The organism is Dissulfuribacter thermophilus (genome assembly GCF_001687335.1).
GTDB classification, from domain to species: domain Bacteria; phylum Desulfobacterota; class Dissulfuribacteria; order Dissulfuribacterales; family Dissulfuribacteraceae; genus Dissulfuribacter; species Dissulfuribacter thermophilus.
Window position 1 is genome coordinate 115343 of record NZ_MAGO01000006.1, and the last position, 57671, is coordinate 173013.

50 protein-coding genes and 3 tRNA genes (1 of these 53 cut by a window edge) are annotated in these 57671 nt (G+C 42.7%); 25 read left to right on the forward strand and 28 right to left on the reverse strand.

The window, feature by feature from the left end:
- The 5 genes from DBT_RS06520 to flgM form a co-directional block, all read left to right on the forward strand.
- Positions 1-1052: the 3' portion of a homocysteine biosynthesis protein gene (locus DBT_RS06520; protein ID WP_067618059.1), read on the forward strand. It extends 124 nt beyond the left edge of the window; only the last 1052 of its 1176 coding nucleotides appear in the window; its start codon lies beyond the left edge, outside the window; its stop codon occupies positions 1050-1052.
- On the forward strand, positions 1045-1644 hold the full coding sequence (gene larE, locus DBT_RS06525) for an ATP-dependent sacrificial sulfur transferase LarE (protein ID WP_067618061.1): 600 nt from the start codon (positions 1045-1047) through the stop codon (positions 1642-1644). Before DBT_RS06520 ends, larE begins: the two co-directional genes overlap by 8 nt.
- A 96-nt stretch (positions 1645-1740) precedes the next feature.
- Complete coding sequence (locus DBT_RS06530; RefSeq protein ID WP_067618063.1) at positions 1741-2013, forward strand: HU family DNA-binding protein; 273 nt, start codon at positions 1741-1743, stop codon at positions 2011-2013.
- 223 nt (positions 2014-2236) lie between these two features.
- Positions 2237-2653 (forward strand): DVU0524 family FlgM-associated protein, encoded by a 417-nt coding sequence (locus tag DBT_RS06535; protein WP_067618065.1) that lies wholly within the window; start codon positions 2237-2239, stop codon positions 2651-2653.
- Between the two features lie 12 nt (positions 2654-2665).
- Positions 2666-2986: a flagellar biosynthesis anti-sigma factor FlgM gene (gene flgM / locus DBT_RS06540; protein WP_067618070.1), complete on the forward strand. Its 321-nt coding sequence runs from the start codon at positions 2666-2668 to the stop codon at positions 2984-2986.
- A gap of 238 nt (positions 2987-3224) precedes the next feature.
- Here flgM and DBT_RS06545 read toward each other — a convergent pair whose 3' ends face one another.
- Genes DBT_RS06545 through DBT_RS06555 form a run of 3 tightly spaced genes read right to left on the reverse strand, consistent with a single transcriptional unit; the run spans position 3225 to position 6511 of the window.
- Positions 3225-4346 (reverse strand): hypothetical protein, encoded by a 1122-nt coding sequence (locus DBT_RS06545; RefSeq protein ID WP_067618072.1) that lies wholly within the window; start codon positions 4344-4346, stop codon positions 3225-3227.
- A complete protein-coding gene (locus DBT_RS06550; RefSeq protein ID WP_141674234.1) occupies positions 4347-5432 on the reverse strand; it encodes a PAS domain-containing sensor histidine kinase in 1086 nt (361 codons plus the stop codon).
- A 14-nt stretch (positions 5433-5446) separates the two neighbouring features.
- A complete protein-coding gene (locus DBT_RS06555; RefSeq protein ID WP_067618077.1) occupies positions 5447-6511 on the reverse strand; it encodes an Mrp/NBP35 family ATP-binding protein in 1065 nt (354 codons plus the stop codon).
- 114 nt (positions 6512-6625) lie between these two features.
- Here DBT_RS06555 and DBT_RS06560 point away from each other — a divergent pair, with 114 nt between their 5' ends.
- From DBT_RS06560 to glgP, 4 genes are all read left to right on the forward strand, one after another.
- A complete protein-coding gene (locus tag DBT_RS06560) occupies positions 6626-7393 on the forward strand; it encodes a TlyA family RNA methyltransferase (RefSeq protein WP_067618231.1) in 768 nt (255 codons plus the stop codon).
- 69 nt (positions 7394-7462) lie between these two features.
- Positions 7463-7777 carry an ATP-dependent Clp protease adapter ClpS gene (clpS, locus tag DBT_RS06565; protein WP_067618079.1) on the forward strand — a complete coding sequence of 105 codons (315 nt, stop codon included), beginning with the start codon at positions 7463-7465 and terminating at the stop codon, positions 7775-7777.
- Between the two features lie 6 nt (positions 7778-7783).
- Positions 7784-10078: an ATP-dependent Clp protease ATP-binding subunit ClpA gene (clpA, locus tag DBT_RS06570; protein WP_067618081.1), complete on the forward strand. Its 2295-nt coding sequence runs from the start codon at positions 7784-7786 to the stop codon at positions 10076-10078.
- A 100-nt stretch (positions 10079-10178) separates the two neighbouring features.
- Positions 10179-12731, forward strand: a complete 2553-nt coding sequence (gene glgP, locus DBT_RS06575; protein ID WP_067618082.1) for an alpha-glucan family phosphorylase — start codon at positions 10179-10181, stop codon at positions 12729-12731.
- Between the two features lie 72 nt (positions 12732-12803).
- Here glgP and adk read toward each other — a convergent pair whose 3' ends face one another.
- The gene (adk, locus tag DBT_RS06580) at positions 12804-13460 is read right to left on the reverse strand and encodes an adenylate kinase (RefSeq protein ID WP_067618083.1); all 657 of its coding nucleotides are present in this window, start codon (positions 13458-13460) and stop codon (positions 12804-12806) included.
- A 477-nt stretch (positions 13461-13937) separates the two neighbouring features.
- Here adk and DBT_RS06585 point away from each other — a divergent pair, with 477 nt between their 5' ends.
- On the forward strand, positions 13938-14357 hold the full coding sequence (locus DBT_RS06585; RefSeq protein WP_244155327.1) for a TRAP transporter small permease subunit: 420 nt from the start codon (positions 13938-13940) through the stop codon (positions 14355-14357).
- Between the two features lie 20 nt (positions 14358-14377).
- The gene (locus tag DBT_RS06590; RefSeq protein WP_067618085.1) at positions 14378-15667 is read left to right on the forward strand and encodes a TRAP transporter large permease; all 1290 of its coding nucleotides are present in this window, start codon (positions 14378-14380) and stop codon (positions 15665-15667) included.
- Here DBT_RS06590 and DBT_RS06595 read toward each other — a convergent pair.
- Positions 15664-16743: a TRAP transporter substrate-binding protein gene (locus DBT_RS06595; RefSeq protein ID WP_067618087.1), complete on the reverse strand. Its 1080-nt coding sequence runs from the start codon at positions 16741-16743 to the stop codon at positions 15664-15666. The two genes, DBT_RS06590 and DBT_RS06595, sit on opposite strands and share 4 nt — an antisense overlap.
- Before the next feature lie 397 nt (positions 16744-17140).
- On the opposite strand from DBT_RS06595, the gene DBT_RS06600 reads away from it, so the two are divergent.
- Both DBT_RS06600 and DBT_RS06605 read left to right on the forward strand, forming a co-directional pair.
- Complete coding sequence (locus DBT_RS06600) at positions 17141-17806, forward strand: TIGR04211 family SH3 domain-containing protein (protein WP_161939928.1); 666 nt, start codon at positions 17141-17143, stop codon at positions 17804-17806.
- A gap of 92 nt (positions 17807-17898) precedes the next feature.
- Positions 17899-19563: an HIT family protein gene (locus DBT_RS06605; RefSeq protein ID WP_083186681.1), complete on the forward strand. Its 1665-nt coding sequence runs from the start codon at positions 17899-17901 to the stop codon at positions 19561-19563.
- 134 nt (positions 19564-19697) lie between these two features.
- On the opposite strand, the gene DBT_RS06610 is transcribed toward DBT_RS06605, so the two are convergent.
- The 3 genes from DBT_RS06610 to DBT_RS06620 are packed head-to-tail and all read right to left on the reverse strand — an operon-like array spanning position 19698 to position 22838.
- A complete protein-coding gene (locus DBT_RS06610; protein WP_161939929.1) occupies positions 19698-21299 on the reverse strand; it encodes a tetratricopeptide repeat protein in 1602 nt (533 codons plus the stop codon).
- Positions 21300-21316: 17 nt separating this feature from the next.
- A complete protein-coding gene (locus DBT_RS06615; protein WP_067618094.1) occupies positions 21317-22282 on the reverse strand; it encodes a sigma-70 family RNA polymerase sigma factor in 966 nt (321 codons plus the stop codon).
- A 7-nt stretch (positions 22283-22289) separates the two neighbouring features.
- A complete protein-coding gene (locus DBT_RS06620) occupies positions 22290-22838 on the reverse strand; it encodes a DJ-1 family glyoxalase III (protein ID WP_067618097.1) in 549 nt (182 codons plus the stop codon).
- A 120-nt stretch (positions 22839-22958) separates the two neighbouring features.
- On the opposite strand from DBT_RS06620, the gene der reads away from it, so the two are divergent.
- The 5 genes from der to DBT_RS06645 all read left to right on the forward strand — a co-directional run bounded on the left by der (position 22959) and on the right by DBT_RS06645 (position 26835).
- Entirely contained in the window at positions 22959-24371 is a 1413-nt protein-coding gene (gene der, locus DBT_RS06625; protein WP_083186682.1) for a ribosome biogenesis GTPase Der, read from the forward strand.
- Positions 24368-24859, forward strand: a complete 492-nt coding sequence (locus DBT_RS12485; protein ID WP_083186683.1) for a thioredoxin family protein — start codon at positions 24368-24370, stop codon at positions 24857-24859. The genes der and DBT_RS12485 overlap by 4 nt, the downstream gene beginning before the upstream one ends.
- 55 nt (positions 24860-24914) lie before the next feature.
- Positions 24915-24991, forward strand: a tRNA-His gene (locus tag DBT_RS06635).
- A gap of 82 nt (positions 24992-25073) precedes the next feature.
- The gene (locus DBT_RS06640; protein WP_067618099.1) at positions 25074-26057 is read left to right on the forward strand and encodes a carbohydrate kinase family protein; all 984 of its coding nucleotides are present in this window, start codon (positions 25074-25076) and stop codon (positions 26055-26057) included.
- Positions 26050-26835, forward strand: coding sequence for a formyltransferase family protein (locus tag DBT_RS06645; protein WP_067618101.1), 786 nt, complete (start codon positions 26050-26052; stop codon positions 26833-26835). The genes DBT_RS06640 and DBT_RS06645 overlap by 8 nt, the downstream gene beginning before the upstream one ends.
- Positions 26836-26974: 139 nt before the next feature.
- Here DBT_RS06645 and ispF read toward each other — a convergent pair whose 3' ends face one another.
- The 7 genes from ispF to DBT_RS06680 form a co-directional block, all read right to left on the reverse strand.
- On the reverse strand, positions 26975-27463 hold the full coding sequence (gene ispF / locus DBT_RS06650) for a 2-C-methyl-D-erythritol 2,4-cyclodiphosphate synthase (RefSeq protein ID WP_067618103.1): 489 nt from the start codon (positions 27461-27463) through the stop codon (positions 26975-26977).
- Entirely contained in the window at positions 27460-28131 is a 672-nt protein-coding gene (gene ispD, locus DBT_RS06655; protein ID WP_067618105.1) for a 2-C-methyl-D-erythritol 4-phosphate cytidylyltransferase, read from the reverse strand. Before ispD ends, ispF begins: the two co-directional genes overlap by 4 nt.
- Positions 28128-29507: an FAD-binding oxidoreductase gene (locus DBT_RS06660; RefSeq protein WP_067618114.1), complete on the reverse strand. Its 1380-nt coding sequence runs from the start codon at positions 29505-29507 to the stop codon at positions 28128-28130. The genes ispD and DBT_RS06660 overlap by 4 nt, the downstream gene beginning before the upstream one ends.
- A gap of 198 nt (positions 29508-29705) precedes the next feature.
- Positions 29706-31046 (reverse strand): chromosomal replication initiator protein DnaA, encoded by a 1341-nt coding sequence (gene dnaA, locus DBT_RS06665; RefSeq protein WP_067618116.1) that lies wholly within the window; start codon positions 31044-31046, stop codon positions 29706-29708.
- 716 nt (positions 31047-31762) lie between these two features.
- Positions 31763-32239 (reverse strand): transcription elongation factor GreA, encoded by a 477-nt coding sequence (gene greA, locus DBT_RS06670; protein WP_067618118.1) that lies wholly within the window; start codon positions 32237-32239, stop codon positions 31763-31765.
- Positions 32240-32241: 2 nt separating this feature from the next.
- On the reverse strand, positions 32242-33138 hold the full coding sequence (locus tag DBT_RS06675; protein ID WP_067618120.1) for a DnaJ C-terminal domain-containing protein: 897 nt from the start codon (positions 33136-33138) through the stop codon (positions 32242-32244).
- A gap of 11 nt (positions 33139-33149) precedes the next feature.
- Positions 33150-34115, reverse strand: coding sequence for a tRNA-dihydrouridine synthase family protein (locus DBT_RS06680; protein WP_083186684.1), 966 nt, complete (start codon positions 34113-34115; stop codon positions 33150-33152).
- A gap of 134 nt (positions 34116-34249) precedes the next feature.
- Between DBT_RS06680 and DBT_RS06685 the strand changes: the two genes are divergently transcribed.
- Positions 34250-35650 carry a sigma-70 family RNA polymerase sigma factor gene (locus tag DBT_RS06685; RefSeq protein ID WP_067618123.1) on the forward strand — a complete coding sequence of 467 codons (1401 nt, stop codon included), beginning with the start codon at positions 34250-34252 and terminating at the stop codon, positions 35648-35650.
- Between the two features lie 169 nt (positions 35651-35819).
- Here the strand turns inward: DBT_RS06685 and DBT_RS06690 are convergent, their stop codons facing one another.
- The 6 genes from DBT_RS06690 to DBT_RS06715 form a co-directional block, all read right to left on the reverse strand.
- Positions 35820-37106 (reverse strand): DUF1015 family protein, encoded by a 1287-nt coding sequence (locus DBT_RS06690; RefSeq protein ID WP_161939930.1) that lies wholly within the window; start codon positions 37104-37106, stop codon positions 35820-35822.
- A 203-nt stretch (positions 37107-37309) separates the two neighbouring features.
- A complete protein-coding gene (locus tag DBT_RS06695) occupies positions 37310-38281 on the reverse strand; it encodes a GGDEF domain-containing protein (RefSeq protein ID WP_161939931.1) in 972 nt (323 codons plus the stop codon).
- A 5-nt stretch (positions 38282-38286) separates the two neighbouring features.
- Entirely contained in the window at positions 38287-39798 is a 1512-nt protein-coding gene (locus tag DBT_RS06700; protein ID WP_067618131.1) for a response regulator, read from the reverse strand.
- Between the two features lie 111 nt (positions 39799-39909).
- Positions 39910-40212, reverse strand: a complete 303-nt coding sequence (locus DBT_RS06705; protein WP_067618133.1) for a hypothetical protein — start codon at positions 40210-40212, stop codon at positions 39910-39912.
- A gap of 9 nt (positions 40213-40221) precedes the next feature.
- Positions 40222-41403 carry a hypothetical protein gene (locus tag DBT_RS06710; RefSeq protein ID WP_141674235.1) on the reverse strand — a complete coding sequence of 394 codons (1182 nt, stop codon included), beginning with the start codon at positions 41401-41403 and terminating at the stop codon, positions 40222-40224.
- 171 nt (positions 41404-41574) lie between these two features.
- Positions 41575-41649 (reverse strand) — tRNA-Gly (locus tag DBT_RS06715).
- Positions 41650-41849: 200 nt separating this feature from the next.
- Here DBT_RS06715 and DBT_RS06720 point away from each other — a divergent pair.
- Entirely contained in the window at positions 41850-44750 is a 2901-nt protein-coding gene (locus DBT_RS06720) for a DEAD/DEAH box helicase (RefSeq protein ID WP_141674236.1), read from the forward strand.
- Between the two features lie 54 nt (positions 44751-44804).
- On the opposite strand, the gene xerD is transcribed toward DBT_RS06720, so the two are convergent.
- The 7 genes from xerD to DBT_RS06755 all read right to left on the reverse strand — a co-directional run bounded on the left by xerD (position 44805) and on the right by DBT_RS06755 (position 52578).
- On the reverse strand, positions 44805-45719 hold the full coding sequence (gene xerD / locus DBT_RS06725) for a site-specific tyrosine recombinase XerD (protein ID WP_067618137.1): 915 nt from the start codon (positions 45717-45719) through the stop codon (positions 44805-44807).
- Positions 45703-46185 (reverse strand): hypothetical protein, encoded by a 483-nt coding sequence (locus tag DBT_RS06730; RefSeq protein WP_067618139.1) that lies wholly within the window; start codon positions 46183-46185, stop codon positions 45703-45705. Before DBT_RS06730 ends, xerD begins: the two co-directional genes overlap by 17 nt.
- A 23-nt stretch (positions 46186-46208) precedes the next feature.
- The gene (locus tag DBT_RS06735) at positions 46209-46886 is read right to left on the reverse strand and encodes a metallophosphoesterase family protein (RefSeq protein ID WP_067618141.1); all 678 of its coding nucleotides are present in this window, start codon (positions 46884-46886) and stop codon (positions 46209-46211) included.
- A 3-nt stretch (positions 46887-46889) separates the two neighbouring features.
- The gene (locus tag DBT_RS06740; RefSeq protein WP_067618144.1) at positions 46890-47786 is read right to left on the reverse strand and encodes a radical SAM protein; all 897 of its coding nucleotides are present in this window, start codon (positions 47784-47786) and stop codon (positions 46890-46892) included.
- Positions 47783-48886: an AI-2E family transporter gene (locus DBT_RS06745; protein ID WP_067618146.1), complete on the reverse strand. Its 1104-nt coding sequence runs from the start codon at positions 48884-48886 to the stop codon at positions 47783-47785. Before DBT_RS06745 ends, DBT_RS06740 begins: the two co-directional genes overlap by 4 nt.
- Positions 48887-48907: 21 nt before the next feature.
- Complete coding sequence (locus DBT_RS06750) at positions 48908-49459, reverse strand: hypothetical protein (RefSeq protein WP_067618149.1); 552 nt, start codon at positions 49457-49459, stop codon at positions 48908-48910.
- Positions 49460-49569: 110 nt separating this feature from the next.
- The gene (locus DBT_RS06755) at positions 49570-52578 is read right to left on the reverse strand and encodes an AIR synthase-related protein (RefSeq protein ID WP_067618151.1); all 3009 of its coding nucleotides are present in this window, start codon (positions 52576-52578) and stop codon (positions 49570-49572) included.
- A 91-nt stretch (positions 52579-52669) separates the two neighbouring features.
- Here DBT_RS06755 and DBT_RS06760 point away from each other — a divergent pair, with 91 nt between their 5' ends.
- From DBT_RS06760 to DBT_RS06780, 5 genes are all read left to right on the forward strand, one after another.
- A complete protein-coding gene (locus DBT_RS06760) occupies positions 52670-53770 on the forward strand; it encodes an LptF/LptG family permease (protein ID WP_067618153.1) in 1101 nt (366 codons plus the stop codon).
- Positions 53767-54876 (forward strand): LptF/LptG family permease, encoded by a 1110-nt coding sequence (locus DBT_RS06765; protein WP_067618155.1) that lies wholly within the window; start codon positions 53767-53769, stop codon positions 54874-54876. The genes DBT_RS06760 and DBT_RS06765 overlap by 4 nt, the downstream gene beginning before the upstream one ends.
- Positions 54877-54922: 46 nt before the next feature.
- On the forward strand, positions 54923-55570 hold the full coding sequence (gene nth / locus DBT_RS06770) for an endonuclease III (protein ID WP_067618158.1): 648 nt from the start codon (positions 54923-54925) through the stop codon (positions 55568-55570).
- A gap of 58 nt (positions 55571-55628) precedes the next feature.
- Positions 55629-55705 (forward strand) — tRNA-Arg (locus DBT_RS06775).
- Positions 55706-55914: 209 nt separating this feature from the next.
- A complete protein-coding gene (locus DBT_RS06780; RefSeq protein ID WP_161939932.1) occupies positions 55915-56967 on the forward strand; it encodes a tyrosine-type recombinase/integrase in 1053 nt (350 codons plus the stop codon).
- The last annotated feature ends 704 nt before the right edge of the window (positions 56968-57671 follow it).

Sequence of the window (57671 nt, forward strand, 5' to 3'; positions counted from 1 at the left end):
CAGCCAAACAGGTAGATGTGGTAACTACTGGCACATTTTCTCCAATGTGTTCCTCTGGGGCTTTCATAAATTTTGGGCACAGCGTTCCAGGGATCAAGGCTGCAAAGGTATGGTTAAACGGAGTGCCTGCATATGCAGGGCTTGCAGCAGTGGATATTTACATTGGCTGTACTGAACCTAGGGAAGGGGATCCTCTGAACAAAGTATATCCAGGGGAATTCCTCTACGGTGGTGGTCATGTTATTCAAGATCTCGTCAGCGGAAAACAGGTACTTTTAGAAGCAGAGGCCTATGGCACCCACTGTTATCCTAGAAAACGCCTAGAAAAAAAGATTACATTAAAGGACCTCCCATTTGCCCAACTTTGTAATCCACGAAATGCCTATCAAAATTACAACTGTGCTGTAAACGTAACGACAAAAACAATTTATACCTATATGGGCACTCTAAAACCAAGGCTAGGCAATGCCAATTACTGTACTTCAGGTCAATTGAGTCCTCTCTTTAATGACCCCTATTATAAGACTATTGGAATCGGGACTAGGATCTTTCTAGGCGGGGGCATTGGATATGTAGTTTCTCCAGGTACCCAGCACAACCCAGATGTTCCAAGGACTGAGAAGGGGCTACCAAAGCGTCCTGCAGGTACACTCATGGTACTAGGAGACCTTAAGGGAATGCATCCAAGGTATCTCACTGGAGTAAGTATCCTCGGTTATGGTTGTTCGCTTGCTGTCGGTATAGGGGTACCGATTCCTATATTAAATGAAGAGATAGCCATGTATACAGGGGTATCTGACGAAGACATAGTGACCCAGGTAGTGGATTACGGCCTCGATTACCCAATGGGTAAGGGACGCCCCCTTGCAGAAGTGACTTATAAAGAACTTCGAAGTGGTTCCATAAGGATAAACGGCAAAGAAGTTCCCACAGCGCCACTTTCAAGTTATGCAAGGGCAAGGGAAATAGCTCAAAAGCTGAAAAAGTGGATAGAAGAGGGCAATTTCCTCCTTTCAGAACCCCAAGAACTTTTGCCATCATCACGTGACTAAGATAGATAGGCTGAGAGAATACCTGAGCACATTAAGGCCGCCCATTGCAGTCGCGTGTTCCGGTGGGGTGGATAGTACTTTTTTGGTGAAAATTGCCCTTGATGTCCATGGGAAACAATGGGTCTATCCTGTTTTTATGGACTCTGTGTTTGTAACAGAAGCGGATCGGTCCTGGATAGAGGCAGTTTCACGCAATTTAGGGGTTCAGGTGCTCAGGTATAAATGGAATCCCTTGTCCTATTTGGAGATTAGATCCAATACAAGGCGACGCTGTTATTGGTGTAAACTACATATGTATTCGATTATTAAAGAAAAAGTAAAAACATTTGGGGTATCACAAATCCTTGATGGGACCCAAGGAGATGATTTGAATCGCGACAGACCTGGTATTTTTGCCATAAAAAAACTAAACATATTGACTCCAATGGCCGATTTATTCTTGACAAAAGATGAAATTCGGTTTGAGTCTAATAAATACAGTTTGGCACCAGCAAACAGGCCCAGTGAATCGTGTCTTGCAACTAAAATTGATTTTGGAATCGTAATAACTAAAAATCAATTAAAACAAATTGAAAATGGCTTAATAAACTGAGAGGCCGTAATCAAGGCTTTTGAGCCAGCACTACATCATTTTTATTTATATACCGGCAAGTTATGCTGGCAAAATATCAGATAAATGGAGGGCAAGATGAATAAGGGACAACTGATTGACCGCATTGCTGAGAATGCAAATTTGCCAAAGAGTGTGGCTGAAAAGGCCTTGAACGGCTTCATTCAGGCTATTACAGAGGCGTTAGAGTCTGGTGAAAAAGTCACTCTCGTAGGCTTTGGGACCTTTTATGTGACTGAAAGGAAGGCAAGGACAGGCATAAATCCAAGTACTGGAAAAACAATCAACATTCCTGCGAAAAAGGTTCCAAAATTTAAAGCTGGTTCCAAGCTTCAAGAGGCTGTTTTGTAGTAAAAAACTATTTTTGGGGAATAAGAGGCAAAGGGCAACTAATAAAAGGCCCTTTAGTCTTGGGTCTTCTTTTATCTTAGAAAAGCCCCAAAGCCACGAGAATGGAGTGGTCAGAGGGGCTTTTTTTATGATTAATATTGTGGGAGAAAAAATTAAAGTCGACCACATCCGTTGCCGATAAATATTACAGCTAACATAGGCCTAAGGAAACGGGTTGGTTACCATGAATGTTTCACCATATCAGATACAAAATGTAATAAGGGCCTACGGTCAGAGGATCGGGAAAAAGGGCCTGATAAGACTTGAATCCGACAATTCTAGATATTCTCCGGATGTGGTTAACATATCTTCTGAGGCAAAACAAAAGCTTATAACCCAAAAGGTGGCCACTGATATTATAGCAAAGGTTAAGGGAAAAGAGGTAACTGATTCGAGGCTAGGGGCATATCTTGCAGAGAAGGTGAGCGAAGAATTGGGAGGAAATTTGGAAATTGCTGGCTCACTTGAAGGAAAAAAGGGGTTAAGATTTCGGGTTATTGACCCTCAAAAAGGAGAGATTCTAAAGGAACTCTCTTCAAAAGATGCAGAAGACCTCATAATGAGGATTTACTCAAAAATAGAAAAAATAGGTAGCGAATAGGGGTTTAACAAAATGAAGATCAACGATACTCACCAGAAATTGCTAGAAGCATACTTAAACCAAGTGCATGCAGTACAAGGACAGCAGGCACAACAGGTGCAAAATGAAAAAAATGCTTCTCAGCAACAAGCAACTCAATCTACTGATAAGGTTGACTTGTCCTCTGGTTCGAGATTGATGCAACAGGTTAATAAGGCTATGTACGTTAAAGAGCCAGAAAGGACAGCCTATGTCAACGCCTTAAGAGATCAGATCCAACAAGGTACTTACCAAGTGAATGCTGATAAGGTTGCAGACAAAATGATGACTGATCTCATCAAGGACTTAGGATAGTTCCTCCTCCTTATTAATCCCCCGCCTGAGGCCCCTTGTTCAAGCTTGGGGCCTTTTAGGGTAAAAACAGAGGCCAAAGGCCTCTTTTTATTTTTTCTCATAAAGATAAATTCCAGCGCCAATACCTTCTAAGAGCTTGATTTATAAAGATTTTCTAATTTTAGAGGTTTATATAATGTCGCATAATATATATTATGTAAAATTAAAACAAACTTTTTTTATTGGGCCTTCTTTTTTATTAGGCCTTCCCTGATGCTATTCGGGCAATTTTTGAATTAATATCCGACAATAAAAGGACGCTTTTCTTTATGTCCTCAAAGATTGAAGGATATTGATCTTGGCCAACCACTCCTAACTCCACAAGGTCAGCCTTTCCCAAAATTACTTGAAGTGGCTGATTGAGTTTATGTGAAGCAGCCCTAATAGACTCAAGGATCGAGTCATGAGTGGCCTGTAATTTAGAATAGGCCCTAAGAACAGAAATTTGGTATCCCTTCATTATATGCTTTGTTAATGTAGAGGCGTTCAGCCCTGAAGACAAAACCAAATCTACACCCAAGACTTCTAATGCCTCTGCGCTATTGAGATCAGAATTTATAACTATAATAAAAATGCAATCTAATCTCCTATTTTGTCGTATGTTTTTTATTTTAGATTTGATTTCATCTTTTTTAGTTAAATCATCCCCGATCAACAGTACGCAAAATTTGTCCTCTAAGGCCAACAATCTCTGTTCCAGAATTTGTTCAGTACCATCTTCAATGGCATCTAGATTTTCAATCCTGTAACCAAATGGGACCAGTTCATCCCCGAGCCCCTTAATGATTTCCTGGTTCACTCCATAAAGAAGGACTGGACCTATTGTGGCCTTACACGAAACCTGATGATTTTTAAACAATAGAGGCTGGCAGTTTTTTTCTACTTCAAGGCCTGTTAAGAGGATCTTTAAGATGTCATCAACTCCTCGAATGTCCACTATGGACTTGCTACAGGTCCCTATCATGAAACACAAATCAAGACCTATGGCCTCTTTTGCCGCTGATGATAGAGCCTTTTTAATCCTACTTGCCACAAAATCTGCCCCTGCTTCATGGGTCTCTTTCAAATGGATGAGAAACGATGAATCACTTAAGAAATAAATTTCATCATAGTTTCTAATTAACGATTTAATCGTATGAATTCCTCTTTCATGCAGGAACCTTGCGGCTATTTCTTTTTCTTCATCTTCATGAAGGCACTGGGGGTCCAATGCAACCAAGATTACCGTTAGATCATAGTCCTGGACCCCTCTTCCCTTTTGAATCAAGGAGCCAAGGATCTTTTTTAAATTCTCTAAAGACGTATTATCGATTTCTATCATCTATTCTTGTCCTCCATGTTTTGGGACCTTAAACCAAAATTTCATTCCGCCTTCAGGTCTATTCTGCGCCCAAACCTCCCCTCCATGGGCCTCGATAATGCTTTTTACAACTGCAAGTCCGAGGCCAGAACCAGGCTCCTCGCCCTCTTCCACTTTTGTCTTTCCTTTGAAGAATGGATCAAACACGTGGGGCAAATCTTTTTCGTCAATACCAGGACCCCGATCTTCGACTTCCAGGATTACTGAATCATCAACTGGTTTCACCTTAACGTAGACCTCAGAACTTTTTGGAGAAAACTTTATTGCGTTGTCCAAAAGGTTTGTGATAGCACGCTGAAGTTGTTTGGAGTCAGCCTTAATTATGGTCAATTCATCGGGGACTTGCATCATTATCTTTATTTTCTTTTCACCTGCCTTTACCTTTATGCCATCAATTATCTCTTCTATTATTTCTTCCAGACTGCACTCCTCCAACGAAAGCGGAACCTTCCCTGCCTCCAATCTCAAAATTTCCAAGATAACATGAATGTAGTTTTCAAGACGCTGGATCTCCCTATAGACGGTCTCTAAGTAGGTCTTTTGTTTGGCATTTAACTCACCTGCCTTCCCATTAAGTAGCCTCAAAATAAAGCCCCCGGCAATTGCAACGGGGGCCTTTAGGTCGTGAGCAAACATAGATATCAAAATATCTCTGTGTTGTTCCAGTTTTTCCTGCTCTCTCCTGTCTCTCAAGAGCTCAATTATTCCATATTGTTTACCCGTAGGATCCGTTATGGATGTCACTGTGATAGAAACCGGTATACGGGTACCTGATTTGTTTATCAAAAAGGTGTCTTCTTTTATTATCTTGGTTTGTTCAAATTCTTCTGAGATTGGACACTTTGCATCACAAAGGCTACTTTTTAGTACCTCATTACACCTTTTGCCTACAGCCTCATTTCGGGTATATCCTGTGAGTTTTTCTGCTTCTCTATTAAATTCAAGGATAGTACCACTGGTATCTATGGCAACAAATCCTATAGGCAAACTAGGAATAATGAGGTTGCATAGTTCCTCATGACCAATACCGTCTTTTAAAATTTTCATTTGCTCACCTGAGGTCAATTATTTGGTTGAGTTTCACACTCCTCTATTACTTTTTGGGCAAGCGTGAAAAAGACCTCTGATGTCTCGTCTCTTTTTGCAGAGATCGGCTCACCAGAATCCCCTCCTATACGTATCTGTGGATCGATGGGGATTTTCGCAAGGAGTGGAATTTGAAAGGCCTTTGCAAGTTTTTCACCACCACCGCTTCCGAATATATCCAGAATATCATCTTCGCTTCCACCTGGCATCTTTAAATATGACATATTTTCAACTATTCCCAAAATTGGTATTTCCTCGGTTTTAAAAAGGCCAATTGCCCTTCTCACATCTGATACAGCCACCTTTTGTGGGGTTGTAACAACTATGACGCCATCCAAGGGGATTGATTTGGTTACAGTGATAGTGGCATCTCCAGTTCCAGGTGGCAAATCCACTATCAAGAAGTCAAGATCGTCCCATTTCACCTTTCCCAAAAATTCTTTTATTGCCTTGTTTACCAGAGGGCCTCTCCATACAATTGGAACCCCCTCCCCTGCCAAAGTGGCTGTAGACATAACTTTCACCCCATATTTTTCCAAGGGAAGAAGCATCCCCTTTGATCCAAGGGGACGATCCTTTATACCCATCATAATGGGGATATCTGGACCATGAAAATCGGCATCGAGGATACCTGTGTTTTTCCCTAATCCCTTAAGTGCAACTGCCAGGTTCACAGATACCGTAGATTTTCCTACCCCACCCTTTCCGCTGGCAACAGCGATTACCCTCTTTACTTTCTTAATTCCTTCCATTTCAGATGGGGCCTGACCAAAGAGTTTTGCGCGTTCCTCGCTGGTCATGGCAGTCATCACAACTTCCACGTAGTTCACACCTGGGACAGCCTTTACAGCCTCTTCAACATCCTGTTTTATTTTTGTCTTTAGAGGACATCCTGCAAAGGTAAGTGAAATGGTAACTCGTACTGCATCGCCACTTATTTCAACATCTTTTACCATACCGAGATCTACTAGGCTTCTATTGAGCTCCGGATCATTAACCCCTTTCAGGGCATCCATAATAGTTTCCTTGGTCACTGCCATTTTTTTTTTATTCCTCCAGACACAAAAGCTTTTATTCACCTCTTTAGGATATTACAATAAAACTCAAAAATGGAAAAACAAAATCCGAATCAATTCTCAATTCAAAATTTGAAAATGAACAAAAGCGATCAAAAAAAACGTCTTGATTCTCTTTTGGTAGATCGTGGCCTATGCCCTTCCCGCTCAAAGGCCCAGGCACTTATATTATCTGGCAAGGTCTTGGTGGACGGGAAGGTCAGAGATAAGCCTGGAATCAGATTTAAACAAGATTGTAACATCACTATTGAGGAGCCTCTAAATCCTTTTGTTAGCAGAGGTGGCCTAAAATTGGAAAAGGCCCTAGATCACTTTTCCATTGATGTCCGAGAAAAAGTCTGTATAGACGTAGGTGCATCCACAGGTGGGTTCACCCACTGTTTATTGATGAGAGGGGCACGGCGCGTTATAGCAATCGATGTAGGCTATGGGCAACTTGACTGGTCATTGAGGAATGATCCCAGGGTCGTTGTCATGGAAAGGACGAATTTTAGGCACATCAATCCAGACTCCTTTCCTTATAAAGATAATGATCTTATAGTGATTGATGTGTCCTTTATATCTCTTAAACTTATTTTACCAGTAGCAAAAGAACTGCTTAGGGCAGATGGCCTTATTGTAGCACTTGTAAAACCCCAGTTTGAAGTCGGTCCCCAACATGTTGGCAAAGGCGGCATAGTAAAAGATCCAAATCTTCACAAAATGGTGGTAGATGAGATTACCCGTTTTTCCCAAGAGCAACTGGCTCTTTTGCCTTTGGGAGTAGTAGAATCCCCTATTCTAGGGGCAAAAGGGAATAAAGAGTTTTTACTGACCTTGAAAGCAAAAACTTCATGTTGTACATGAGAGATTTATTAGATTTGATAATAAAAAAATCAGACAATAATAAAATGGGGCTCACCCGGAGGTAAAAAAGTGGACGAAACTCGATTTTCAGAATTTGCAGACATTGAGGAAGAAGCAGATGAAGTAGTAGAAGAACCCCCCTTATATAAGGTTATACTTTTAAATGATGATTACACTACTATGGATTTTGTTGTGGGAATTTTGGAAGAAATCTTCCATAAAACACCTTCAGAAGCGACTCAGATTATGTTACTCATACACAATACAGGGTCTGGAGTCTGTGGGATTTATCCTAAAGAGATTGCAGAAACTAAAATAGAACAGGTCCACTCTAAGGCGAAAAATGCCGGTTTTCCCCTTAGAGCCGTTATGGAAAAGGAGTAATTTTTCATGATTAATAAAGATCTTGAATTGATGCTTGGTGCAGCTGCAAGAGAGGCCCAGGCAAGACATCATGAATATCTATCTGTGGAACACTTGCTTTACGCCCTACTCCATCACAATGAGGCTTTGACAATTATCACAGCATGTGGTGGGAATCCAGAAAGACTGAAGCAGAGACTAGAACACTTTTTTAATACACATATGGAGACCTTGGAGGAACAACCTACAGAGGCTCCTCAACCTACCCTTGCGCTCCAGCGTGTCCTTCAAAGAACAATAATGCATGTTCAATCAGCAGGGAAAGACGAAGCTGGAATCGGAGATCTCCTTGCTGCCATCATGACAGAAGAAGATTCTTACGCAGTATTCTTTCTAAAACAAGAAGGGATTTCGAGGATTGACATACTAGAATTCATTTCCCACGGCGTATCCAAGGTGCCCTATATTCAGAGAGAAACAGACGATAATCCAACAAAGAAACAGGCACAAGAAGAATCGCAAAAGGCAGCAAAACAGGGCGAGGCCACAGCCCTAGAACATTTCACCATCAACCTCACTCAGCGAGCAAGGGATGGAAAAATTGACCCTTTAGTAGGCCGTAGCCGGGAACTTGAACGCGTCATGCAGGTATTGGTTCGCCGGAGGAAAAACAATCCCATATTTGTCGGAGAACCTGGTGTTGGCAAGACTGCCCTGTGTGAGGGACTAGCAAGGCTTATTGAATCAGGGAACGTACCTGATGAACTCAAAGGTTTTGAAATGTATTCCCTGGACATGGGTTCACTTATTGCCGGAACTAAGTATAGAGGTGAATTCGAGGCGAGGTTAAAAGAGGTATTAAAAGAGCTCAAACAGAGGGAAAAGGTCATTCTGGTAATAGATGAAATCCATACCATCGTAGGAGCTGGTGCCACAAGCGGCGGCTCCCTGGATGCATCAAACATACTTAAGCCAGTCTTACAAGAAGGTGAGATTCGATTTATTGGCTCAACTACTTATGAAGAGTACAGGAATTTCTTTGAAAAAGACCGGGCGCTAACAAGACGTTTTCAAAAGATAGAGATTGGGGAACCAACTGTCGAGGAAACTATTGAGATACTTAAAGGCCTAAAATCCCGTTACGAAGACTACCATGGATGCAAATTTACAGAAGGAGCCTTAAAGGCCGCTGCTAGACTGTCCCAACGCTACATCACTGATAGGTTTCTCCCAGATAAGGCAATAGATGTAATCGATGAGGCAGCAGCAATAGTAAAACTAAAAAAGAGTGGTTCCAAGGCAAAGAGACTTGTCACCCAACGGCACATCGAACAGGTGGTTGCCAAAATCGCAAGGATACCTGCAAGGAGCCTAAGCCGTACAGATCTATCGAGGCTTGAAGACCTAGAACCACGGCTAAAGACGAGGGTATTCGGACAGGACAGAGGAGTGGAACTACTAGTTAGGGCCATTAAAAGGTCCAAGGCAGGATTAGGGCATCCTGACCATCCCATTGGTTCCTTTTTGTTTATTGGTCCTACAGGGGTTGGAAAGACTGAACTTGCCCGTGAGACTGCACGAATACTTGGAATCAACTTCATTCGTTTTGATATGAGTGAATACATGGAAAAGCATTCTGTATCCAGACTAATCGGAGCACCTCCAGGGTATGTTGGCTTTGAACAGGGGGGACTCCTTACGGAAGCTGTTAGAAAGAGCCCCCACTGTGTTTTGTTACTCGACGAAATTGAAAAGGCACATCCAGATGTCTTCAATGTGCTCCTTCAGGTCATGGACTACGCCACCCTCACTGACAATACAGGGAGGAAGACAGACTTTAGGCACACTATTTTGATCATGACATCAAATGTGGGTGCAAGGGAATTGGAACGCCGAACAATTGGCTTTTCTCCTGATAACATTAAAGAAAACGTAGAGAAGGCCGACGCTGCCGTCAAGGAATGCTTTAGTCCTGAATTCAGAAACAGACTGGATGCCGTGATTCCATTCAATCCTTTAACCCCCAAAATTATGGAATCCATTGTTGACAAATTTATAGAGGAGTTGAACACCCAGCTAAAATCCAAAAAAATTGTGGTCAAACTCTCAGCCAAGGCAAGACAGTGGTTTGCCAAACACGGCTATGATGAAAGACGTGGGGCACGTCCTTTATCAAGACTCATACAGGAAAAGATAAAGGATCCATTGGCCGATGTGCTTTTGTTTAGAAAAGAAATGAAGAAGGATAAGGCTACCAAGAGGTTCAATGAAATTGTGGTTGATATTGATCCACAAAAGGAAGTGGTTTTGAAAAGCGAATAATCCCAGATTATACACCTAAAATGGAGCTTTTTAAGCATCTTAGGCAAACTCGCTGCATGATCTGGGATGAACTCTTGACCATTCAGAAAGGATTTTATTCATGCCCATAATAAAAGAGATTACTATAGAGCCAAACTTGCCTTCAAAACTCCTTCCGCTCTTGGACATAGCATATAATCTCTGGTGGACTTGGACTCCAGACGCCATCTACCTCTTTGAAGATATGGACAGGGAGTGCTGGGAAAGAGTAAACCACAATCCAGTGGCACTTCTTGGCACAATAGAACAGCCAAGACTTGAGGAACTTTCCAGTGACGAAGTCTTTTTGGCCCGGATGGAGGCTGTAAAATCTGAACTCGATAGATACCTCGCCTCCAAGACCTGGTACCATAAGGTCAAACAAAATGAGGGACTCATCGCCTACTTTTCTGCAGAGTTCGGGCTGCATGAATCCCTGCCTCTTTATTCAGGTGGCCTCGGTATACTTGCAGGAGATCACATGAAATCAGCAAGTGATTTGGGTTTGCCATTGGTAGGTGTAGGGCTCCTCTATAAACACGGATATCTCACCCAATACCTAAACCCAGATGGTTGGCAGCTTGAAAAATATCCTGCAAACGACTTTTATAAAATGCCCCTTAGACCTGTTATGCAGGATGATGGCACACCGCTGTTAGTGGACATACCTATAGGGGAAAGGACTGTTTGGGCACGGGTATGGGACCTCACAGTGGGGAGAGTCCACATCTATTTGCTCGATACCGACGTTTCGGAAAATTCCAGTGATGACCGCCAGATCACCTCATTTCTATATGGAGGTGATCTCGAGACCAGGCTCAAACAAGAGATCGTCTTAGGCATGGGGGGCATAAGAGCCCTAAACGCCATGGGCAATTGTCCGACAGTGTGCCACATGAATGAAGGACATTCGGCTTTCATGGCAATCGAGAGACTTCTTCAAGTCCGTTTGTCTGAAAATTTTGATTTTGACCAGGCCCTGGAAGTTGTAAAATCCACGAATATTTTCACAACTCATACTCCTGTTCCTGCTGGAATTGACCGTTTCCCCCCAGATCTCATTCAAAGATATTTTAAGGGAATCGTTCAACACCTTGGGATATCAATGGAAAAGTTTCTTGGCCTTGGACGGATTAATCCAAAGGACCATGGTGAACTCTTTTGTATGGCAGTACTTGCCATAAAGATGGCATCTCAGACAAACGGGGTAAGTAAGTTACATGGAGAGGTCTCGAGGAGAATGTGGAGCGCCATTTGGCCCAATATCCCAACCCATGAAGTCCCAATAACCCACATAACAAATGGCATCCACACCCTTGGATGGCTCTCCAGTGAGATGGCCAGACTGTATCAGCGTTACCTTGGATCCCGATGGATAGATGAGCCCACAAATCACTCTATCTGGAAGCGGGTAGCAGGCATACCGAACTTTGAACTCTGGAGGTCCAAGGAGCGTCTGAGGGACCGCTTGATATCCTTTGCCAGATACAGACTTAAAAAGCAGTTGGAAGAAAAGGGCGCCCCCAGATACAAACTCAAGGAAGCAGACGAGGTCCTCGATCCCGAGGCCCTTACCATTGGTTTTGCAAGGCGTTTTGCCACTTACAAGAGGGCTACACTACTATTCAAAGATGTCGAAAGACTAAAAAGAATTCTCACCAATGAGGAACGACCTGTCCAGATCATATTTGCTGGAAAGGCCCATCCTAAGGACAAGGATGGAAAAGAGCTCATTCACAAGATCGTTCAGATGGCCAATCTACCCGAGTTTAGAAAGCACATAGTCTTTATAGAAAATTACGATATCGAAGTAGCCAGATTTCTGGTCCAGGGGGTTGACGTATGGCTAAACACCCCCAGAAGGCCCCTCGAGGCCAGTGGAACCAGTGGAATGAAGGTTACGGCCAACGGCGGAATCAATTTGAGTATCTTAGATGGTTGGTGGGTTGAGGCCTATAATGGTACAAACGGCTGGGCCATTGGGGCCGGTGAAGAATATGATGACCCTGTTTATCAAGATGAAGTAGAAAGTAGGCTCCTATATGAACTCCTTGAAAATACTGTAGTTCCCCTCTTTTATCAGAGAAACAGTCAGAACGTACCTGATGAATGGGTGGAGATGATGAAAAACTCCATCCAGACCATATGTCCCTTTTTCAATACCAACAGGATGGTGGAAGAATATTCCAACCAGTTTTATCTTCCAGGTCTATATCGATGGGAGCTACTCACCAAAGACGGATGGAAGGAGACCAAAGAAATATGCAATTGGAAGCGTAAGATTTATGAGGTTTGGCCCCGTGTAAAGATATTGAAAGTAGAACTTCCAACTGACGACAAACCCAAGGTTGGCGACAGAATTCCTATAAAGGTGATCGTCGACCTTGCTGGTCTCGGGCCAGATGAAGTAAGGGTCGAGGCCTATATCGGCCGTTTCGACGAATTCGGAAATCTCACCGGCGGAAGCCCCCTACCCCTCTTGCCCTCAGGCGAACTGGATGGTAGTGCCCATGTCTTTACAGGGAAAATACTGTGTCTTTCAAGTGGGCGTATTGGCTTTACCGTTAGGTGCTATCCTTATCGTATTGAACTCGGCCACCAATTTGAACTAGGTCAGCTCACTTGGTGGGAGTGAGAATAAAAAATTTAAATAGGAAGAAGGACGGGGCATGGCGAAAAGGGAAAAGCCCCGTCCAATCAAATTGAATTATGCACCGAGTGCCTTGAAAATCCTCTCTTTGATCTCGTCAACTGTACCTACGCCATCAATCCTGATATATTTTGGAGCATTTGGGTCTCCTGATTCTTCCCATTTTTTGTAGAACTCTACCAGAGGTTCTGTCTGAGCGTGATATACCTCAAGGCGCTTTCTTACTGTCTCTTCCTTGTCATCCTCTCTTTGAACTAGGGGTTCACCAGTAACGTCGTCTTTTCCTTCGACCTTTGGTGGGTTGTAGATAATGTGGTAGGTACGGCCAGATGGAAGGTGTACTCTTCTTCCACTCATTCTCTTTATGATCTCTTCATCAGGAACTGCAATCTCAACTACGTAATCAATCTTTACGCCAGCCTCTTTCATGGCCTCTGCCTGGGGGATTGTGCGTGGAAAGCCATCAAATAGAAAGCCCTTTTCACAGTCTGGCTCCTTGATCCTTTCTTTAACAAGGCCTATGATGACATCATCAGGTACAAGCTGACCTGAATCCATGTACTTTTTGGCCTCTTTTCCGAGCTCTGTACCATCCTTAACTGCCTGCCTGAGCATGTCTCCTGTGGAAATCTGGGGAATTCCAAATTTTTCCTTTATGAAATTAGCTTGAGTACCTTTTCCTGCACCTGGTCCTCCCAAAAGAATTAGACGCATAATATGTATCCTCCCTTCTTTTAAAATTTAACTCAAATTTTGCACTTTAAATGCCAAAAGTTTAATCTTATATTGTTAAAGTTGGCACTTAAAGCCTAAAGGAGGCTCGCAATTTTAGGAGACAACTTAAATAGTTATTCATTGTTAATGTCCCCCTTTTCACATCTAATGCACACTTGCGAGCTGCAAAATTTGAGTTAAAAGCCACTATAGGACAAAACTTGAAAAAAGCAATGATGGGTTTTAATTAGATTAATATGATTATCGAAATACGAAATTCAAAACAATATATTATAAATTGATTAATAAATGGTAAATTTATATCGAATCACAATATTCGAATTTCGAATTTTATTTACAGCACTATGAAAGTTTTTGAATATATAAAAAATTATATAGATATACTCAATAACTTGGTAGGACAGTTAATATCGTGGGGATCTGTGGTGCCTTGTATTACTGGTCACTTTTGATGTTGTGTTGCGTTATTGTTTTAATAAGAGTTTCATAGCCACTCAGGAACTGGAATTGACCATCTTTTCAGCTATGTTTTTACTTGGAGCAGGATACACATTGAAAAAAGACTCTCATGTAAGAGTTGATGTGATATATCACCGAGTTAGAAAACGTAAAAAGGCCTTTATAAATTGTATTGGCACAATTATCTTTTTGATCCCAGGATGTTTTTTAGCCATAAAAACAGCGATTCCCTTTGTAGAGGCATCCTGGCGCATTGGAGAGGGTTCGCCTGACCCTGGTGGCCTACCAGCCTATTACCTGATTAAGGGCCTAATCCCATTGGGTTTTTTTCTTTTGGCACTTCAGGCAATTAGCTTTTTTATTGATAATCTCAGGCTGCTTCTAGGCAAGCAGGCCAGAAAGGATGTGAAACATTGAACCCCGAAGCCGCTGGTTGGATGTTTTTGGTCCTCACAGTCCTTTTACTCGTAGGATTCCCCGTGGCCTTTACCCTCCTTGGAACGGCCCTCTTTTTCGGGGTCTATTACATAGGATGGAACTTTTTAAATCTGCTTCCCATTAGAATCTGGGGGATTATGACCAATTTTACCCTCGTTGCCGTTCCTCTATTTATATTTATGGGGGTAATGCTTGAACGGTCTGGTATTGCCAAGGACCTCATTGAGTCCATGGGGAGGATCTTTTCACGATTAAGAGGAGGACTTGCGATATCAGTTGTGGTGGTCGGGGCATTACTCGGAGCCTCTACTGGCATTGTAGGGGCAACAGTTGTCACCATGGGGCTTTTGGCCCTTCCCACAATGCTAGAACATGGTTACAAAAACGAGCTATCCACTGGGACCATTGCTGCATCAGGTACCCTTGGGCAGATCATTCCTCCAAGTATTGTACTTGTTCTACTAGGAGATATCATTGGAGTTTCGGTGGGAGACCTCTTTATGGGAGCACTGATCCCAGGGTTATTGCTGGTGGCCCTCTACTGCCTTTATATCTTTATACGCTCATCAATCTATCCCCATGAGGCCCCGCCCATAACTAATAATATAGAAAATGGAGTGGATGATTCCTCTCCCTCAATCTTAAAATCTCTTATTCCACCCTTAATACTCATGATTATGGTACTTGGTTCTATATTTGCCGGTATAGCATCCCCAACCGAAGCAGCAGGAGTCGGGGCATTTGGTGCTACACTTCTATGCATATTCAAGGGGAGATTCTCATTAAAGATATTAAAAGAGGTCTCTGAATCGACCTGCCGTTTAACTTCAATGGTGTTTATCATACTCGTAGGAGCTGCTGCTTTTGGTTTAGTCTTTAGGGGACTTGGAGGTGACTTCTTTATAAGAGACCTCGTTACCCACATTCCATTTGGAAAATGGGGAGTGCTTGCCATTGTAATGGGGATCGTATTCATTGCTGGATTCTTTCTGGATTTTATCGAGATCACCTTTATTCACATACCAGTACTCGCTCCAATAATGAAAAGCCTTGGTTTTGATCCGGTATGGTTTGCAATACTGTTTGCTATCAATCTCCAGACCTCATTTCTCACACCACCATTTGGATTTGCCCTATTTTACTTAAAAGGGGTTGCTCCACCTCAGGTGACAACCCCTCAAATCTACCGTGGGATAATACCCTTTGTATTTCTACAACTCCTTGCCCTTTTACTCGTTGTCTTGTTTCCAGGCCTTGCTACCTGGTTACCCACTGTTTTAGGAGACTAGATGATATTCGTATAGTATTCTTGCTCTGAAATATTGGCCCATGGTGCCATTAGGGCTTGAAACGCCTTGAAATCTTCATGTACTTTTTTGGCCATCTTGTCTTTTTGGGCCTCTTGTTCAATGGTCTCTTTGGCAACTTTCCTAAGTTTTTTGAGTACCTGTGGAGGAAAGTGCCTCAAATTCACCTTGTGATCATTCATCAATTTCTTGAGAGCCTTTGCATTTTCATACTCGAATTCTGTAAGCATCTGTATATTTAATTCTGCACACGCAACATCAAGGACCTGTTTTAGATCCTCTGGAAGTGCATCGTGGGCCTTCTTGTTAACAATGAATTCTAAGGCACTGCCTGGTTCATGCCATCCTGGGCCGTAATAATATTTTGCCACCTTGTGAAAGCCCATCCGTATGTCATGGGCAGGCCCCACCCATTCAGTAGCATCTATTACTCCTCGTTCTAGAGAAGTGTATATCTCACCACCAGGTAAAAGTACCACTGTAGCCCCTACTTTCTTTATCACTTTTCCTCCGAGGCCTGGGATGCGCATCTTGAGGCCTTTGAAGTCATCGATGGTGTTGATCTCTTTATTGAACCATCCCCCCATTTGCACCCCGGTATTTCCTGCAGGGCGCGGAACTATATTAAAGTTTGAGTATAGTTCCCTCCAAAGTTTAAGACCATTTCCCTGATAGAACCAGGTATTCATGCCCTGTGCATTTAGACCAAACGGAATTGAAGTAAACCATTGAAATGCCGGATTTTTCCCTGCCCAATAGTATGAGGCACTATGACCACATTCAACGGTACCTTGGCTAACGGCGTCAAATACACCTAAAGGAGGGACAAGTTCCCCACCTGCATATACCTGTATCATCAGTCTACCACCACTTAGCTCCCCTACTCTTTTGGCAAGGCGTTCAGCACCGGTCTGAAGTATGGGAAAGTTGGGCGGCCATGAGGTTACCATACGCCACAAGAATCTTTTTTCAGCACTATAGGCCTTGCGTGAATGAGACAGAGCTGTAGCTCCAAGGGCAGCTGCTCCCACCTTTTTCAAGAAACTGCGTCTTTCCATTTTTTCCCTCCTTTTTATCCTGATCCTTGAGCTGGCAAGCTTGCCATCAAGATTTGAATTTCATAACTCTGCAAGTGGTCGAAGCCAATCAAGCATTTGGATTCAAAAAAATCAAATCATTCAAATAGTGACTAAGTGTAAAAATAGGTTACCACCTATTTAATCATGCATCAATAACTGCCAATTTTGTGCTCAAACTGCCAAATAAAACAATATGGAATCATCACCTCAAGAGAGCATATCCAAGGATCGAATCAGGTAGACGCAGGAAAGTTTAAGGTGTAACCTTTAAAATAGACACAATTAAGTCAATATGTAATAATTGCGGTTTATAGTATAGCTTGGAATTAAGTACTGGGAGGTGCTATACGTGGGATTTGTTATGAGAAATTTTAATATGTTTAAGGCTGTATGGTTAATAGTCACTTGTTGCTTTTTGTTCCCATCAACCTTATTGGCCCTTGAGGGCAAATATTATGTGGTTCCCAAGGCAGAATTACCTATTAGAAGCGGAAAAGGCACCAATTATAAGATACTAGCCATAGTGAAAGAAGGCACATCAGTTGAAGTCTTACGAGAAGACGGACCTTGGGCCAATGTCAGGCTGGCAGATGGAAAAGAAGGTTGGATCCTCTCTAGATATTTAAGTTCAGAAGAACCCCCTAGAAAACAAGTTAAAATGTTGAGGGACCAGCTCTCCCTATTGAAGAACGAACTATCCTCAACACAAACAAGGCTAGCAAAGTTAAGAGAACAACTCAAGGCCTGTGAAGCAGAAAAAGAAGGCTGTCTGGCCAAACAAAGCGATATAACAAATAAATACAACTTATTACTTACAGATTCAAAAAACGTTACGACCCTAAAGGCCAAATATGAAAAGCAGCTTTTAGAAATAGACAGGCTTAAAAATGAATTGACGATATTAAGGCGCGAAAATTCCCAACTAAAAAATGATCAGAATGTGAAGTGGTTCTTAGCCGGAAGTGGAGTACTCATATTGGGTTGGATTGTAGGTTATCTTCTGGGAAGACGGAGAAAAAGGAGATTTTCCACCCTATTGTAAAGGGCATACTGTAGTGCTCTTGCATCTATCCCTCACCTTATGGTATTGGAATGAGGTATAAAAAAGCCAATTAGCACAAGGAGCCAGTAGCCATGGGGGGAAGGGAGCCAAGACAAATGGAAGACATCGGTCTAATTCATCCTGAAGGGAGATTTCTAGAACCCAAAGGGCCTATCCTTATTGGTCTTCACAGACCAAATTACTTCGTGAAAAATCTTAGGAAAAATTCTCACTATATAAAATTGGGGGTAACGCTTGATGGTCAAGATGTCACAAATGAATGCAACTTCCCCAATGATGACGTCAAGGTAGAGTGTGGAGAGCCTGTCTTCGAGATAAAAAATCCGTTTCCATTCTATGGGACCACCTATATCCTTAAGTATGCTGCAGATAGGTTTAAAAACGACCCGCTTTCCTTCAGGTTTAAAAGGTCTTTTGATATAACGAACGACGAAGATTCTATTTTTGAGGAGATACTTGAAGGCAGGGTACTTGCAGGTGGCAATAAGACAGTAGCTCTTCATCACTTTCCAAGGCATGTTCTTCTTTCCCTTGCGGTAAATTCTAAGAGTCCAAAGGTGTTACAGGCACTGTCGGAAATCGCCTGTGACCTCGTCCAAGATCATCATGGAAATCCAATTGGCCTCAAGTTTGTAAAGGGAGATGATGAAAGGCCACACCCATTAATCCACGACAAGGCCCTATTTGAGGCAGTGGCAAACAATCCAAATCTCCCAGATAGTTACAAAAGGGTAATGGTTTTGAATCCAGGTGTTCAGGGCCAAAATCCAATAGTTGGTGAGTACATAAACGATAAAACCCATGTTTGGGAATATCTTAGGAAAAATAGCTACATACCCTGGGGGCACTTTGCCTCAAATATGGCACAAGACGCCATACGCTATAGTGTTAACGACTTGACATTAGAAGATATAAAAGGATTACGTTTTTTATATTATCAAAGAATATATTGTCAGCTTGCGACGTCCCTTGGAATTACTATTAGTGAAGAGGGCTTTTCTTCAGACAAAGAACTCGAAGAGTTTCGTATAACATTGCTAGGAAACGTAAAAAAAACCATAGATAGTGGCAAAGACATCCCATTTAATGCAAACCTTTGGGGCTGGAATTATGGCTTTGGATATGCATCCAGCGGCTATAGGCTTCACGCCTCACATCAACAAATTCACAATCAATATGCACTCGTACCCAAAAGATGTGCCAAAGAGGTCTCAGCATATGTGGTAGGAGACCTAGTTAGGGATTTTATATGGCGATATGAGGCAAAATTTAAAACTTCCTTTTTTGATGCCTATATAGAGGCAATAAGATCGAATAGTAGAACTGATGGAAGCGGTGAAGGACCAAAAGAACTCATAATCTTTGAGGATGAAAACGTCATGGCCTTTTGCCCAAAGGCACAGCGTTCTCAGGGTGAAGTTCAGCTTATGGCCAAAAGACCAGTTGGTAACATCCTTGAAGCTGATAGCTCTATGCGTAACTCCATTGACAAAGGAATCCTCCTTGTCATGAAGGCATTATCACGCCTGGGCGCTGAGATGATTACTGTTTATGAAGTGTCAAAGAGATACGATGATCTCAATAGTTGTCAGCGTCTCTTTTATTGCTTTTTGCCAAGGCATGAAAATTCACCAGGTTCGATGAGTGAAGCCCAGGGAAGATGGATTACAGGGCACTATCCAGAAGACTTTGCATGGGCGCTGAGGAACCATATTGAGAATAGGTTGATCCAGTAGTTCATCTCAGATTATGCACTTCAAATGCCTGAAAAAATAATTTTCAAAGTTTTCGCAATTTCATCGAATGGGCTTGCGTTGTCGGGCATTTGAAGTACCAAAAACTGGCGAACTGCATAATCTGAGTCCATGCATTAAAACAACATGAAGTCTTCCTGGCCCTCCTGTGCCTTTTCCATCTTTTCTTTAATGCGTTTTTTGTCTTTTTTCTGCTTAAATAGACGCAGGCTCTTTTCATACTGGTACCAGGCCTCGTCATAATCGCCATTTTTATAGTAGGCATCGCCCAGATGCTCATTAATAATAGGATCATCTGGTACCCGGCTTACGGCCTTCTTTAGTACCTCGATTGCCTGGCCAATTCTACCTTTTTTATAATAAACCCATCCGAGACTATCCAAGATGTAGCCATCGTCCGGTCTCTTTTTTAAGGCCTTTTTTATGAGGTCCTCGGCCTCACCAAGCTTAATACCCATTTCAGCATAGGTATAACCTATAAAATTCAAAGCAGATGGATTCTCAGGATCAGTCTCTAGGATCTTCTTTGCGGTCTCTATGGCCTGGTCTCGTCTACCTATTTCATCTAATAAAAGGGCCATCTCTAAAAGCACCTCATTAATCTGAGACCTGTGGGCAATGTTTTTATTCGATTCGACTTCCTCTAAAACATGGAGCGCACCTTTGTAATCACCCTCTTCTTTTAGAATTTTTGCTATCCTAATCCTCGCAAGGATATAAATAGGCTCTTCTTCTCTTATCTTTTCATACGAATGCTTAGCCTTATCCTTCTGCCCCAATCCTTCCAGGGCTAAACCTCTATAAAAATGGAGTTGAGGGCTGTCTGGAAACAGTATTTGGAGCCTGTCTAAGACTTCAAGGGCCTTTTGATACTGTCCAAGATCGAGATAATATCCTATTGTCCGAAATCCGACTCGAGGGTCACTAGAATCTTGATTATAGAATTCGTCTATTTCTTTTAAGGCCTTTTCGTTTCTGCCAGCATCTATCAAAAATCTTATATAATCATCCCGTGCCTTGAGGTCTTGTGGGCGTCTATGTAAATAGGTATCAAATGCGCCTATGGCATCTTCCACATCCCCTCTTTTCTTATAAATTAATGCCAAACCATAATATGCATCGACCATGTTGGGATTCAATTGGACTGCCTTTTTAAAATGCCTTTCCGCATCCACTAATTTATTTGAATCAAAATATAGTCTTCCGAGATAGTAATGAATCATAAAGGAATTTTGGGTTTCCTCTTTAAGGGAACGCTCCAGTACATCTATTGCCTTGTCATATTGCTTTATTTCCATATAGATATTCCCCAGGAAAAACAGGGCCTGTGTGTTTCCTGGGGCTTTATCAAGGGCCTTTTCAAGGACTTCTATGGCATCTTTGATGCGATTGGAGTGGACATAGATCCTAGCCAGTAAGATCATGGTGTCAACATCGTTTGGAGACTGTTTAAGCACAGCCTCTGCCCAATACCTTGCCTCATTGAAGTTTTTTTTATGTATTGCTATTTCAGCTAATTCTTTGAGTATGTTGACTTCATTAGGATCCTTTTTGAGGGCGGTCTTAAAGGACCGCTCAGCCTCATCAAATTTCCCGTTGGCCTTTTCTATAAGGCCCTTCATAAAATAGGCATAAGACGCGGAATGATCTAAATCAGAGTTTGCAAGGGCTTTGGGCGGATACAAAAAAAAGACAGAAAAAATATATATAAAAAACAACTTAAATAAAAGTTTTCTCATTCTTGTTCAAAAACCTCTGTATAATTTTCTATATCAGGGATACGCTTTTTTAAGAACTTCTTTAACTTCTGTTTAATCCTCGATTCAATCTGCCTTATTCTTTCCCTTGAAACCCCAAATTCTTCGCCAATTTCTTGCAGGGTCTTGGGTTCATCAGTCAACATCCTCTGATCGAATATGACACGCTCCTTGTCATTCAGGGTCTCTCTAAAGGCCATCATGTGCTCAGCAAGTTGCTCCTGGATCTCTTCACGTGCAATCTCAGTTTCGAGTGATGGACCAGAGGTCTTAAGAAAATCTATGTGCTTTTCATCAGCATCTTCCTTGATAGGAGAATCAAGGCTAACCTCCCAAGACCCCATGCGCTGTTCCATATCGATTACATCTTGCTCAGAGACATTTAGTCTCTGAGATATAAGTTTAGGGACTGGGTCAAAGCCAAGGGCAAAAAGACGCTCTTTCTCTTTGTTCAGATTGTAAAAGAGCTTTCTTTGAGCTTGAGTAGTCCCAATCTTTACCAGCCTCCAATTGTCCATAATAAACTTTAAGATATAGGCCTTTATCCAAAACGAGGCATAATAAGAAAATTTGACCCCTTTATAGGGATTAAATTTCTTCACTGCCTGCATGAGGCCGATATTCCCTTCTTGAATGAGATCCAAAAAGTTCTGCATCCAAAATTTTTGGAAATCAAGGGCTATCTTTACAACAAGCCTCAGGTTTGCCGTAACAATTTTCGAGGCAATGGCCGGATCCTTTGTTTCATAGTATTCCTTTGTAAGCCTCTCTTCTTCCTCCTTGCTCAAAAGGGGATATCTATTGATCTCTGCCAGATATTGAGAAAGGGGATCCTGTGCCTTTGCCGGAAGTTGTGTAACATCACTGGCATTTTGTTCAGCAGGCAGGTTTAGGACAACATCCTGTTTTTTTTCAAGGGTATCAACTTTTCTCTTTTTGCCCATTTTACCCCTACACCAAAAGTCCCTTCTTTAATTCTTCGACCTTTTGGGGACCAACAAGGTCTTCAACGAGTTTTAAAGCAAAATCCATGGCAGTCCCTGGTCCTTGACTCGTTATTACTAGGCCGTCCACCACTACTCTATCATCTGAGATATTCGCCTTCTTTATGGCATCTCTCGTTATAGGATGGCATGTAATGGTCTTTCCTGTTACTAAATTGTGTCGCTCAAGCACTGTTGGAGCTGCACAAATTGCTCCAACTTTTTTACCCATCTCCAATTGCCTTGTAAGTAAGGCAACAACTCTGTCGTCCTTTGCTAGATTTTCAGTTCCGTCAATCCCACCTGGGAGGACTATCAGATCGTATGCCTGATCTAGGGCTTCATCTATGTACACGTCAGGAATAATCTTTACATCCCTTGCTGACGGTATTGGCCCCTTCTCCAATCCCACTATATCACATTCTATGCCTGCTCGTCTAAAGATATCTACTACGGTTACGGCCTCAAGTTCTTCATAACCCGGAGCAAGTAATACAGCTACCCTCTTACTTGTCATTGCAAAATGCCCTCCATTGTCCTATTATTATTTTTTACCAATCACTGAAATTACAGAGTAAGTGCAAGTACTTCATCCCTTTTACCTTGCATTTTCCATATGAAAATTGGGTTTTAGTTTATGACAAATAGTAAAGAACATACTTACAACTTAGATGAAGAAAAGACGTCACGCAACCCCATAAGGCCTCTTGTGGTCTTAGTGGGAAGGCCGAATGTTGGAAAAAGCACACTTTTTAATAGGCTCACCCGATCTAGGGATGCATTGGTAGACCCAACTCCAGGCCTTACAAGGGACGTACGAATTAAAAACGCTGTTGTCAACGGCCATCAGATCTTGATTGCAGATACTGGTGGAATCGAAGAACAAGATTTGGAAGAAGGCCTTTCAGGGCTGGTGAGTAAGGCAAGCCTCAAGGCAGCTAAGTCTGCGGATTTGATCATCATCCTCTTTGACATACGTCAGGGGCTTACTGCTCAGGATATAGAGATAGTAGAAACCATAAGACCCCTTGGAAAACCTTTGATGTTCGTAGCCAATAAGGCAGACACGTCTAAGGACAAAGCCCTTATTGGCGAGCTCTATGAGATAGGGGCAGAAGAAATCATACCTATCTCTGCCGAACATGGAAGAGGAATCGATGAGTTAGAAGATAAAATCATCAACAGTTTGAAGACTGCTCCGTGCCTATCTAGCTCCGATTCCGAAATCCTCGTACAACCTGAACCAGAAGACATCATAAGAGTCGCCATTGTTGGAAGACCTAACGTTGGAAAATCCTCGCTCTTCAATGCATTGACCGGTGAAGAAAGGGTCGTTGTCTCTGATGTACCAGGCACCACCAGAGACGTGGTTGACACCATAATTGAACGGCCTGGGAAATTACCCATTCTACTTGCAGACACAGCAGGGATCAGGCGAAAAAGCAAGACAAAACAGAGGATAGAAAAATTTAGCGTTTTAAAGGCGCTTGAGGCCATAAAAAGGAGCCACATATGCATCGTGGTCATGGATGCATCTCTTGGCGTCACTGATCAAGACAAAAAACTCATTGGATATACAGAAGAATTTTCAAAGGCATGCATCACCTTGTACAATAAATGGGACCTTGTGACGACTCCGGATATGGTTCGTTTAAGGACAGATGAGCTGAAGCTTTCAAAACGCTTTATCCCCTATTCACCACATATAAACTGTTCTGCAAAGACTGGGAGAAAGATCAAATCTATTTGGCCCCTAATCGACAGGGTATATGAAGATTATTCAAAAAAGATATCTACAGGCAGATTAAATAGGGCACTTCAAGAGGCGCTGAACAGGCGGACTCCCCCTATTTCTAAGGGCCATCAGATAAAGATGTACTATACAACTCAGACTGGGACCTGTCCGCCGACATTCCTCATATTTGCCAATTATCCGGATAAGATCCCGAACCAGTATAAACGCTTTTTAATTAACCACTTTAGAAATGTACTCGAAATGCCAAATACCCCTATTAAGCTCATATTCAGAGAAAGGGATAGGAGAAAGTGATCCCAAATACCATAGTGGTCAATGGAAGGATAATAGGCATTATTGGACTTGAGGCGGCTTTTTCCAATCTCTTGGCCCAAAAAGATACCCTATCCCCAAAAGAGGCTGCCCAAAAGCTGTTTGATGAGATTAAGGTTAAAAACTACATCGCAGCCGACCTAAAACAGGAATATTTAAAGGGCTTGGAAGTGGCGTGGAGAAAATTTCATGGCCTTGAAATAGAGGATGATGATAAAACGGTCCTTGACATAAAAATCCTAGGTCCTGGATGCCTTAGCTGCAATCGCCTTGAAGAAATGGTTACCAATGTTTTGGAAGAGATCCGCATTGCAGCTGATATCAGTCACATAAAGGAACATGATGAGATATGGCGCTATGGAGTTATTAATACTCCAGCCCTAGTTATTAATGGAAAAGTCGTTTGTTCTGGCCGTCTTCCCACTGCAGCACAGATAAAAAACTGGTTAAACGAGGCAATTAATAGTTAGGTGCTTGACATAGACGTTTCTGCAAAGTAAATAAAGGCCATCACTGAAATGAATGGTGGGAGTAGCTCAACTGGTTAGAGCGTCGGGTTGTGGCCCCGGAGGCTGTGGGTTCAAGTCCCATCTCTCACCCCAGAAAATTCAAGGGGTTACGGCAAAATACCGTAACCCCTTTTAAGTTTGTCCTGTTTTTTGATTTCAATAGTGGAGTGTTTTCGTGAAAAGACAGCTAAGTCCATTTCTGGCGCACTTTTCAGGTGCTCTCAATCTTGACTTCATCTATGAAATCGAATCGCTGGAACTACTAAAGAATTCTTTGAAAAAAGACATTTTGCCTGGAAGTGAATATATTCTAACCCAGGACGAAAGTGATCTAGTCATCAATTCATTAGAGCCACAAAGGGATCTAAGGTACAGGGGAGGAGGCGGTTCTTCTGCCAACACCTGCGTAATACTTTCATCCCTCGGGATAAGATCTAGCTTCATAGGTGCCTGCGGAGTGGATGAAGCCGGGGATATTGTGCTCTCTTCCATGGAGGGGGTAGATCTTTCGACAGTAAAACGTCTTGGAAATACCGCCATATGTATCATACTGGTACCCCAAAAAGAGCGGGATCGTACTATATTGGTATGCCCTGGCACAGATCATTTTCCTACTCCAGAACAAAAAGAAATTCGCTTCTTACACTTGAGCTCATTGCCCACTCAAAGGGGCTTGGAATTTCACAAGGCATTGGTAAGTTCTCTACACAAAGATGCGGTTTTGAGCCTAGATCCCGGAGAGATATATTCAGCCATGGGAATCGATGCCATCTCGCCCATATTACGCAGGACTGATCTACTGTTCATTACTGAAAGTGAACTTGGTATGCTAATTGGAGAAAATGATCCCCAAAAATTGTTGTCATATCTTAGAAGCGTAGATGACACATTTGGGCCTTTTCATCCATCAGTAATCGTCAAAAGAGGCCCTAAGGGTGCTGTGTGTTATACTAAAACAGCAGTATATGAGGCAGAGGCCAAAAAGGTAGAAGCCATAGTGGACAACACAGGTGCAGGAGATGCCTTTAATGCCGGTTTTCTATATTCCTGGTTGAACCATAAGGCCCCATTTGAATGTTTGTTTTTTGCCAATAATGTGGCAGCCCTATCCCTTAGTGACTGGGGAAGGAACTGGATAAGGAGATTAAAACATGTATAGATTTGGCTGGTGGACCACTGGAAGAGATGAGGCCGCAGTAGAACTTTTGAAGACTGTCTTAGATGCAATCAATCAAGATGTAATAAAAGGCGAAATTTCCTATGTATTTATCTCCAGAGAAAAGGGTGAATCGCGCTATAGCGATGAAATTATAGAAATTTCCCAGGCAAAAGCTATCCCATGTGTAAGTTTTTCCGCTAAAAAATTTAAACCTGAACTTCGAAAGACGAATCGAGAACTCTGGCGAGATGAATACCACGACCAAGTGCTTCAACTCGTCACCCCCTATGAGGCAGACCTCATAGTGCTTGCAGGATACATGTGGGTGGTGAGCGCCTCTGCATGTGAAAGGCTAAAACTCATCAATCTCCATCCAGCACTACCAGGTGGCCCTGAAGGCACCTGGCAAGAGGTTATATGGAAATTAATCAAGGAAGACCATGATAAAACAGGGGCCATGATGCACCTCGTAACTCCGGAATTAGATAAGGGTCCCCCAGTTACCTACTTTTCATTTCCAATAAAGGGCCATGAATGGGATGATCTCTGGCAAGATTTTGCTGAAAGGCTAAAAAAGGCCGGTTCTTTTGAAAACCTAGTCAATACTATTGGAGAGCAACTCCCTCTCTTTAAAAAGATCAGGGAAGAGGGGGTTAAAAGAGAACTCCCATTGATTGTCAACACAATGAGGGCGTTTTCCCTTGGCGAGATATCACTTAGTGATCTAAAAGAGCCTCGAGAAATAATATGTGACGACATTTCTAATAATGCACAATAATTTAATGATATGTCGTCTCAATCTTTAATTTTTGGTAATATGTTGTCTGCTTTTTATATCCTCATGCAGTCCTATAGCCTCGTTTCCAACAGGCATACAGGAGTTTAGGGAAAACGGGGCCTTATAAAGGCAGATAGGCTCAGTTGGAAAAAATTAACGCAACTGCCTTAGCGGCAATCCCCTCCCCTTTTCCTTCAAATCCGAGCCCCTCAGTAGTGGTTGCCTTTATATTCACGGCCCCAATGTCGACACCAAGGACCGAGGAGATGTTCTTTTTCATTGCGTCAATGTAAGGGGCAAGACGAGGGCTTTGTGCTATTATGGTAGAATCAATATTTGCTATATCCCATCCCTCATCATGTAGTAATTTGACTACCTTCTCAAGGAGTATGAGGCTAGAAATACCCTTGTATGCTGGATCAGTGTCTGGAAAATGTCTTCCGATGTCTCCAAGCCCTGCTGCACCCAAAAGGGCATCGCAGATTGCATGTAACAGGCAATCTGCATCTGAGTGACCTAAGAGACCAAATTCATAAGGTATCTTAACTCCACCTACAACAAGATCCCTGTCCCTAGAAAATCTATGAACATCATATCCTAACCCCACACGAAACTGTACTTTTTTCACAATACTACCTCCAATATTTTGAGGTCCTCCGGCCTGGTTATCTTCAGATTGTTAATTCCACCTTCCACAACACCTACTGGGATCCCAATGCGTTCAAGAATACTAGATTCATCTGTTGCATTTAAAAAGTTTTCATCCTCTGAAAAAGCCCTCAATAGATCGGCAACCCTTGCCACCTGTGGGGTCTGGGCCAGATATACATCGGATCTAGGGATGGTCTTTATAACCAGCCCCTCTTTATCCACGATCTTAATGGTGTCGACGGCCTTCATAGCCACTATGCTAGCCCCCACCTCTCTTGAAAGTAAGATGGCCTCTTCTATCTGATGGGGATAAATACCAGGGCGAGCCGCATCATGGACTGCAACCCATTTAACATCAGACCGGACTGCCTTTAAACCATTTAAAACCGATCCAGCCCTCGAAGCACCTCCAACAACTATTTTATAATCGATATTTCTACAAAATTCCTTGGCAATACCCTCGACGGTCTTCTGCCACCCGTCCGGGACTACAATCACTAGCTCTTCACAGTAGGCAACCTGCTGAAATGCCTCGATGCTCCAGGCTATTACGGGTTTTCCCCTTAAATAGAGAAACTGTTTTGGGCGTTCTGCACCAAACCTTTTTCCAATACCACCTGCGGCAATCAGTCCAGAAACTTTCATGTTAAAAACACCTTCCCTGGATTTAAGACTCCTTTAGGATCAAAGAGATCTTTTACGCTTTTCACTGAGTTATATGTGGCTGAGTCAAGTTCCCAAGTCAAGTATTTTGCCTTAGTAAGTCCAACTCCATGTTCTCCTGAAATTCTACCAGAAAGATTCAAAGTCTCTCTGAATATGGCGTCAATTGCCGCATCTGCTTCTTTTTGTTGTTTTTCAAGATCACAGAGTACGTTGACATGGAGATTACCGTCCCCTGCATGCCCAAAACATACTATCTTTACCCTATAGTCTCTCTCTATTTTTTTTAGGCGCTTCAGGATCTCAGGGATTTTTCCCCTTGGAACCACAATATCTTCGCTAATCTTGTCTGGATAGCCAAGGCCCCTGACTCTTTGGCTTAGAGTCCTTCTAAGCTCCCAGAGCCTCTCTTCCTCTCCGGGCTCTGCTACTTTAACGTATATTGCTCCACAGGCATTTGAGGCCTCTTCCATTCGCCTGAGCTCAGAGTCCACAAACTCTCTCTCACCATCAGATTCAAGCAAGAGCATGGAGCCGATATCTTCTGAAACGTCAGTGTCTCCTCGTGGAAAGACTAGGCGGGATGCGGTCTCATCCATAAACTCAGCTGTGCGGGGGACTATGCCAGCGGAAAAGATCTCAAGTATTGCGTGGGCTGCATCTTCTGCACTTTTGAAAAAGGCAACCATGACCCCTGAGGTCCGAGGTTTGGGCACAAGCTTTACTGTTATCTCTGTAAATAGGCTGAGCGTTCCCTCTGATCCAACCATCAAATCCTTCAAGGAGTATCCACTTGCACTCTTAACCGTACGTCCACCAAGGCTCAGTACGTCCCCCTTGGCAGTCACAACTTCCATTCCCAACACATAATCACGGGTGACTCCGTATTTTACAGCCCTTGCTCCCCCTGCACAGGTTGCCACATTACCACCTATTGTACAAAATGAGAGGCTTGCCGGGTCTGGTGGATAAAATAGTCCCTTTTTCTCCACCTCTTTTTGGAATAATCCTGTAATAACACCAGGTTCCACTCTGGCAACAAGGTCTTCCCTGGAAATCTCTAAAATTCTATTCATTTTTTCGAATGATACGACTATCCCCGGTGGGATTGGCACACAGCCACCTGTCCTTCCAGAACCACCTCCCCTTGGGAAAACCCTTATGCCCTCATTATTGCATATGCTGAGAACGTCGGCCACTTGTTCCGTGTTTTTGGGGAAACAGACCCCTATAGAGATCCCTGTAAGGTGACTTGCATCAAAGGAATATACAGCGCACGTTGCCGGATCAGTTGAAAAGTTCCCTTTCCCAAGGATGTGATAGAACTTCTTTTTTAAAGATGTCTTAAGCTTAACCATTCAAAGTTCATAGGATATTTGAAAGCACTCAATAGTATATTTGTAAGCACTCACATGGCGTCCCATATACTTTATAGTTTTTTACGGTAAGACGTCCAGGGAGAGCATATTACACCAATAACCTAATAGCATATGGGCCACTGTGCGAGCGCTTACAAATAAGAGCGTTGAATCAATATCCCAATTAGGAGCTTAGGCCTATTTGCGCCAACGCTCTTTTTCAAGTTGTTCTTTAAGAAATTCCACCTGGTGTTTGATTTTCGAATTCATCTTGAGCCCTTTTTCTATTTTTTTGACTGCATGCACAACAGTTGCGTGATCCCTTTTAAATTCCTTTCCAATTACGTTAAGGGTCTCATCAGTATAGGTCCTTGCAAGGTACATTGCAATTTGACGCGGAACAGTAACGCTCTTTTTCCTGGATGAGGACCTCAGTTCCTCAACAGAGACGTTGAAGTGACGAACCACCAAGCTAATAATCTTTTTTAGATTTAAGGGCTCAAGGTCTCCCATCATCTCTTGAAGTACTTCTTGGGCTAGGTTGAGATCCATGGGGCGTTTTTGGATTGATGACTTGGTGATGAGACCGACCACAGCGCCCTCAATACGCCTTATGTCACCCCTTAGGTAATGGGCCATGTATTCCACTACGCCTCTATCCAAAGAGACTCCGTGACGTCTGGCCTTTCTCTCTATGATCTTCACACGAGTTTCATAGTCAGGTGGATTGATGGAAGTAATTATTCCAAGATCGAGGCGACTCCTAAGTTGTGAATCCAACTTCGGAATCTCTCTAGGTAGCCTTGAACTGGTAAAGACGACCAGTTTTCCAGAATCAAGTAGGTAATCCAGGGTATTTGCGAGCTCTGCCTGGGTCCTTTTCCTTCCTGAAAATGAATGGACTTCCTCTAGGAGGAGGACATCCACTTTTCTCCTATAACGCTCCTTCAAATCCTCTAAATTGCCATCCTTTAAGGCACGCACTACCTGGTGAGTAAAATCATTGGCATTTATATAACAAAGCCTCTTTTGAGGGGCGCGCTTATAAACATATTGTCCAACAGCCTGAGCAAGGTGGCTCTTTCCAAGCCCTGAATCTGCCTGGAGAAATACTACCTCTCCAGTCCTCTTTGAACCACCATATGCAACATTTTTACATACTTCATAGGCGTACTGATTTGATTCGCCAACCACAAATTCTTCAAAGGTGAACCATTGACAAAATCTTGGTTGGGGAAGCTCCGTAGGAGAAAAGGTTGGAAGATGAAGCTGTCTTTTTTTTGCATCTTTAACACGCTCAACAGGTATTAGTTTTATGGAGCAGTCTCCCAGTTCCTTTCTGATTTCGTCCTGTATCAAGGGCAGATAATGTTCTCTAATCCACGAAGCACTGAACTGATTTGGACACTTCAGATATAGAGTATTGTCCTCAAAGGAATCAAAAGTCAGTGGCTGTATCCAGATCCTATAACTACCCTCACTAATCTTCTGAGACAGCTTTTCCTTAAGGACAATCCAAGCCTCTTCTGCACGATTCATAATGTCAATTGCCTCCCCTAGATAATGGAATTTAAATTTTTTTGCTTAAACAGAAAAAAATTTCAGCCAATAATGAGGACTGCTTGTAACAACGGGTGTGTTTATATCTCATGAGCAAAAAGACTGTCAAACCGGATTAGAGCAAAATACCAAGATCTCCATTCTGAGTTATCAACAACCCCCTAACCTTCTAATCTATAGATAGTTTTTGCATCCAATTTATCTAACATACTATTTTCACTAGCCTTTACTTTATTGATAAAAAAGAACGATATATCAAACTTTTAAATAAAATTTGTAAAGTTTTCAACAAAGCCCGTATCGCCTCAAACTCTACAATCCTCTTTATTTTAAATAGGACCAATTATTTTATAAAACGATATAAGAAATAGAAAAAAACAATAAATTTTTTTGAAAAAATAGTATCTCTACCACATCCTGAGGGCCAGCTCAGGATGTGGTTCTTACTTCATTTTCTCCGCGTTTTTTTATCAAATTGAATTTTTTTAAAGGAGAGAGATCAAGTATAAAGCTTTCTAAACTATTTTACTCATAAGGAAGTCAACAGTTTATCAGCTAATGCCTCTACCTATTCTACAAGGTGAAAAGTGCACTTCTATATAGTTAACGTTTGCGGTATAGGGGCCAGGTAAGGGCCGCAGACATCAACAAAAAACTAACATATATCTAAGATGGGAAAATCCGTTAGGATAAAATTAAACAAATATTTCCACCACCTCGTAATATCTTAGACCGGCAGGTGTCTTTACCTCAACTTCATCTCCTTCCTCTTTTCCGATTAAGGCCCTTCCAAGAGGAGAAGTCACGGATATTTTACCCTCATTGATATCAGATTCATCAGGCCCGACAATCTGATAAACTACTTCTTCTCCAGTATCTAAATTCTCCAACCTAACCTTTACTCCAAAAACCACGCGTTCACAGCTCTGTCCTGAACAGTCTATGACTTCTGCCTTGCTCAATTGAGAGTGCAGATACTGAATTCTTGCTTCAAGCTGTCCCTGGCGTTCTTTAGCTGCGTGGTATTCCGCATTTTCAGAAAGATCACCATGAGCCCTTGCCTCTTCAATGGCCTTAACCACCTTTGGCCTTTCTACTCTTTCGAGAGTCTCTAGTTCCTTTTTTAATTTTTCATATCCTTCTTTTGTAAAAGGAATGCGCTCAAGTGCCATAACTACTCTCCTCTAATATTTTCTGGAATTAATCGCTCTAATTCTTCTAATTTATTTAGTGCTTCAGGGTTCAAGTGCTTTGGAACGATAACCTTGAGTTCGACATACTGATCACCTGGCCCCTTTCCCTTCATCCCAGGAAGCCCTTTTCCCTTGAGCCTGAGTTTCTGACCACACTGAGAACCTGGTGGTATCTTTACCATTACATCTCCATAGAGCGTTGGGACCTTTATCTTAGCCCCTTTAATTGCTTCAAATATAGATATTGGCAATGTATAATAAAGGTCTCTCCCTTCTTTTTTAAATATTGGGTCTGGTTTTATCTCAAGCTCTATATAGAGATCTCCTGGGGGTCCGCCATTGTAACCAGGCCCTCCTTTTCCTGCAAGACGGATTACAGTGCCGTCGTCAGCCCCTTTTGGGATAGTCACTCTGAGTCTTTCAGTAGTATTTGCCCTTGGTACTTGAATCTCCAATGATCTGCCAAAACAGGCATCTCTTAGGTCAATCTGAAGTCTATAAAACAAATCTTCTCCCCTTATGGGAGCCCTTCCTCTAGAATCCTTCTCAAAACCAAAGAGATCCTCAAAAATCGATCCTAAATCAGGACCAAATCGCACCTCAAAATCAGAAAAATCATAGGCGCTTTTGCCATCGGCAGTAGTAAAACGCACACCTTCAGCAGCCTTTCTCAGTTCATCATATTCTTTTCTCTTTTGAGGATCACTTAAGATATCATAGGCTTCGCTAATCTCTTTAAATTTTTCTTCGGCCTTCTTGTCTCCTGGATTGACATCTGGATGATACTTTCTTGCAAGCTTGCGATATGCCTTTTTTATTTCCTCCTGAGAGGCATCACTTTTTACGCCAAGTATTTCATATAGGTCCTTTTTTATCATTTAATGCTCCCTTAAAGTTTGCTATAGATAGGCCTCTTAACCAAACGCAGACCTTTCTTATCAATCTCTTCTCTTATAAAAGTTAGGATCTTAAACGGATCATGCCAACCTTTTACCTTTGAAAAAAGATAAAGATGGTGTTCCCAATTTCTCAAAAACCATGAAAGAAATAAAAGGAGTTGGCGTCTGTGGACCTCTTTTGGTGAATAATGGAGTATATAGTGCACGACTTTTTCGAGTACTTCTAATGGAGACCCAGGCCACGGCCTTTTGTGTACAATTTCCCAAAACAACCAAGGTCTAACAATTGCTCCCCTTCCTATGAGGATACCGTTCACCCCAGTCTTCCTGAAAATCTCTTCTGCATCCTCAACAGAAAATATATCTCCGTTTCCAAAAATAGGAATATTTATTTCCTTTTTTATCCATTTCAGTTCTTCCCATTTTGCCTTTCTCTTGAATCCATCCTCAACTGCCCGTGGATGGATTGTTATAAGATCCACTCCTCTGGCCTCGAGCCCCTTAGAAAACTCTATAAGGGGCTCTATCCTGTGACCTGGAAAAGAACGTAGTTTTACAAAAATTGGCCTCTTTGTGACTTTTTTTGCCTTTTCTACAATGAGAAAAGCCCTTTTTTTATCATTTAATAGAGCAGCTCCCCAACCATGCCTCATGATTGCTCGCTGTGGACACCCCATATTTATGTCAAAGGCATCAAACCCCAAGGGTTCAAGCCTTTTTATAGCCGCGGCTATAACCTCTGGGTCTCCTCCCACAATCTGGGCCACAAGTGGACGATCAATCCTGGCATCTTTGCAATAATGATCCTTTTCAGGATTTTGGGTGGAGACTATTCTCGAATTCAACATCTCTGTGAAGAAAAGTTGGGCACCGCCTATCTCAGAGACGACCCTTCTAAATGCCCTATGGGTAAACCCTGCCATTGGGGCTAAACCTGCAACAATTACCATTTTCATGGTTTACAATATATAATGGATGTCTAAAATAAGAAATAGGTCTTGCATCCTTTGAAGGATGTTTATATTATTTCTGCCTTGCCTTTTGAGTTTATTAAAATTCAACAAAAAACCTTTTAACGGACGAAGGCGCTATGAACACAAAGGAACAAAACAAAGTTGATTCCGCAGGTACGCCTGATTATCTCCAGGACATTTTAGAAGCTGGGAAGGACGGAGAACTAACCTATTCCCTGTTAAACGAGATCCTTCCTGAAGAGGTAAAGGACCCAGAAAAGATCGAAGAGGTCTTCGATTACCTTTGTACCCATGAAATTGAGATCATGGAGGAACCCGAAGGCCCAGAACATCCCTTAAAGAGTATTATCGGTAAACCAAAGGCTCCAAAGATGGCAGAAGAGGGCGAAGCCCCTGAGGAAAAGCCAGCTATAGAGCCCAAAGGAGATGAAAAGCCGCAAGTATTCGTGGATACCGGCGGTTACACCGATTCTGAAGAGATCACAACTACTTATTTAAGGGAAATGGGCCGTTTTGAACTTCTTACCCCTGAAAGGGAAGAAGAACTCAGTAAAATAATTAGAGATGGGTTTAATGGAATAATTGATGCAATATTTGCTCACCCCTCCAAATCCCTGGAAATGGAGGACCTTAGAGAACAAATCAGGCTTTGGAGAAAGCGTGACCCATCTCTTAAACCAAAAAAACAACAGCTCAATTATCTCGTAGAGGCAGTAACCACCATCCATGAACTCTATCCTGACGACGAGAGCATTACAGAGCTATATAACTTTGTGAAAAAGAAGGAATCGGAAATAGAGATCGCCAAAGACGAGATGATAAATGCAAATCTGCGCCTGGTGGTGAGCATTGCAAAAAGGTATATGCACCAGGGGCTTTCTTTAGCTGACCTCATCCAAGAAGGAAATCTTGGACTCATGAGGGCAGTGTTCAGGTTTGATTATAAGAAAGGGAATAAATTCTCCACTTATGCAAGTTGGTGGATTCGACAGGCCATCACTAGGGCCATACTGGATAAAACCAGGACTATCAGGCTCCCTGTACATTTCTTGGAGCTAAGGAGCCAGTTCTTTAAGGCTTTCTATAGCCTATTGAAAGAACTTGGACGAGAGCCGACCCCTGCAGAAATTTCTCAACACACTGGACTTCCCATGGAAAAGATCCTCTCTATACTCGAGGCATCTAGGGAACCAGTGTCCCTTGAAACACCAGTAGGAGATGAAGACAGCACACTGGGCGACTTCATTGAGAATCAAGACGCGCTATCTCCCTACGAAACTGTTAAAGACAGAGAACTTACAGAGAGAATAAAGAGTATTCTCGCGACCTTAAGCCCAAGAGAGGAAAAGATCATTCGCCTTAGATTCGGAATCGGTGAAGATGGCGAATATACCCTAGAAGAGATTGGAAAGAGGTTTAACGTCTCAAGAGAGAGAATCAGGCAGATTGAGAAGAAGGCACTAAATAGACTTCGCCATTCCAGCAGGAGAGACAGGCTCAAATACTTCCTCGATTAAAGACGCAGGCTCTGAGAAAGCCAAGCCTGTGTTTCCTCAATCCAAGCGCTCGCATGGCATATTCTACGAGGGTGAGAATAAAAAACATACCCTCGTGAGTGCCATGCGGGCTCTTAAGTCTCTATTTTTTATAAAAGCCGCTTTACTTCTCTACAGGGTTTCAGGCAATTTAGAGGAGACGTATAACTGTCCCAGTAAGGATCTTGGGGTAAAAATAGGTTGCCTTGTGGGGCATGGTGAGCCCTGCCTCTGCCACCTTCATCATGGCATCAATGGGCGTTGGCCTGAGATAAAAGAGAACTTCATCTTTGGCAAGCGAATCTAGCCTATTAAAAAAGGCCTCATATCTAAGCCTTCCTTCTTCCTTTAGTTCGCTTGCTCCCTTATTAAAGAGCCTACGAATTGCCAGTTCATCCACTGGAATCACGTCTAGATCTAAAAGACCTTCTGAAATACCTTGGTTCAACAAGGTCTCTTTGCCCATTTCAGTTAGGCTAAAGACAACACATCGGTTGTCAGATCCTGTACACAGAGCAAATCCTGTAGTCTGCCCCAACTTTTCCAATGCCTCTTCCACTTTTTTGATTTCGGTTCCAGCATCAAACTCAACAACCTTTTGGAGATAAGGTGAGAGTGCTTCCACAATTCGACTGGCCTCATCACCACCTGACTTCACTATCCTGTGAGTAGGGAGGCTAAGAAGCCCTGGGTCAGTAGAATCCACTAGGTATGCCATAACATAATGGTGTGGAGGGGGATTTACACCTTTAAATACCCCTTCCCTATCACACATTTCCTTAAAGGCCAGGGCAGTGGTGTACCTATGGTGACCATCTGCAATGTAGAGGCTTTTAGAGGAAAGAGCCTTTTTTAATTCTTCGATGGCGTCTTCATTAGACAATCGAAAGAGGCGATGAGTATTGCCATCCTTATCTTTTGCTTCATAGATAAAATCTCTTTTTTCATCTTTAGAGATCTGAGTCAGGGTCTTTTCTCCCTTTGACAACAAAAATATCTGACTAAACTGGGCCCGTGCTGTCTTAAGGAGCCTCAATCGTTCATCAGTAACCTTTTTAAAGGTCTTCTCATGGGGGAGTATTACCCCGGTTTCCCATGGTTCTATGCCCACTAAACACACAAGGCCTGTCCTAGTAAATTGCCTTCCATTGACCTCATACACGGTTTCGTAGGGATAAACGCATGGGCTAGGGTCTCTTGATACAATCCCTTCTCGAATCCAGCTCTCTAGGATTGAAGTCACGCTATTGTGGCCCCCATTTCCTTCACCTTCTCTTAGGTCGGGCATTTCAAGGGAAAGGATATTATATGGATGTTTTTCTATATAGGCCCTCTTCTCAGCTTCTGTAACTACATCATATGGAGGTGCCAGGACAGAGTCCGGGGACACCTTAGACAAATTGTATGTGTATCCACAAAATGGTAAAACTTTTGCCAATTGTGTCAGCCTTTCAGTCTTTTTATTTTTTTGGGGCAGATAGATATTTCCTAAATTCAGCAATTGTAAAGTTTTTCAAAATAATAGCCCCTAGTAACCTATAACCCCGCCAAATTGGCAATCCAGCTAGGTACTACAATTTCCCTGTCACGTCAAGATTGACCAAGGCAGTAATGATAGCTCTTGTTTTCTAAATTCGCTCCCTACACGCAATATTTTGTGGTCTGATCTTTACCAGATATCTTGGACGAATATAAGGCCTCGTCAGCGCGTTTTATCAAGGTCTCAACATCTTCATTATCATCGACTTGAGTCACTCCAATAGAGACAGATACTGAAATTGTCTTTGATGTATCCTCTGGCACAAATCTATATCGCCTAATCTTTCGTCTGAGCCTCTCTGCAAGGTTTATAGCTGAATCACAATCTGTATGGGGACAAACAATGACAAACTCCTCTCCGCCATATCTATAAACCAGGTCTGTCTCTCGTACTGATGACTCAAATATCTCAGCTAGCTTTTGCAGGACCTTGTCACCGGTGATATGTCCATAGCTGTCATTTATATCTTTAAAGTCGTCTACGTCTATCATCATCAATGAAAGCGGGTAATTATAGCGCCTAGCCCTCGATATTTCTCTAGCAAGATCAGTTATTAAGGCATGTCTATTGAGAAGGCCTGTAAGAGGATCAAGTCTTAGACGCTCTTTGAGTTTTTCTATGGTCCTTGACTGTTCCAACAACTTCTTTTCTGTTGACTCTGCCTTCTTCCTTATGGTCTCGTTATACTGGGCAAGCCTGTTTAAATCCTCAAGGACCTCTGACCTGTCTTGGACCTTTTGAGTTAGACAACTTATTGTCTCATGCATGTCGTCAAAATGTGATTTTGTATCCCCGACAAATTCGTCTACTGTATCGTGAACTCCACCTAGTATTTCCTCTGTATCTTTTAAGAATCTCTCAGTGATAAGCCTTGGGGCCTCTTTAGGTTTAACTTTTTTTCTAAGTATATCCTCTGCCTTGTCCCTATAACAAACTGCCCAAAACTCCTTTTCATATACCTCAGGCCAGGGAAGCAGCCTTTTAGAGACAATTTGTTTTAAGGCCTCTTTTGCAATGAGTATTACCTTAGCAGCATATTCCTTGTCTTCGTTAGTAGTGTTTTTCTTTACCATAGTCATCAAATGCCAACCATTATATCTAGGGCCTTGGAAAAACTCTGTGAGCCAGTAAACTCTTTTGACTTCATATTTGCCTTGAGTCCCCAATCCCGTTCTGCTACTTTTAGAACATCAAAAATCTGTTGTTCAATCTTTTCATTTACCTCTTTTGGATAACTTGTAAACACCAAAAAATCCGGACCTTTTCTAAAAAGCAATGCATTCTTTTCTGATGGTCTGTTCCATTCATGAAGGGTATTCAATATCTCTTGGAGTTTCTCGCCGATTTCGTCTAGGATCTCGTCAGTCTTGAGATATCCAATTCTCCTATTAAATTCTCCAATGTTTTCAAAGTCAATGAGTATTAGTTTATATTTATCTGTTGCATCTAAAAGTTGTTCCTTTTCGAGAGAAAGGATGTATCTGTAATTGTAAAAACTACACAGTGGTTCTCTAAAATAGGTCTTTTTTCTGAAGGACTCAATAAGATCCAATTCTTTTGAATTGTTCTTTTTAATAGCCAGGGGATCCCATTCTTTAAGGACTTCCTTCAAATTTGCAACTACGTCTTTGCTGAATCTCCCTTTTCTGACTTCTTCATCTATGATATCCAGGGCGCTTTCCTTGTCCATTGGTCTCTTATAAGGCCTTTGGGCCACCAATGCCTCATAAACATCACAGGGACTGACTATCAAAACAAGCGGATTTATTTCCTTTCCCATTAAACCATGGGGATATCCGCTTCCATCAAGCCTCTCATGGTGTTGCAAAGCAATCTCAGAGACCCTGAGATCTGGATAGCGCTTTTCCAGAAAACTTGCTCCAATATTGGGGTGAAGATTCATTATCTTTCTATCTAGGGTATCAAAAGGCCCTGGTTTGAGGAGTATGTCATCGGGTATAGCAATCTTTCCGACGTCATGTACAAGGCATCCCAATTCAAGGGCCTCAAGCTCTTCATCGGCGATCCCCATCCTCATCCCAACTCGTTTGGAGAGGGCAGCCACCCTGAGACTATGCTCAAGGGTATAGGAATCTCTACTACCCAACATCTCAGTCATTACATCAAAAAGGCCTTTAACAAGGGCATAATAGTCCTCTTCGAGGGCAACTATCCTGTCTAGCACTGCAAGGCGCGCAAAGAGTTGTTCTGGCAAGAAAGGTTTTTTCAGAAAATCCGATGCCCCTGCCTTTAAGGCCTTTTGTATTGATTCCCTATCACCTAAACCGCTTATCGCTATGGAATAAAATCTGTAGGGACGCTCTCGCCTGATCTTTTTTAACAGGGCGAGCCCGTCCATCCTTGGCATTTGAAGGTCTGTAATAAGCAATCTAACCTTCTCTTTAGTATTCTGTAAAAATTCAAAGGCGCTCTCTCCTGAATCGGCCTCGAAGACGTGTAGCCCCCAAGACCTCAGAAGATTAGACAGTAATTCTCTTTGGAGGGGATCATCTTCGACTACGAGTACAGAAAATCTACTTAGGCTTGGTAAAACTGCATTCATTTTCTTATCTGTTTGAGTCCCGAGCATTTTAATGCCTCTAGAGACGTTGATTTTATCGGCCTGATATTGGTAAAACTCAAATCAGAATGACACTCAAGACAGATGCCTACTGTTAGGATCCTGTCTATCTCATCACCATTAAAGGTCCTTAATCTCCCAGCTCTGGAAAAAATTCACCAATGGATCCCCATCTATTGTCACAAATTGATCCAGGGGATGTTGGATGCCAAGGGTCTTGGGAGAGCTTGACATAGACGGTTCAAATTTCCATTTGCCGTTTATAAAAACTAGATTGCCTCTTCCAAGGCCAATTGCACGAGGATCCTTGTGGCAATCTTTGCAAGTCCTTGGCCTTTTTTGAGTTGTATGGGGATCCATCCAAGAGACTGTTAACCGCTTAAAGGTCCTTTCGGGTCTATCACCTTCTCCCAGGAAGGTCACAAAATCCTGTCAGCCCGGGACTATTATTACAATCTCTTCTTCCCCATGAGGGGGCTTGTAAACCCCCAAGGATGGGGCCTCATAGCGCATTATTGACCTATATTCCTGCCAACGTCCAGGAGTAGGACTTCCAACCAACCAGTCAGTCTGTTCTTCCTTTTTCCTTTGCGTTACATGGCACCCAAAGCACTGTGGCACCCATGTACTATGACACGCCTGGCACGAGAGCCTCTTGTGATCCCTATCCCTACATTTATTTGGGTTTAACTGAGATAGTTTGATCTTTTTTTTGTCTTTTTTTCTCGTAAACCAAAAATTGTTACCATCTTTTTCTATTTTTAGCCCCTTTTTCACTGCGCTAGGGTGTAACTTTGGATCATGGCAGTCCACACACCTGACTTCAAGTTGTTCTTCCATATGGGCCCTCTTTATTCCGTCCCCCATAGTCTCTTTTTGGGTATGGCAGTCAACGCAAATGAGCCCCTTTTCATAATGGACATCTTCTTTGAGAATGCGGAAATAACGACCGTCTTCCAACTCATTATCAGTAAAATCGCCCTGTTCAAATGGTGTCCCATAGCCCTCTGTTTCATATTTGCCCTGATAACTAAGCCCTATTCTTCCGCTCCTATTGTGACACCTTACGCAATTGTCCATAGGCGGCTGGCGAACCAGCCGTGGATGCCACTTTTTGGATCCATCAGGCCTTTCCTCACTTAGGAGATGACACGCAGAACAGCCACCGCCCTTTTCCTTTAAAAAGTCTGGATATTTTCCCTTTTCGAGCCATAAATGACAGGTACCACAGAGCTTTGAAAAATAATCCAAAGCAGGGGTCCTTTTGGGATTTTCCATGAGATCTTTTACAGTGAGATCTTCGTACTGATCCTTGGCCTCTCCCCAGTAATACCTGAGTGTACTTATAATGCCTCTATTTGTTGCCATAAGGGTATTTTTCACCCATTTCACCTGGTTCTCATGACAACCTGGCCTACCGCATGTGATAGAGGCAAACTTGAGCTCCCCAGGATTTTTTACCATTCCCCTATGGGCGATTTCTTTTCTGGAGGAGAGACTGTCTCCAAGATGGCAATCAGAACATCTCACAACGTGCCTTTGATGCACTTCCTCAGGCTCTTCCTCGTGGCACCTCAGGCACATATCCACCCTGGAATCCATGGTAAGCGGCACCGAGCCTTCCTCACACTGGACGCTCCTGGGTAGAATACTTATAAAAAAGGCCATGAGGAAAATTATGACTTTGAATACTCCCATAGGAAATACATAATATCGCGGAGGGAAAACGTAAAGTATTAAAAAAATACAAAAAAAGCAGCCCTAAGGCTGCTTTTCTTTCGTCTTTGGAGCGGGAAACGGGATTCGAACCCGCGACTTCGACCTTGGCAAGGTCGCACTCTACCACTGAGTTATTCCCGCTTTGGCGATGCCTATAATAAGGCCTATCACATTTTATGTCAATACCCGAAATAAAATTCAGTGCATACAGTTCTATATCTGTCAATTAAATCGTACTAAATTCTATAAATGACAAAATTCACACTACGGCCAAGTCCCAGTCAGAGATTTGATATAAGGGGTTTGAACATAGAAAATTTATTTGATATTGTCTATTTTCTATGGCCATGACCCCAATAGAAGACCTAATTTATTCCATTGGAGAGCTCGAGGAGCTCATTGGAACCGTATGTTTCAAAAAGCTCATACCAGCTTCTCCACCAGATCTAAGGGATTTTAACCAGAGCCTTTTGCCTGAAATCAAGTTTATTCTTGAACAAAATGGCATTTATTCTCTTTATAGCCACCAGCTTGAGGCCATAAACGAAATCATCAATGGAAAAAACGTTATAATTTCAACACCCACTGCCAGTGGTAAAAGCCTCATATACAATATACCAGTGATACAAAGCTTTCTTGAAAACAAAGGCACAAAGGCCCTGTATCTCTTTCCCCTAAAGGCCCTCCAACAAGACCAGTTAAAACACCTCACGATTCTGACCTCTGCACTTGATGACGAAGACAGACCAAAAGTAGCGCTTCTAGACGGCGATACCCCACAATACAGGCGAAGAAGACTTCGTGAGCAGCCACCTAACATACTAATTACCAATCCAGATATGCTTCACTTGTCCATTCTTCCATACCACAACAGCTGGTCAAATTTTTTAAAGGATCTTGAATTTGTCGTCATAGACGAAGTCCACACATATAGAGGGGTCATGGGGTCCAACATGGCCTGGGTCTTCAGAAGGCTAGAGCGCATCGCAAATTATTATGGGAAAACCCCCATTTATATAATGAGCTCTGCCACAGTAGGCAATCCAAGCTCCCTTTCAAAGGCCCTTATTGGAAAAGATGTCGTTTGTATTTCAAAACAGAGCTCTCCTACCGGAAGACGCCACATAGTTTTTATAAATCCTATTCAAAGCCCTTCTCTGTCTTGCTTGAAACTCCTTGAGATGGCCATTAAGAGGCGACTAAGGACAATCGTATACACTCAATCCAGAAAACTCACTGAACTTTTAGGTCTTTGGATCAACCAAAAAGGCAGCCACTTTAAAAGGCTAGTAAAGGTCTATAGGGCAGGGCTCCTCCCTGAAGAAAGGCGGGATATCGAGGCAAAGCTTGCAAGCGGTGAACTCCTTGGTGTGGTGTCAACCAGCGCCCTTGAGCTGGGGATAGATATTGGTAGTTTGGACTGCTCCATTCTCCTCGGTTATCCAGGAAGCATTATGGCAACATGGCAAAGATGGGGAAGAGCAGGCAGAAAGCGCCAAGATTCCCTTGTTGCTCTTATTGCCCACGAAGATGCCCTGGATCAGTATATCATGCGTCATCCAGAAACAGTGATTAGTGGGGCCCCTGAACCGGCTATCTTAAACCCTGAAAACCCAAGGATTATGGAAAAACACATTGAATGTGCTGCCTGCGAATTATCTATTTCTACTAGCGAACCATTTTATAGCGAGAATAAAACGATTCAGCAAACCATCGAAGCTCTCACCAGACGCGGAAAGCTCTTCTTTTCCGAAGATGCCAGGACAATCTTTGCAGGAGGCAAATACCCTCACAGATTCGTGGATTTAAGGGGCACTGGCTCTAAGTTCAGAATAGTCCATGAAAAAGACGGCAACACCATCGGAGACATAGACGGCATAAGGGCCTTGAAAGAGACTCATCCAGGGGCAATTTACCTCCATGGGGGCAGGACCTTTAGGGTAACTGACCTTGATTTCGACCTAAAATGCATCAAGGTTGAGGACTTCAAAGGTGACTATTTTACAAGGCCTCTTTCCCAAAAGGAGACTTCCATTATAGAGGAATATGAATCCAAGGTGGTCTTTGGCACATTGATCCACTTTGGAAAGATCAGGGTAAGGGAAGAGGTGGTGGGATATGAGATGAGGAGCGTAAGAGGCCAGAGATTCCTTGGTAAAAAAGAACTAGAGCTCCCCCCACAGGTCTTTGAGACAGAAGGGCTATGGCTAGAAATTCCTGATTTCATCAGGGAAAATACTGAAAAGGCCTTCATGCACTTTATGGGAGGTATACATGCCATAGAACATGCAATGATCGGAGTCATGCCCCTTCTGGTCCTTACTGATCGCTCAGACATTGGAGGGATTTCACAAACAATTCACCCCCAGGTTGGAAAAAGTACCATCTTCGTATATGACGGCATACCTGGTGGCATCGGCCTTACAAAAGAGGCCTTTAAAAAGGCATCGGACCTCATTAGAAAATCCCTTGGAGTAATAGAATCTTGTTCCTGTGAACTTGGATGCCCTGGCTGCGTACACTCACCTAAGTGCGGATCAGGCAATAGGCCCATAGATAAGGCTGCAGCGATATCAATACTTCGCCAAATAATAAAGGGCAAAAAAAAGAGGGAAGAAGATGCTCCAAGGCTGATCAATCAGGCTGTGAAGATCCCCAAACAGAGGGTCAGTCGAGAATGCGACAAACCCAAGCTGGATATTTCCAGCATTAGATTTGGCGTGTTCGACCTTGAAACACAGTATTCTGCACAGGAGGTAGGAGGTTGGCACCTTGCCCACAAGATGAAGGTAAGTTGCGCGGTTCTCTACGACTCTAAGGAAGACAGATTTTTGGAATACATGGAAGAAAATGTTCAAGATCTCATAGCAAGGCTAAAGTCTTTGGATCTCGTCATTGGATTTAATATAAAGAGATTCGACTATAGGGTACTTTCTGGCTATGAGGATGGCAGCGTATTTTCAACCTTACCAACCCTTGATTTACTCGAAGAGGTAAAAAAACGTCTAGGATACAGACTTAGCCTGGATCATCTGGCAGCATCCACTCTAGGTTCCAAAAAGGCTGGCAATGGGCTCCTGGCACTCAGGTGGTGGAAGCAGGGAGAACTTGAAAAGCTAATAAGGTACTGCAAAGAAGACGTTAGACTTACAAGAGACCTGTTTCTTCACGGACATGAAAAAGGATATCTATTATTCAAAAACAAGGCGGGTAGACTAGTAAGACTTCCGGTGTCATGGTAATCCCCATTCAGAAGTTTTGAGTTTTGAGTGTTGAGTTTTGAGTAAAGGTCAGGTCTAACCACGGGGATGATACCTTCTATGGGTATCTCTCAAGTGTTCTACATCGATGTGGGTATAGATCTGCGTTGTCACGATATTTTGGTGCCCTAGGAGGATCTGAACCGTTCTCAGATCTGCTCCTCCTTTTAAGAGGTGGGTGGCAAATGAATGACGCAGTGTATGGGGGCTAACTTTTCTCTTAATCCCAGCCCTTTCTGCGTACATCCGCAGGATCTGCCAAAACCGCTGACGTGTGATTGCCCCACCTTTCTTGGAAAGGAATACTATTGGGCTCTGTTTACCTTTTAAAAATACTGGACGAGCCTTAACAAGATATTCTTCGAGGGCATCCATTGCCACCTTTCCAATGGGAACGATACGTTCTCTCCCTCCCTTTCCCTTCACCCTCACAAATCCCATTGAAAAATCGATTTGACCTGTCTGAAGTCCGCAAAGTTCCGTTGCCCTAAGCCCAGTGGCGTAGGCCAACTCAAGTATGGCCTTATCCCTTATTCCCATTGGAGTTTTGGTATCAGGGGCACTAAGGAGATTGGTGACCTCTTCAACAGTTAGGGCATATGGCAATGTAAGTCCAAGCCTGGGGCCCTTTATGAGAGAACATGGGGATGCCTTTATTTTCCCTTCCCTTACCAGGAAATCAAAAAACCCCCTTATGGAAGAAAGCCTCCTTGCATTGGTCCTGGGACTCGTTCCCGAAAGCCTTGAGACGTGAAGCCATTCTGAAATCTGAGCAGATTTTACTTGTGAAAGGTCAGTAAGCCCCTTTTTTTCCAAAAATTTCAGAAAATTTTGGATATCCCCTGAATAAGATGACAGAGTATTTTTCGAAAGCCCCCTTTCTAAGGAAAGATGGGCCAAATAATCATCAAGATAGATGTAAAAACCCTCAGAATCAGCTAATGGCTTCAAGAATCTCTTCCGCCACTTCGCTAATATCCGGATCCGGTGAGGTCATGCTTAGGACTTTAAGCTTGCTTATAAAGCCAGTCTTTTCCAGAGGACCTTTGGTATCCAGCATATCCTTTGCCCTTTCCATGGCATCGCAAACTATTTGCGGAGACTCTTTGAGGTCCAGAAGCAGGATCAATACGCCCCACTCGTCTGGTAGTCCGAACTTGCTTACATAATCCCTTGCGGCTTGTTCAAAGGATTTCTTTCCATACGAGTCCTTGAGCCTCTTTAGGGCCTCATCATGTTCAGGGGTGCCCTTTGGGCCCAAGAACAACTTTTCAGCCTCTTTGAGATACAGTTTTTTTAGTCTTGGATCATCCAAGGCCCGTTCAAGCATACTCTTTGGCTCTGATGAACTTCTCGTATGTCTGGATCTGTCCCTTAATTTATCTATTTCACGCCAACTCTTCTTTCTCTCACCCATGGGTCTCTCCTTGAGAATGGATTCTACACCTGAATGAACTCAATGTCTGGGAGGATTAAGGCGGTGAGGAGGCCGCCATAGACTGCACCTGTATCTATACCAATTTTTGTCTTTTTCACAAGGGGGGTATCCAGGGGAGTATGGCCAAAGATTACTCGTTTGCCCCAATCATAATCTGAATCAATGAATTCAAAGCGTATCCAAAGAAGATCGTCGATTTTTTGATCCCTAATCTCTCTATATGGCTTTAACCCTGCGTGAACGAAGATATATTCTTCTGTTTCAACGTATAGCTCAAGACTGGAAAAGAAATCAATATGTTCCTGGGGGACATCTAGGCCGTCATCAAGAGAGTAATAAGAGTCGAGTGTCTTCAATCCCCCTGTAGCAATAAAGGTGCTAAGTATCGAATTATCTCCAACATAGGGAAAGTCTTCAAGAATTCCTCTATCATGGAGATAATTCATAAACATATATTCATGATTTCCCATTAAGAATCGCGTGGTGTCTGGAAAGCTTTTTTTGAGTTCAATGAGGTCTGAAACCGTATCCTTTGCCTCTGGGCCCCTGTCCACATAATCCCCCAAAAAAATCAAGACATCCCTACCCCACTCTATGGGAAGCTTATTGAGGAGAAGGGCCAACTTCGAACGCATACCATGAATGTCTCCAATTGCAATTATCTTCCTATCTCCTTCCATTTTTTAAAACATACCATCTATACGCCAGAGCCCCGCCCTTTTCGCAGCAGTTATGGCCTGATTGTATTCGTTTGGAGTAATTCGTCTGTTCAGTGGGGATGGAAGCAAATTTGGGCCACATGGCCTGTATTGGTCCATGATATTTATGTAGGTATCTTTCGAGATCTCTTTTGAGATAAAATCGAAGATGAACTCACTTCCTGCTAGTCCCCCAGGTAGGACTAGATGACGTACAAGGAGCCCCCTTTGTGCCAGGCCATTTTCATCTATTACAAGGTCCCCTACCTGCCTATGCATCTCTTTTAGAGCCGATTGAGCAACCTCTGAATAGTTGTTGCAACCGCTCAACTTTCTTCCCACCTCATCATCCCAATATTTAAAATCTGGCATGTATATGTCCACAATTCCCTCCAACAGTTCAAGGACTTCGACACTCTCGTAGCCGCCAGTGTTGTACACAATTGGGATTCCAAGAGTTGTCTCTTCCTCTATGAGCTCCAAGGCCTTTACCCAAAATGGTATGACATGGGTGGGAGTCACGAGATTAATGTTATGGCATCCAGACTCCTTGAGTGAGAGAAAGATGAAAGCCAATACCTCAGGGGATACGGGATTACCGTCTCCAAGTTGACTGATCTCATAATTTTGACAATAGATACACCTAAGATTACACCAGCTAAAGAAGACAGTACCAGATCCCCCTCTCCCCACTAGCGGCCTTTCCTCACCAAAGTGAGGACCATAGGTCGCAACCAGTGCCTGATTTCCATTTTGGCAAAATCCTATTTCACCTTTGAGGCGATTGACTCTACATTTTCGTGGACAGAGGGTGCAGGATTCAAGCATTGAATATAGGAGGTCAGCCCTATGGGACAGTTCCTTACTGTTCAGCGTATTCATGGCATGTAAAGGGTCTTTTCGTACTTTCCAAGCAGTTCTTGCCTATAGAATTCCATCACCGACATACATAGTGCAATTATTATCGGTCCAAGTATCAACCCCAGGAATCCAAAGAGATTTAGCCCTCCAAGGATACTAAAAAACAAAAAGAGGCTGTGGAGCTCAGTCTTACCACTGATGAAATATGGTCTTAAAAAATAGTCTATCTGACTAATTACGAGGATACTGAAAGACAATAGTATAGCACCTTTTAAATATGCCCCAGTTAAAAAGAGATAAAGGGTTGCAGGTAACCACACAAGGGCTGTCCCTATCATTGGGATAAAAGTGGCCACTCCCATTACTATTCCCCAGAGTATTGGTGCAGAAAAACCCAATACCCACAGAATGAACACTCCGAGCCCCCCCTGAATTGCGGAAGTCAAGAGGTTGCCATAGAGCGTTGCATAGAGAACATCTGCAGTAACAGAGGTGAGATGATCTACATTCTGCGGTTTGAGGGGGAGCAACGACTTAAAGACCTTCAGGAATTCCTCTCCGTCACGAAAGAGATAATAGAGGGTAACGAGCATCAAGGCCGCCTTAAATATGATGTTGGCCACATTTTTTGCAACCGCCGTCCCCTGCCTTATGAAGTATTCACCAGTTCTTTTGCTCAGTTCCACAATGGTTTGATGGAGGCTTTCCTCATGGGTCTCCAAGGCCTTCAATGCCTTAGAAACATAGTTATTTAGCCTGGGATAGTGCTCCTTATCTGGAATGATGGTAAAATGCCCACTCTGTATCGAGTGTTGAATTCCGGTATAGACCCTCAACACCTCTGACGTAAGGCTACCAAGGAGTATGAAAACAGGAATTATGATAAATGCCGTGTTCAACACACACATCACGAGGGCAGAAAGCGCTCTCGACCCCCTAAAGAACCTAACTAGCCTTTTGTGTATTGGATAAAAAAAGAGCGCAAGTATTATGGCCCAACAAATAGGTTCAAAAAAGGGCAAAAAGAGAAGGGCCCCACAGAAAAAGATCAAAAAACCAAGACCAACTGCCAGAAACTGTATTATCTTGCCAGAAGCTATGTAGTGGATATCATTATCCATAGCGACATTCTATCTTGTCGGTCATGTCTTTGGGCAAATGGCCTCGATACCTGAGGGAAGCTCATCTTTACTAAGACCTAACTCTTTTGAAAATTCAAGAAGTTCGTCATAACTACAGTTAATAGATGTTTTCGATGGATCTTCAAGACAATCCTCAAGTTCTCTTTTAAGAAATGCCAAAAACGCGTCCTTAATCTCCTCAGTAAGAGATGTGATGTCAAAACCTTCCCTTTGGGCAAAGTTTTTGAGTCTGGTGTAGTTTATGTGACTCCTCTTTATGCCCCTATATATACGTTTTTGTCTATTTTCAGGTGTAAGATCTCTCAAAATTATCTTCTTATACCGCTCAATGACTGCCACCTTTAGGACCATTAGGTCCTTTTCGGTTAAACTAAGTTTAGGCCCTTCTGGATCCTCCTGGAGATAATATAGCGAGTTATAAAAGGCGACTTCCGGTATCTCACCAGAGTGTTGAATCAAAAATTCCTCTTCCTCTATCAATGATTGGGTATCGTTATTTTGTTTTGAGTCGTTCGAGCTCTTGGATCGAGTCTGAATATTTTTTCGTGTCATCTCAATATCCTTTCCAAATGGTATTTTTGACCTTTTCCAATTAAAAGATCGATCTCAGCCAATTTCCAATAGGAAATCAGCAATATAGTTTTCCTGGTCTATCATCCTATTTAATAATCAAGTGGGCTTTTCCAAGCCTGCTTTAAATCTATTATGTTCTCTTTCATCACTGTTTTTTCATTGAATTTCATTTCAAGTACCTTTTCTTCGGTTATCTCGCCTACACAGGCAATTGGACCAGAGTTTTCCATGATCCTTTCAAAGGCCTCTTTGTGCTCAGGCCTTATGGTTACTACAAAACGGCTCTGAGACTCACTGAACAATAGGGTGTCCAGACGAGACACATCTGACTTTGGGACCTCATCGAGGTTTATTTTCATTCCAAGATCCCCACTAAAGGCAGTCTCTGCCAGGCATACCCCTAGGCCACCATCTGAACAGTCATGGCAAGAGGCCACAAGGCCCTGTTTGATGGCAGTGGTTAGCGCCATATAGCGCCTCTTTGCCTCATCGAATCGCACCTTTGGAATGGTATTTCCTATTATCCCTTTGGTGGCATAGTATTCAGAGGCACCGAGCTCTGGATATGTGGCCCCAAGGACGTAAACCAGGTCCCCAGGCCTTTTCGCATCAAGGGTAACAGCTAAACGCACATCCCCTATCCTGCTTATAACAGAGAAAAGCAGAGTGGGAGGTATGGAAATCTTCACACCTCCAATAATGGCGTCGTTCTTCATACTGTCTTTTCCGGATATGCATGGAACTCCATAGATGGTGGTGATGTCATATAGGCCCTGATTGGCCCTAACGAGTTGGGCAAGCTTATAGTGTCCGTCTGGAGTCTTTTCAGATTGGACCGGGTCACACCAGCAAAAGTTATCGAGGCCTGCCATGAGATCCAGTTCAGCACCGACACTCACTGCATTTCTCACAGCCTCATCCACGGCGCAACATGCCATGTGATAGGTATCTATGTCGCTGTATCGTGGGCAGATTCCATGGGACACCACCAGGCCTTCAAAAGAGTCGAGATCCGGCCGTAGCACTGCGGCATCGCTTGGACCATCGTCCATGGCACCAGTTAGGGGCTTTACCACGCTCCCTCCCTGGACTTCATGGTCATATTGGCGCACCACATACTCTTTACTGCATATATTGTAGCTGGAAAGGAGATTTTTTAATTCTTTGCCAAGGTCTTGTGGCTCTTCAAAATCCGGTTCATCATGATTTGGCTGATTCCATTTGGCCACAAGCTCTAATTGAGGCACACCATTGTGGACAAAATCCAGGTCAAGGTAGGCAATAGTCTTTCCATTGTAAAGACAGTGGAACTTTCCAGTATCTGTAAATCTACCCAGGACAGTAGACTCCACCCCCATCTTTTCAGACAGCGCCAAGAATTCGTCTAGCTTTTCCTGTGGCACTGCAACAGTCATCCTCTCCTGGGCCTCTGAAAGGAGTATTTCCCAGGGTTGGAGCCCTGCATACTTGAGAGGCGCCTTGTCAAGATGTAGCTCAAATCCACCGGCCTCCTGGGCCATCTCTCCAACTGAAGAGGAAAGTCCCCCTGCCCCGTTGTCTGTAATGGAATTATAGAGACAGAGGTCTCTCGCTCTCAACAAGAAGTCTGTCATTTTCTTTTGGGTAATTGGGTCCCCTATTTGCACGGCAGTTGCAGGAGAACCTTCATGGAGTTCTTCTGAGGAAAATGTGGCCCCGTGGATGCCGTCTTTTCCAATCCTTCCACCGCACATTACAATGGCATCTCCTGGACGAGCCTTTTTTTCGTATCCTTTTCTATTACATATCTCCTTTGGAATGATTCCTCCTGTACCACAGAATACCAGGGGCTTACCCACATATCTTTCATCGAACACTATCGAGCCGTTTACTGTTGGAATTCCCGACTGATTGCCACCATGCTCAACACCTTCTCTTACTCCTTCAAAGATCCTCTTGGGGTGTAATAGACCTTTGGGAAGCGGCTTATCGTAATCAGGGGGACCAAAACAGAAGATATCCGTGTTGAACACGAGTTGGGCACCTAGCCCGGTTCCAAAGGGGTCACGGTTAACTCCTACAATGCCGGTTAGCGCTCCGCCATATGGATCCAGAGCAGATGGACTGTTGTGGGTCTCTACCTTGAAGGCGACTCCATAGGAATCATTCAAGGATATGACCCCGGCATTGTCTTTGAAAACAGACAGACAAAAATCTTTTTCGCCTTTTTCGTCTCTTATCTTCTGTGTCGCCCCTCTTATGTAGGTATCGAAAAGACTATCTATTACTTTTTCTTTGCCAGAGCCATCGTCATAATGGATCTTTGCATTGAAGATCTTGTGCTTACAGTGCTCAGACCAGGTCTGTGCAAGAGCCTCTAGCTCGACGTCAGTGATCTTTTCCGAAAGTCCTACTTTTTTCCTCTCTTCAATGACGTCCTTGCGTAGGAAATAGTCCCTGATGGTGTGCATTTCTTTTAGATTCAGTGCAAGTACCCTGGACGAAGAAAGAGACAATAGCGCTTCGTCGCTCATGGAAGACAAATCAAATTCCTCTACAATGACCTTTGAATCTCCAGTTACCTTTGGGATAAAGTAGAATGGGTTCTGAGAAGAGTTAAAAAGTGTCAGGTACTCATCTTTTGATACCACTATTGATCTTTCTATCAGCTCATTGGCCAAAAGGTCTCTGGAGATTTTCTCTGCATCTTCCTTGGAAATATCCCCATCAAACAAATATGCCTTTGCAGTATAGACTGCCTCGTCTTTTCCCAGAGGACGATTCAAAAAGTTCTCAATTGCCTCTTTTGCTACCCTACCCTCGTTGTCAGTAACACCTGGCCTAAATCCTACTTCAATCAGCCAGTTCCAAGAAAATTTGAGTCCCTGTGCCAAGGGGCTATCTATTGCGTATCTGGTAGTCACAGGGTCAGAAAAGGCACTTTCTACAAGTGCTGGCAGATCTTCCTTTGGAATGTCAATATCTATTAGATACACCTTTATAGTCCTACAGCCCCTGATTGAGCTGAATCCAAGGTCGTTCCTGCATCCTTTTAGGACCTTTTCGCCAAGTGCATCCCTTAAATCTTCACGCAATGCAACTTCTAATCTTATTGCCATATCGCTTATACCTACCTTGTAAAAAAATTTAGGTCATTGATTTAATAAGGGCATTTTAGTATCGTTTTCCCTGTTGTAAAGGAGAAGGCATGTGCTGGTTTACAAACTCATATTAAAAGGATTCATATTCCCATTTGGGATCGCACTTTTTTCGGTGCTATCCATCCTGTTGCTAGGAAGGATTGTACCACTGATGGATTATTTTGTCAGGGCTGGTGCATCCTTTGGAGAGCTCTTGAGCACCTCCCTTTTGTTTCTTCCCGTCTTTTTACAATTCGCCCTTCCCATGGCAGGGCTTTTCGGGCTCTTGGCATGTTTTATTAAATTGACGCAACTATCGGAAATAATGGGCATATTTGCCGTTGGTGTAAGCCCTTCAAGGATCTTGTATCCATCTTTTTTGATCTCGCTTGTACTATTTTTAACCTCGCTCCTAATATCGTGTATCCTTATTCCAAATGCCAAAATGAATGCAAAATTATTTATAAAGGAAATCGGCCAAAAACGACTTATCAGAGGCATCCCTGAAGGACGTTTCTTTGAACTGTCAAAGGGACTGGTGCTTTTTACTAACAAGAATAAAAATCAGGGCAAAAAATTAAAAGGAGTATTTATCTGGGATAATAGAGAGCAAAAAACACCATTGATGATATATGCGAAAAGAGGAACAATTACTGAAGCCGATGATACCCACTCTATTATTCTGAGCCTAAAGGATGGAATACTCAATACCGCAACCAAGGGGCTTTATAATGCAGATATACTCTCGTTTGACGAATACTCAATCAAGATTGGATTTGAGGGTTCGAGCTATCGAAAAAACAGAGGGGAAATGGGCATCCATGAATTAATGGATAACATCAAATCAAGAGACACAACTTCTCAAAAGAGACGCAAATATGTCTCAGAACTCATTAGGCGCTTTACTTTGCCTTTTGGAACGTTATTTCTGTGCTTACTTGCCCCTCCATTGGGAATATTCTTTGGCCGCTCAGGGCTTTCTACTGGAGTCGCTTTGGGTATCACCGCCTTTCTCGGATATTATCTCTTGACCACACTTTGCACAAACATGTTTGAAACAGCGGCTATTAATAACGCTACAATACTCCTCTTACCCAATTTGATTACAGCGATACTCTCATTTATGGCATGGAGGACCTTATTTAAAAGGGGACCGATATCTTTAATATGAAGCTATTAAAAAAGTACATTTTAAAGGCTTATTTCCAGTTCTTTGGTTTGGTCTTGCTCTCCCTTTCAGGAGTGTACATTATCGTAGAAGTTTTTGAAAAAATGGACGAATTCATAGAGCAAGACGTATCAATCTTCAATACAACCGCATATTTTATCATGCGGATTCCACAGATACTCTTTGACCTCTTTCCAATGTCAATCCTATTAGCTGGAGTCTTATACCTGTCTCTGCTCATTCGTAACAAAGAATATGTTGCCATGAGAGCAGTTGGTATATCGCCCGGTAAAATAATTGGCGTACCCGTAGTAGCGAGTTTGGCATTGTGTGTCGTGGTGGTTTTGTTTCAAGGTTTCATCGTTGGCAGCGCAAATCACAAGGCAATGGCAATTTGGAATCAGGAAGTGGAAAAGATCCCTTCTTTTGGCTCTAGTACTGGTACGTATTTTTTCAGGGGAAAGGGAAGCATTTGGGCCTTTGAAAAAATGATAGGAGAAAAGGGATTTAATACTGTAAATGTTATCTTATTCGAGGACGATTATTCATGCAAAAGGGTTATCAGGGCACAAACTGCCCGTTTTGCAGGAAAACACTGGGAATTCTTTAACGGAATAGCTGAAGACTGTAGTAACAAACAGCTCATAGATGCCCAGCCCTTCAAGCAGATGAAATTATTCTTAGAAGATAAGCCTGGAGACTTTTCAAGGATGTCTCTAAAACCAAAGGCAATGGGCATATTTGAACTTGCTTCCACCATAATCGCATTAAGAGAGATTGGGATTCGAGATAAGGAGATGGAGGCAGTATTTTGGAACAGGCTGTTTTATCCCTTTTTTGGTGTGACTTTACTCTTACTTGGACTTAGGACCATGGTCCTGACCGAAGGAGGTGGCATTGGTCTGGGCATAGTCATAGGGCTAACTCTCTCGTTTTCGGGCTGGGCCCTCTGGAATCTATTTTGTAGTTGGGGAGAAACAGGGAGAATAAGCCCAGTGCTTCCGCCTATTATTCTGATAGTCGGCTTTTTCATGCTGAGTTACTCTATTGAACAGATTTATGAGCGTATGAGCCGTAGTCGCGGATTGCCCGGCACTCTAAAGGGATAGGACACTATGGAAGCACAGTAAAGCGGTAGGATTGGAGGAATTTTCCATGAGAGGCGATGCTCCAAAAGCTTCATACGTTAACGAAATTTTATCACGGCTTGAAAAGGCCTACCCCAATGCCAAGATTGCCTTGAATTTTTCATCACCTTATGAGCTCCTTGTGGCAGTGGTACTGAGTGCACAGTGTACAGATAAAAGGGTCAATGAGGTTACTCCACAGGTCTTTAAAAAACTCCCGACCCCGGAAGCCATGGCTAATGCCCCAATCGAGGAAATTGAGGAACTCATTAGACCAACTGGATTTTTTAGAAATAAGGCCAAAAATCTAAAGAGGGCATGCCAGATGATCATTGAAAAATTCGATGGAAAGGTCCCAAAGACCATGGAGGAAATACTCACTCTGCCCGGTGTTGCTCGAAAGACGGCAAACTGCGTTCTATATAACGCCTATGGAGAAGTGACTGGCATCCCTGTGGATACCCACGTTAAAAGGCTTTCCAAACGCCTTGGCCTTACTAAAAATGACAATCCAGACAAAATAGAAAGGGATCTTATGGCCATTATACCAAAGGAAAAATGGGGCCCATTTTCCTATGAATTGATCGAACACGGAAGGGCGATTTGCAAGGCAAGAAAGCCCAGGTGCGAAAAATGCGTATTAAATGATATATGCCCCAGTGCTTTTAATTTTTAAATAGACATGTTGCATCTTGCATTTGAGCCAACACGTGGTATATAGAGGCAAAACTTAAGCGCCCGTAGCTCAGCTGGATAGAGCGCCGGACTACGAATCCGTAGGTCGGGAGTTCGAATCTCTCCGGGCGCGCCAGAAAATTCAGGGATTACAGCAAGTTAGCTGTAATCCCTTTTTTATTCCCTATTCTTTCCTTATAACTCCCCTAAAATTTTAGTGTTTATTTTTTTCTTAAATTAAATCAATAGCTTAGTAGCGTTTGTTATCAAATTTAGTGCTTATTTTTGACTTTTTGTGATTTTTTTGTATTAAATTAAATGGAACAAAAATGGAACAAGGCACCCATGGCCCGCATCCGTGTTTATAAAGGAAAATTTCGTACTACTTACACGGCAACCGTCAGGATAAAAGGATACGACTCGGTCTCTGCAACATTTGACACAAAAACTGAGGCCAAAAACTGGGCCGCCCAGGTAGAGGCCCAGATGAGAAGTGGCCGATATATAGATCAGAAAACCGCTAAGAAAATCTCTTTTGCAGAGGCCCTTGATAGATATTTCGAGACTATTTCCTCAATGAAATCTCCCAACAGTATGCGTAGAGATAGAGACTCAATAAAAGCAATCAAAGCCAATTTCAATACTTCCTTGACTCTAGCAGACATTACCCCTGAAAAAATTGCAAATTACAGAAACAAACGACTGGAACAAGTTGCTCCATCAACTGTATTGAAGGAATTGGTCCTCATTTCTCACCTGTTTAATATTGCAGCTACCGAATGGGGTATCCCGATAAAAAATCCAGTCAAAAAGGTAAAAAAGCCCAAAGTCGATAATGCAAGGATTGTGTTCCTTTCCGAGTCCGAAATTCAGTGTCTTCTGGAAGCGACACGTAAAAGTTCCAATAAAAAACTGTATCCTTATGTTTTACTTTTACTCCATACTGCGATGCGACCTGGAGAAGCCGCTGGTCTCAAGTGGGATCAGGTAAATTTCGAAGAGAAAGGTATTTTACTAAACAAAACTAAGAACAAGGAACCACGCTGGATACCATTGACCGATTCAGCACAGAAGGTTTTACAGGATTTGTACGATAAAAGAAATCCAGATTGTAATTGGGTGTTTTTACCCCCCAACCCCCATAAGAGACTGCTACTTATTCCTAGTCAATATTTCAAGAAATCCTGGACAACAGCAAAAAAAAGAGCAGGACTAGACCATATTCATATCCACGATCTTAGGCACACGGCAGCATCACATTTATTGAAAGCAGGAGTGGACCTCCGTATAGTCCAAGAAATCCTCGGACATAAAACCCTCCAGATGGTGATCCGTTACACTCACATCCTGGATAGCCAGAAACGGGAAGCCATCGAAAAGCTTGATTCTCTCTTATAAATATATATATATATCTTAAAAAAAGAGAGAGGGCAGTTTTTTTGAGGCCCCGCCACTACACTTCTCTTTACCTTTTGCAAAACACCGTATCTTTCCAGCCACTTACGAGTTCCTGAACCCGTATTTTTACCGCTACACATCTCTTTACCTTTTATGGGGCAGGACAAGAAAAATTGGAGTCATTTAAGTGTGTTGGGACCTGCTACACACCTCTTTACCTTTTGCTACGGTTCTCTTTACCTTTTGCGCTACCTGGCTCTTTACCTTTTGGGAAAATATCGTCAAAACAGGCCGTTAGGCAGGGAAGGTCTGCTACGATCCACTTTACCTTTTCCCAACACTTTATTTTGACAGCAAAAAAATATCCGTTCGGCGAGGTCCTCGAGGATCCTGCTACATACCTCTTTACCTTTTGCTACACCTTGCTTTACCTTTGCTAACTTGCCGTTTTTAATACAGAAAAATCGCCAACCATGTTATAGCTATTAGATTTTTTTAAATCAAAACAAGTAGTTAGTGCTAGCTACCTTTTTCTTTACGTTTCTGGTTACACATCTCTTTAGTTTTTATGATGGCTACATATATCTTTAGTTTTCTCAACAGATTGTTTTTACAAGGAAAATGTTTATGGGATAAGGTCTGCTCTTTGAAATAATCTATAATTACAGCTAGTTATCCTTGATACATTATTCTTTACCTTTTTG

Coding starts and splice junctions, on each gene's coding strand:
- DBT_RS06530 (WP_067618063.1), top strand. CDS start 1,741: ATGAATAAGGGACAACTGATTGACCGCATTGCTGAGAATGCAAATTTG.
- DBT_RS06535 (WP_067618065.1), top strand. CDS start 2,237: ATGAATGTTTCACCATATCAGATACAAAATGTAATAAGGGCCTACGGT.
- flgM (WP_067618070.1), top strand. CDS start 2,666: ATGAAGATCAACGATACTCACCAGAAATTGCTAGAAGCATACTTAAAC.
- DBT_RS06545 (WP_067618072.1), bottom strand. CDS start 4,346: ATGATAGAAATCGATAATACGTCTTTAGAGAATTTAAAAAAGATCCTT.
- DBT_RS06550 (WP_141674234.1), bottom strand. CDS start 5,432: ATGAAAATTTTAAAAGACGGTATTGGTCATGAGGAACTATGCAACCTC.
- DBT_RS06555 (WP_067618077.1), bottom strand. CDS start 6,511: ATGGCAGTGACCAAGGAAACTATTATGGATGCCCTGAAAGGGGTTAAT.
- DBT_RS06560 (WP_067618231.1), top strand. CDS start 6,626: ATGAACAAAAGCGATCAAAAAAAACGTCTTGATTCTCTTTTGGTAGAT.
- clpA (WP_067618081.1), top strand. CDS start 7,784: ATGATTAATAAAGATCTTGAATTGATGCTTGGTGCAGCTGCAAGAGAG.
- glgP (WP_067618082.1), top strand. CDS start 10,179: ATGCCCATAATAAAAGAGATTACTATAGAGCCAAACTTGCCTTCAAAA.
- adk (WP_067618083.1), bottom strand. CDS start 13,460: ATGCGTCTAATTCTTTTGGGAGGACCAGGTGCAGGAAAAGGTACTCAA.
- DBT_RS06590 (WP_067618085.1), top strand. CDS start 14,378: ATGTTTTTGGTCCTCACAGTCCTTTTACTCGTAGGATTCCCCGTGGCC.
- DBT_RS06595 (WP_067618087.1), bottom strand. CDS start 16,743: ATGGAAAGACGCAGTTTCTTGAAAAAGGTGGGAGCAGCTGCCCTTGGA.
- DBT_RS06600 (WP_161939928.1), top strand. CDS start 17,141: ATGTTTAAGGCTGTATGGTTAATAGTCACTTGTTGCTTTTTGTTCCCA.
- DBT_RS06605 (WP_083186681.1), top strand. CDS start 17,899: ATGGGGGGAAGGGAGCCAAGACAAATGGAAGACATCGGTCTAATTCAT.
- DBT_RS06615 (WP_067618094.1), bottom strand. CDS start 22,282: ATGGGCAAAAAGAGAAAAGTTGATACCCTTGAAAAAAAACAGGATGTT.
- DBT_RS06620 (WP_067618097.1), bottom strand. CDS start 22,838: ATGACAAGTAAGAGGGTAGCTGTATTACTTGCTCCGGGTTATGAAGAA.
- der (WP_083186682.1), top strand. CDS start 22,959: ATGACAAATAGTAAAGAACATACTTACAACTTAGATGAAGAAAAGACG.
- DBT_RS06645 (WP_067618101.1), top strand. CDS start 26,050: ATGTATAGATTTGGCTGGTGGACCACTGGAAGAGATGAGGCCGCAGTA.
- ispD (WP_067618105.1), bottom strand. CDS start 28,131: ATGAAAGTTTCTGGACTGATTGCCGCAGGTGGTATTGGAAAAAGGTTT.
- DBT_RS06660 (WP_067618114.1), bottom strand. CDS start 29,507: ATGGTTAAGCTTAAGACATCTTTAAAAAAGAAGTTCTATCACATCCTT.
- dnaA (WP_067618116.1), bottom strand. CDS start 31,046: ATGAATCGTGCAGAAGAGGCTTGGATTGTCCTTAAGGAAAAGCTGTCT.
- greA (WP_067618118.1), bottom strand. CDS start 32,239: ATGGCACTTGAGCGCATTCCTTTTACAAAAGAAGGATATGAAAAATTA.
- DBT_RS06675 (WP_067618120.1), bottom strand. CDS start 33,138: ATGATAAAAAAGGACCTATATGAAATACTTGGCGTAAAAAGTGATGCC.
- DBT_RS06680 (WP_083186684.1), bottom strand. CDS start 34,115: ATGAAAATGGTAATTGTTGCAGGTTTAGCCCCAATGGCAGGGTTTACC.
- DBT_RS06685 (WP_067618123.1), top strand. CDS start 34,250: ATGAACACAAAGGAACAAAACAAAGTTGATTCCGCAGGTACGCCTGAT.
- DBT_RS06695 (WP_161939931.1), bottom strand. CDS start 38,281: ATGGTAAAGAAAAACACTACTAACGAAGACAAGGAATATGCTGCTAAG.
- DBT_RS06700 (WP_067618131.1), bottom strand. CDS start 39,798: ATGCTCGGGACTCAAACAGATAAGAAAATGAATGCAGTTTTACCAAGC.
- DBT_RS06720 (WP_141674236.1), top strand. CDS start 41,850: ATGGCCATGACCCCAATAGAAGACCTAATTTATTCCATTGGAGAGCTC.
- DBT_RS06730 (WP_067618139.1), bottom strand. CDS start 46,185: ATGGGTGAGAGAAAGAAGAGTTGGCGTGAAATAGATAAATTAAGGGAC.
- DBT_RS06735 (WP_067618141.1), bottom strand. CDS start 46,886: ATGGAAGGAGATAGGAAGATAATTGCAATTGGAGACATTCATGGTATG.
- DBT_RS06740 (WP_067618144.1), bottom strand. CDS start 47,786: ATGAATACGCTGAACAGTAAGGAACTGTCCCATAGGGCTGACCTCCTA.
- DBT_RS06745 (WP_067618146.1), bottom strand. CDS start 48,886: ATGGATAATGATATCCACTACATAGCTTCTGGCAAGATAATACAGTTT.
- DBT_RS06750 (WP_067618149.1), bottom strand. CDS start 49,459: ATGACACGAAAAAATATTCAGACTCGATCCAAGAGCTCGAACGACTCA.
- DBT_RS06755 (WP_067618151.1), bottom strand. CDS start 52,578: ATGGCAATAAGATTAGAAGTTGCATTGCGTGAAGATTTAAGGGATGCA.
- DBT_RS06765 (WP_067618155.1), top strand. CDS start 53,767: ATGAAGCTATTAAAAAAGTACATTTTAAAGGCTTATTTCCAGTTCTTT.
- nth (WP_067618158.1), top strand. CDS start 54,923: ATGAGAGGCGATGCTCCAAAAGCTTCATACGTTAACGAAATTTTATCA.
- DBT_RS06780 (WP_161939932.1), top strand. CDS start 55,915: ATGGCCCGCATCCGTGTTTATAAAGGAAAATTTCGTACTACTTACACG.